The organism is Rhodanobacter sp. A1T4 (assembly GCF_014207185.1).
In the GTDB taxonomy this organism is placed as follows: Bacteria; Pseudomonadota; Gammaproteobacteria; order Xanthomonadales; family Rhodanobacteraceae; genus Rhodanobacter.
In genome coordinates this window covers 1-57064 of record NZ_JACHCP010000006.1, presented here as the reverse complement: position 1 = coordinate 57064, position 57064 = coordinate 1, and the positions used below count along the sequence as shown (strand labels likewise).

General features: G+C 59.7%; 59 protein-coding genes, 1 tRNA gene and 1 pseudogene (1 of these 61 cut by a window edge). 23 read left to right on the top strand and 38 right to left on the bottom strand.

What is annotated here, in order from left to right:
* The 4 genes from panC to pcnB all read right to left on the bottom strand — a co-directional run.
* Window positions 1–844, bottom strand: the 5' portion of a protein-coding gene (gene panC, locus HDE80_RS13135; protein ID WP_184671572.1) for a pantoate--beta-alanine ligase. 2 nt of this gene lie to the left of the window's left edge; the window shows 844 of its 846 coding nt (coding positions 1–844); it begins with the start codon at window positions 842–844; only part of the stop codon is in view: it crosses the left edge, with 1 base visible at window position 1.
* A gap of 20 nt (window positions 845–864) precedes the next feature.
* Complete coding sequence (panB, locus tag HDE80_RS13130) at window positions 865–1695, bottom strand: 3-methyl-2-oxobutanoate hydroxymethyltransferase (protein WP_184671570.1); 831 nt, start codon at window positions 1693–1695, stop codon at window positions 865–867.
* Between the two features lie 78 nt (window positions 1696–1773).
* Window positions 1774–2253, bottom strand: a complete 480-nt coding sequence (folK, locus tag HDE80_RS13125) for a 2-amino-4-hydroxy-6-hydroxymethyldihydropteridine diphosphokinase (protein ID WP_184601303.1) — start codon at window positions 2251–2253, stop codon at window positions 1774–1776.
* Window positions 2250–3608, bottom strand: coding sequence for a polynucleotide adenylyltransferase PcnB (gene pcnB / locus HDE80_RS13120; RefSeq protein WP_184671568.1), 1359 nt, complete (start codon window positions 3606–3608; stop codon window positions 2250–2252). The genes folK and pcnB overlap by 4 nt, the downstream gene beginning before the upstream one ends.
* A gap of 141 nt (window positions 3609–3749) precedes the next feature.
* Between pcnB and HDE80_RS13115 the strand changes: the two genes are divergently transcribed.
* Both HDE80_RS13115 and fdxA read left to right on the top strand, forming a co-directional pair.
* Window positions 3750–3825 (top strand) — tRNA-Glu (locus HDE80_RS13115).
* A 149-nt stretch (window positions 3826–3974) separates the two neighbouring features.
* Window positions 3975–4298 (top strand): ferredoxin FdxA, encoded by a 324-nt coding sequence (gene fdxA, locus HDE80_RS13110; RefSeq protein ID WP_184601305.1) that lies wholly within the window; start codon window positions 3975–3977, stop codon window positions 4296–4298.
* 97 nt (window positions 4299–4395) lie between these two features.
* Here the strand turns inward: fdxA and HDE80_RS13105 are convergent, their stop codons facing one another.
* Together HDE80_RS13105 and dapA are read right to left on the bottom strand one after the other, a co-directional pair.
* The gene (locus HDE80_RS13105; RefSeq protein ID WP_184671566.1) at window positions 4396–5001 is read right to left on the bottom strand and encodes a hypothetical protein; all 606 of its coding nucleotides are present in this window, start codon (window positions 4999–5001) and stop codon (window positions 4396–4398) included.
* Between the two features lie 34 nt (window positions 5002–5035).
* Window positions 5036–5932, bottom strand: coding sequence for a 4-hydroxy-tetrahydrodipicolinate synthase (gene dapA / locus HDE80_RS13100; RefSeq protein ID WP_184671564.1), 897 nt, complete (start codon window positions 5930–5932; stop codon window positions 5036–5038).
* 124 nt (window positions 5933–6056) lie between these two features.
* On the opposite strand from dapA, the gene HDE80_RS13095 reads away from it, so the two are divergent.
* The 5 genes from HDE80_RS13095 (at window position 6057) to HDE80_RS13075 (ending at window position 11109) form a co-directional block, all read left to right on the top strand.
* Entirely contained in the window at window positions 6057–6620 is a 564-nt protein-coding gene (locus tag HDE80_RS13095; protein WP_184601308.1) for a glycine cleavage system protein R, read from the top strand.
* A gap of 283 nt (window positions 6621–6903) precedes the next feature.
* Window positions 6904–7365 carry a peroxiredoxin gene (locus HDE80_RS13090; RefSeq protein WP_184671562.1) on the top strand — a complete coding sequence of 154 codons (462 nt, stop codon included), beginning with the start codon at window positions 6904–6906 and terminating at the stop codon, window positions 7363–7365.
* Window positions 7366–7495: 130 nt separating this feature from the next.
* Window positions 7496–8875 carry a PhoH family protein gene (locus tag HDE80_RS13085; protein ID WP_184671560.1) on the top strand — a complete coding sequence of 460 codons (1380 nt, stop codon included), beginning with the start codon at window positions 7496–7498 and terminating at the stop codon, window positions 8873–8875.
* 505 nt (window positions 8876–9380) lie between these two features.
* Window positions 9381–9884 (top strand): GNAT family N-acetyltransferase, encoded by a 504-nt coding sequence (locus HDE80_RS13080; RefSeq protein WP_184671558.1) that lies wholly within the window; start codon window positions 9381–9383, stop codon window positions 9882–9884.
* Between the two features lie 289 nt (window positions 9885–10173).
* Entirely contained in the window at window positions 10174–11109 is a 936-nt protein-coding gene (locus HDE80_RS13075; RefSeq protein WP_345776456.1) for an aspartyl/asparaginyl beta-hydroxylase domain-containing protein, read from the top strand.
* A 90-nt stretch (window positions 11110–11199) separates the two neighbouring features.
* Here HDE80_RS13075 and HDE80_RS13070 read toward each other — a convergent pair whose 3' ends face one another.
* The 3 genes from HDE80_RS13070 to grxC all read right to left on the bottom strand — a co-directional run bounded on the left by HDE80_RS13070 (window position 11200) and on the right by grxC (window position 13135).
* Complete coding sequence (locus HDE80_RS13070; protein WP_184601312.1) at window positions 11200–12213, bottom strand: isocitrate dehydrogenase; 1014 nt, start codon at window positions 12211–12213, stop codon at window positions 11200–11202.
* Between the two features lie 275 nt (window positions 12214–12488).
* Entirely contained in the window at window positions 12489–12875 is a 387-nt protein-coding gene (locus HDE80_RS13065; RefSeq protein WP_184671554.1) for a carboxymuconolactone decarboxylase family protein, read from the bottom strand.
* Window positions 12872–13135, bottom strand: a complete 264-nt coding sequence (gene grxC, locus HDE80_RS13060; RefSeq protein ID WP_184671552.1) for a glutaredoxin 3 — start codon at window positions 13133–13135, stop codon at window positions 12872–12874. Before grxC ends, HDE80_RS13065 begins: the two co-directional genes overlap by 4 nt.
* A gap of 131 nt (window positions 13136–13266) precedes the next feature.
* Between grxC and HDE80_RS13055 the strand changes: the two genes are divergently transcribed.
* From HDE80_RS13055 to HDE80_RS13015, 9 genes are all read left to right on the top strand, one after another.
* Window positions 13267–14934, top strand: a complete 1668-nt coding sequence (locus tag HDE80_RS13055) for a M48 family metalloprotease (RefSeq protein WP_345776449.1) — start codon at window positions 13267–13269, stop codon at window positions 14932–14934.
* Window positions 14935–15096: 162 nt separating this feature from the next.
* Complete coding sequence (gene phoB / locus HDE80_RS13050; protein ID WP_184601316.1) at window positions 15097–15786, top strand: phosphate regulon transcriptional regulator PhoB; 690 nt, start codon at window positions 15097–15099, stop codon at window positions 15784–15786.
* 113 nt (window positions 15787–15899) lie between these two features.
* Window positions 15900–17171, top strand: coding sequence for a phosphate regulon sensor histidine kinase PhoR (gene phoR, locus HDE80_RS13045; protein WP_184671548.1), 1272 nt, complete (start codon window positions 15900–15902; stop codon window positions 17169–17171).
* A 56-nt stretch (window positions 17172–17227) separates the two neighbouring features.
* Complete coding sequence (gene ppk1 / locus HDE80_RS13040) at window positions 17228–19321, top strand: polyphosphate kinase 1 (RefSeq protein WP_184671546.1); 2094 nt, start codon at window positions 17228–17230, stop codon at window positions 19319–19321.
* Between the two features lie 97 nt (window positions 19322–19418).
* The gene (locus HDE80_RS13035) at window positions 19419–20936 is read left to right on the top strand and encodes a Ppx/GppA phosphatase family protein (RefSeq protein ID WP_184601319.1); all 1518 of its coding nucleotides are present in this window, start codon (window positions 19419–19421) and stop codon (window positions 20934–20936) included.
* Window positions 20937–21009: 73 nt separating this feature from the next.
* On the top strand, window positions 21010–21711 hold the full coding sequence (locus HDE80_RS13030; protein ID WP_184672159.1) for a peptidylprolyl isomerase: 702 nt from the start codon (window positions 21010–21012) through the stop codon (window positions 21709–21711).
* An 8-nt stretch (window positions 21712–21719) separates the two neighbouring features.
* Window positions 21720–22448, top strand: a complete 729-nt coding sequence (locus HDE80_RS13025) for a UDP-2,3-diacylglucosamine diphosphatase (protein WP_184671544.1) — start codon at window positions 21720–21722, stop codon at window positions 22446–22448.
* 90 nt (window positions 22449–22538) lie between these two features.
* The gene (locus HDE80_RS13020; protein ID WP_184671543.1) at window positions 22539–22676 is read left to right on the top strand and encodes a hypothetical protein; all 138 of its coding nucleotides are present in this window, start codon (window positions 22539–22541) and stop codon (window positions 22674–22676) included.
* Window positions 22677–23278: 602 nt separating this feature from the next.
* Window positions 23279–26245 carry a TonB-dependent receptor gene (locus tag HDE80_RS13015; protein WP_184672158.1) on the top strand — a complete coding sequence of 989 codons (2967 nt, stop codon included), beginning with the start codon at window positions 23279–23281 and terminating at the stop codon, window positions 26243–26245.
* Between the two features lie 223 nt (window positions 26246–26468).
* On the opposite strand, the gene HDE80_RS13010 is transcribed toward HDE80_RS13015, so the two are convergent.
* From HDE80_RS13010 to HDE80_RS13000, 3 genes are all read right to left on the bottom strand, one after another.
* Window positions 26469–27434 carry an alpha/beta hydrolase gene (locus HDE80_RS13010; protein WP_184671542.1) on the bottom strand — a complete coding sequence of 322 codons (966 nt, stop codon included), beginning with the start codon at window positions 27432–27434 and terminating at the stop codon, window positions 26469–26471.
* Complete coding sequence (locus tag HDE80_RS13005) at window positions 27431–29056, bottom strand: NAD(P)/FAD-dependent oxidoreductase (protein ID WP_184671541.1); 1626 nt, start codon at window positions 29054–29056, stop codon at window positions 27431–27433. The genes HDE80_RS13010 and HDE80_RS13005 overlap by 4 nt, the downstream gene beginning before the upstream one ends.
* 66 nt (window positions 29057–29122) lie before the next feature.
* Window positions 29123–30001: an SDR family NAD(P)-dependent oxidoreductase gene (locus tag HDE80_RS13000; RefSeq protein WP_184671540.1), complete on the bottom strand. Its 879-nt coding sequence runs from the start codon at window positions 29999–30001 to the stop codon at window positions 29123–29125.
* Window positions 30002–30083: 82 nt separating this feature from the next.
* Between HDE80_RS13000 and HDE80_RS12995 the strand changes: the two genes are divergently transcribed.
* The 5 genes from HDE80_RS12995 to HDE80_RS12975 all read left to right on the top strand — a co-directional run bounded on the left by HDE80_RS12995 (window position 30084) and on the right by HDE80_RS12975 (window position 35037).
* The gene (locus HDE80_RS12995) at window positions 30084–30785 is read left to right on the top strand and encodes a TetR-like C-terminal domain-containing protein (protein ID WP_184671539.1); all 702 of its coding nucleotides are present in this window, start codon (window positions 30084–30086) and stop codon (window positions 30783–30785) included.
* Window positions 30786–30862: 77 nt separating this feature from the next.
* On the top strand, window positions 30863–32416 hold the full coding sequence (locus HDE80_RS12990) for a CocE/NonD family hydrolase (protein WP_184671537.1): 1554 nt from the start codon (window positions 30863–30865) through the stop codon (window positions 32414–32416).
* Between the two features lie 214 nt (window positions 32417–32630).
* Complete coding sequence (locus HDE80_RS12985; RefSeq protein ID WP_184671535.1) at window positions 32631–33266, top strand: hypothetical protein; 636 nt, start codon at window positions 32631–32633, stop codon at window positions 33264–33266.
* A 242-nt stretch (window positions 33267–33508) separates the two neighbouring features.
* A complete protein-coding gene (locus HDE80_RS12980; RefSeq protein ID WP_184671533.1) occupies window positions 33509–33787 on the top strand; it encodes a metallophosphoesterase in 279 nt (92 codons plus the stop codon).
* A gap of 20 nt (window positions 33788–33807) precedes the next feature.
* Window positions 33808–35037: an MFS transporter gene (locus HDE80_RS12975; RefSeq protein WP_184672157.1), complete on the top strand. Its 1230-nt coding sequence runs from the start codon at window positions 33808–33810 to the stop codon at window positions 35035–35037.
* 21 nt (window positions 35038–35058) lie between these two features.
* Here the strand turns inward: HDE80_RS12975 and HDE80_RS12970 are convergent, their stop codons facing one another.
* From HDE80_RS12970 to HDE80_RS22365, 25 genes are all read right to left on the bottom strand, one after another.
* Window positions 35059–35760 (bottom strand): sigma-70 family RNA polymerase sigma factor, encoded by a 702-nt coding sequence (locus HDE80_RS12970; RefSeq protein WP_184671531.1) that lies wholly within the window; start codon window positions 35758–35760, stop codon window positions 35059–35061.
* Between the two features lie 18 nt (window positions 35761–35778).
* On the bottom strand, window positions 35779–36471 hold the full coding sequence (gene fliP, locus HDE80_RS12965; protein ID WP_255483741.1) for a flagellar type III secretion system pore protein FliP: 693 nt from the start codon (window positions 36469–36471) through the stop codon (window positions 35779–35781).
* A gap of 450 nt (window positions 36472–36921) precedes the next feature.
* A complete protein-coding gene (locus HDE80_RS12960) occupies window positions 36922–37227 on the bottom strand; it encodes a FliM/FliN family flagellar motor switch protein (RefSeq protein WP_184671527.1) in 306 nt (101 codons plus the stop codon).
* Window positions 37224–38030, bottom strand: a complete 807-nt coding sequence (locus tag HDE80_RS12955; protein ID WP_221437568.1) for a hypothetical protein — start codon at window positions 38028–38030, stop codon at window positions 37224–37226. Before HDE80_RS12955 ends, HDE80_RS12960 begins: the two co-directional genes overlap by 4 nt.
* Window positions 38005–39177 carry a flagellar hook-basal body complex protein gene (locus HDE80_RS12950; RefSeq protein WP_221437567.1) on the bottom strand — a complete coding sequence of 391 codons (1173 nt, stop codon included), beginning with the start codon at window positions 39175–39177 and terminating at the stop codon, window positions 38005–38007. Before HDE80_RS12950 ends, HDE80_RS12955 begins: the two co-directional genes overlap by 26 nt.
* A gap of 10 nt (window positions 39178–39187) precedes the next feature.
* Window positions 39188–39604 carry a flagellar hook capping FlgD N-terminal domain-containing protein gene (locus tag HDE80_RS12945; RefSeq protein WP_184671523.1) on the bottom strand — a complete coding sequence of 139 codons (417 nt, stop codon included), beginning with the start codon at window positions 39602–39604 and terminating at the stop codon, window positions 39188–39190.
* 13 nt (window positions 39605–39617) lie between these two features.
* Window positions 39618–40220 carry a hypothetical protein gene (locus tag HDE80_RS12940; RefSeq protein WP_184671521.1) on the bottom strand — a complete coding sequence of 201 codons (603 nt, stop codon included), beginning with the start codon at window positions 40218–40220 and terminating at the stop codon, window positions 39618–39620.
* 218 nt (window positions 40221–40438) lie between these two features.
* On the bottom strand, window positions 40439–40891 hold the full coding sequence (locus HDE80_RS12935; protein WP_184671519.1) for a hypothetical protein: 453 nt from the start codon (window positions 40889–40891) through the stop codon (window positions 40439–40441).
* Window positions 40888–42243 carry a FliI/YscN family ATPase gene (locus HDE80_RS12930; RefSeq protein ID WP_184671517.1) on the bottom strand — a complete coding sequence of 452 codons (1356 nt, stop codon included), beginning with the start codon at window positions 42241–42243 and terminating at the stop codon, window positions 40888–40890. The genes HDE80_RS12935 and HDE80_RS12930 overlap by 4 nt, the downstream gene beginning before the upstream one ends.
* Entirely contained in the window at window positions 42240–42896 is a 657-nt protein-coding gene (locus HDE80_RS12925) for a FliH/SctL family protein (protein ID WP_184671515.1), read from the bottom strand. The genes HDE80_RS12930 and HDE80_RS12925 overlap by 4 nt, the downstream gene beginning before the upstream one ends.
* The gene (locus HDE80_RS12920) at window positions 42893–43267 is read right to left on the bottom strand and encodes a hypothetical protein (protein ID WP_184671513.1); all 375 of its coding nucleotides are present in this window, start codon (window positions 43265–43267) and stop codon (window positions 42893–42895) included. The genes HDE80_RS12925 and HDE80_RS12920 overlap by 4 nt, the downstream gene beginning before the upstream one ends.
* Before the next feature lie 77 nt (window positions 43268–43344).
* A complete protein-coding gene (gene fliF, locus HDE80_RS12915; RefSeq protein WP_184671511.1) occupies window positions 43345–44766 on the bottom strand; it encodes a flagellar basal-body MS-ring/collar protein FliF in 1422 nt (473 codons plus the stop codon).
* An 87-nt stretch (window positions 44767–44853) separates the two neighbouring features.
* Complete coding sequence (fliE, locus tag HDE80_RS12910) at window positions 44854–45111, bottom strand: flagellar hook-basal body complex protein FliE (protein ID WP_184671509.1); 258 nt, start codon at window positions 45109–45111, stop codon at window positions 44854–44856.
* A gap of 41 nt (window positions 45112–45152) precedes the next feature.
* Window positions 45153–45575 (bottom strand): flagellar basal body rod C-terminal domain-containing protein, encoded by a 423-nt coding sequence (locus tag HDE80_RS12905; protein ID WP_184671507.1) that lies wholly within the window; start codon window positions 45573–45575, stop codon window positions 45153–45155.
* A 2-nt stretch (window positions 45576–45577) separates the two neighbouring features.
* Window positions 45578–45949, bottom strand: a complete 372-nt coding sequence (locus tag HDE80_RS12900; protein ID WP_184671505.1) for a flagellar basal body protein — start codon at window positions 45947–45949, stop codon at window positions 45578–45580.
* Window positions 45950–45959: 10 nt separating this feature from the next.
* Window positions 45960–47075 (bottom strand): flagellar basal body P-ring protein FlgI, encoded by a 1116-nt coding sequence (locus tag HDE80_RS12895; RefSeq protein WP_184671503.1) that lies wholly within the window; start codon window positions 47073–47075, stop codon window positions 45960–45962.
* Window positions 47072–47578 (bottom strand): flagellar basal body L-ring protein FlgH, encoded by a 507-nt coding sequence (locus HDE80_RS12890; protein WP_184671501.1) that lies wholly within the window; start codon window positions 47576–47578, stop codon window positions 47072–47074. The genes HDE80_RS12895 and HDE80_RS12890 overlap by 4 nt, the downstream gene beginning before the upstream one ends.
* Before the next feature lie 73 nt (window positions 47579–47651).
* A complete protein-coding gene (flgA, locus tag HDE80_RS12885) occupies window positions 47652–48356 on the bottom strand; it encodes a flagellar basal body P-ring formation chaperone FlgA (RefSeq protein WP_184671499.1) in 705 nt (234 codons plus the stop codon).
* 2 nt (window positions 48357–48358) lie between these two features.
* On the bottom strand, window positions 48359–49126 hold the full coding sequence (locus HDE80_RS12880; RefSeq protein WP_184671497.1) for a flagellar hook-basal body complex protein: 768 nt from the start codon (window positions 49124–49126) through the stop codon (window positions 48359–48361).
* 9 nt (window positions 49127–49135) lie between these two features.
* A complete protein-coding gene (locus tag HDE80_RS12875) occupies window positions 49136–49813 on the bottom strand; it encodes a flagellar hook-basal body complex protein (protein WP_184671496.1) in 678 nt (225 codons plus the stop codon).
* A gap of 9 nt (window positions 49814–49822) precedes the next feature.
* Complete coding sequence (locus HDE80_RS12870) at window positions 49823–51886, bottom strand: flagellar biosynthesis protein FlhA (RefSeq protein WP_345776448.1); 2064 nt, start codon at window positions 51884–51886, stop codon at window positions 49823–49825.
* Window positions 51883–52956: an EscU/YscU/HrcU family type III secretion system export apparatus switch protein gene (locus HDE80_RS12865; RefSeq protein WP_184671492.1), complete on the bottom strand. Its 1074-nt coding sequence runs from the start codon at window positions 52954–52956 to the stop codon at window positions 51883–51885. Before HDE80_RS12865 ends, HDE80_RS12870 begins: the two co-directional genes overlap by 4 nt.
* Window positions 52956–53720: a flagellar biosynthetic protein FliR gene (locus tag HDE80_RS12860; protein WP_184671490.1), complete on the bottom strand. Its 765-nt coding sequence runs from the start codon at window positions 53718–53720 to the stop codon at window positions 52956–52958. Before HDE80_RS12860 ends, HDE80_RS12865 begins: the two co-directional genes overlap by 1 nt.
* Before the next feature lie 6 nt (window positions 53721–53726).
* On the bottom strand, window positions 53727–53990 hold the full coding sequence (locus HDE80_RS12855) for a flagellar biosynthetic protein FliQ (RefSeq protein WP_184671489.1): 264 nt from the start codon (window positions 53988–53990) through the stop codon (window positions 53727–53729).
* 2 nt (window positions 53991–53992) lie between these two features.
* Complete coding sequence (locus HDE80_RS22365) at window positions 53993–55126, bottom strand: tetratricopeptide repeat protein (RefSeq protein WP_184671487.1); 1134 nt, start codon at window positions 55124–55126, stop codon at window positions 53993–53995.
* Window positions 55127–55532: 406 nt separating this feature from the next.
* On the opposite strand from HDE80_RS22365, the gene HDE80_RS12845 reads away from it, so the two are divergent.
* Window positions 55533–55928: a hypothetical protein gene (locus HDE80_RS12845; protein WP_184671485.1), complete on the top strand. Its 396-nt coding sequence runs from the start codon at window positions 55533–55535 to the stop codon at window positions 55926–55928.
* Window positions 55929–55942: 14 nt separating this feature from the next.
* Here the strand turns inward: HDE80_RS12845 and HDE80_RS12840 are convergent, their stop codons facing one another.
* Window positions 55943–56158 carry a hypothetical protein gene (locus HDE80_RS12840; RefSeq protein WP_184671483.1) on the bottom strand — a complete coding sequence of 72 codons (216 nt, stop codon included), beginning with the start codon at window positions 56156–56158 and terminating at the stop codon, window positions 55943–55945.
* A 526-nt stretch (window positions 56159–56684) separates the two neighbouring features.
* On the opposite strand from HDE80_RS12840, the pseudogene HDE80_RS12835 reads away from it, so the two are divergent.
* Window positions 56685–57064, top strand: a pseudogene (locus HDE80_RS12835) (hypothetical protein); the annotation flags it as partial.

Genomic DNA, 57064 nt, shown 5'->3' with positions numbered 1-57064 from the left:
AGTCGAACATCAAGTTGTCGATCAGCCGGGTCGTCCCCAGCCGGGCGGCGATGAGCGCTATCAGGCCTTCACGTTGGTCTTCAGCAGGTTCGGCCAGGTCGTCAACACGGCGAATCACGGCATAATCGGGCACGAAACCGGCGCGAACCAGCCGCGAGGTGGCTACCTGCTCCAGTGCCCGCCACGCGTGCCCCTGCAGGAATAGCTCGCGCATCTTGACCAGCGTGTCATGGATCAACACCGCCCGGGCACGCTCGTCAGCGGAGAGATACTGATTGCGTGAACTTAGCGCCAGTCCGTCATCCGCGCGCAATGTTGGGGCGGCCATCACCTTTACCGGCAGCGAAAGGTCACGAACCATCCGCTCGACCACCTTCAGCTGCTGGAAATCTTTCTGGCCGAATACGGCGACGTCCGGCTGCACCAGGTTGAACAGCTTGCATACCACCGTCGCCATGCCATCGAAGTGCCCCGGCCGATGGGCGCCTTCCAGTACGTCGGTGATCTGCGGAACATGCAGACTGACGCTGTGTTCGGCCCCAAAGGGGTAGAGCGTTCCCACGTCCGGCGCAAACAGCAGATCGCAATCCTGATCGGCCAGCGCCGCCTGATCCTGCAACAGCGTGCGCGGGTAACGCTCGAAATCCTCATTGGGACCGAACTGGGTGGGATTGACGAACACGCTGGCAATCACCCGTTCGGTGCGCACCCGTGCCAGCTTGATCAGCGACTGATGACCGGCGTGCAGATTGCCCATGGTCGGCACGAAGCCTACCGTCTGGCCTTTGCTGCGCCAGCCGCGGATGGCCGCGCGCAGCGCGGGAGCGTCTTGTACGGTCTGCATGGTTGAGAGCTTCGGTTGCGTCAGTTGAAACAGTGTTCGGGCGCCGGGAAAGCGCCGCTGCGCACGTCCTCGGCATACGCAGCGATCGCTGCCCCGACAGAATCGCGCCCGGCCAGGAAATCCTTGCTGAACTTGGGTCGCTTGCCCGGCGTAATGCCGAGTACATCATGGATCACCAGCACCTGCCCGTCGCAGTGCGGGCCGGCACCGATACCAATCACGGGGATATTCAGCGCTGCTGTCACGCGTTCGCCCAACGTGGTGGGCACGCCTTCGAGCACAAGCAGATCGGCGCCCGCGGCCTGAATCGCCAGCGCCTCGGCCAGGATATGGTCGGCCGCGGCCTGCTCGCGCCCCTGGATACGAAAACCGCCGAACTTGTGCACCGACTGCGGCGTCAGGCCCAGATGAGCGCAAACGGGAATGGCCCGGGCGACCAGCGCGGCAATACCTTCGAGAATATGTGGCGCGGCGCCTTCGATCTTTACCATCGCGGCACCCGCCTCTCCCACCAGCCGCGCACCGGCCTCAAGCACGTGCGTCGTATCGCGGTCGGCCATGAACGGCAGATCGGCCACGAGCATCGTTGCCGACAGCCCACGAGCAACAGCGGTAGTGTGGTAAACCATCTGGTCGAGGGTCACCGGCAGCGTGCTGCGATGGCCCTGCACCACCATGCCGAGCGAATCACCTACCAGCGCAATATCGATCCCGGCTGTTTCCAGCTGCCAGGCGAAACTGGCGTCGTAGGCGGTCAACACGACGATACGCCGTCCCTGCGCTTTCATCGCATGCAAGCCTGGCACGGTAACCAGCTTGCGTTCGGGGGTGCTGGCGTTCTGCACGTACACGGCAATTCCTCACGGTAACAACGGACAACGGGCGCCGATTATCGGCCGCTCGCGGTGGTGGCTCAAGGCCGGATGCTCTCAGAACAACCTTTCACAACCTGCGGAGTCGAGCTTCGCCAACAGCATCGACACCGATCCGTGGCCAGTTATCTCCAGCGCAGGCGCAATGTCGCGCAGCGGTAACAGCACGAAAGCCCGCTCGGCCATGCGTGGGTGCGGTAGCACCAGACGTTCATCGTCCAACTGCACACCATCGACATGAAGCACATCCAGATCCAGCATACGTGGGCCGTTGCGCTCGGCACGAATCCGGCCCGCCGCTGTTTCGATCCGCAGCAACGCATCCAGTAGCTGATGCGGCGATAGCGCGGTATCCAGTGCCACTGCGGCATTGACGAACGGTGGCTGCTCAACCACGCCCCAGGGTGGCGTCAGATAGAGGTGCGAACGCTGCAGCAGGCGCGTATCCGGCAACGCGGCCAACGCATCCATGGCATCAAGCACCTGCTGCCGCGAATCACCCAGATTGCTGCCAAGTGCGACGTAAGCCAGTGTCACGCCGAGCCCGATTTGTCGCCCGGCTTGCGGCGACGCCGACGCGGACGCGGCGGCCGACCGGCGCTGGGCATCGGCATATTGTCACTGGCATGACTGCCGCCGCCAGCCGGCAGCGCCGCCGCCAGCACATCCTGCGGCAGCAACTGCGCGTGCGCCCACCACTGACCCAACTCACGCATCGCCGGCGACTCATCCGCACGCAGCAGCAGAAAGTCGAAGGCAGCGCGAAAGCGCGGATGCGTCATCAGGCGGAACACCCGCTTGCGCTGGATCTGCTCGAAGCGCGGCTGCAGCGACCAGATTTCGTCCATGGTGAAGGTGAACCGTCGCGGGATCGCCACCCGCTGGCACTGCTCGGCAACGACTTGCGCGGCGGCACGCGCCCACGCTTCGTTGCCGTCCATACCCTGCCCAATCCACTGATGCGCTAGATCGCGCACCTCGCCCCACAGCAGCACCGCAAACAGGAAAGCCGGCGTCACCGACTTGCCTTCGGCGATACGGGTGTCGGTATTGGCCAGACCCTGCTCGACCAGTGAACGCAACGCCTGATCGCCACGCTTGAGCGCTCGCGCCGTGGCCGGGAACAGAAATTTCAGCAGCCCGCACTTTTCAAGCATGCGAAAGCTTTTCAGACCCTGGCCACCGAGAAACATCTTCAGCGATTCGTCGAACAACCGCGCTGGCGCCGCGTCGCCCAGCAGCGGACCGAGCGTCTCGAACGGCGCCATGGCAGCCGCATCGATTTGCATGTCGAGCTTGGCCGCCAGCCGCGCTGCGCGCAGCATGCGCACGGGATCCTCGCGATAACGTGTGACCGGATCGCCAATGAGTCGCAGCACCCGATCGTCGAGATCGCGGCTGCCATTGACGTAGTCGCGCACAGAGAAGTCGCTGATGTCGTAATACATCGCATTGACGCGGAAGTCGCGGCGAATGGCGTCTTCTTCGATGGTGCCCCAGATGTTGTCCCGCACGATTCGACCGTCGACGATGTGGCGATCACCTTCGCCGCCCTCTTCACCCAAGCCACGGAACGTCGCCACCTCGATGATCTCCGGCCCGAATACCACGTGCGCCAGGCGAAAGCGCCGACCGATCAGGCGGCAGTTGCGGAACAACTTTTTCACCTCGTCCGGCGTCGCACTGGTGGCAACGTCGAAATCCTTGGGATGCAGACCCAGCAGCAGATCGCGGACCGCACCACCCACCAGGTAAGCCGTATAGCCGGCCTCGTTCAAACGGTATAGGACGCGCAGGGCCGCTTTGCTGATGTTCTTGCGGGAGATGATGTGCTGTTCACGCGGAATGATCCGCAGCGTCGGCGTGATGTCGGTCCCTGGTTCGAAGTTCAAGCGGTAGGAATCCTTGCAGGACGATGGGCCCATGAGTTGAATCGTTAGAATACAGCGCCGTCAATGCATACCTGGAATCAGGCGTATCGAGCATTGCCGGGCGAAACAATTCCGTTATACTAGCGCGCCTCGCAGGATAACGCTCCCTTCGTCTAGTGGCCCAGGACACTGCCCTCTCAAGGCGGGAACACGAGTTCGAGTCTCGTAGGGAGCACCATTATTTGTGCAATCTTCCATGATTGCTGTTGTCTGGAGAGGGTCTCGACAACACGCGGCGCTTGAATTGGCTGGTCCAGAAGCGGCCATCCATGGCCGCACTCTTCGCTAGAGCCTTCCGACCGCCACACCTACAGCTGAATTGCCTCCATGACTTTCGTCGTCATCGACAACTGCATCAAGTGCAAATATACCGATTGCGTCGAAGTCTGCCCGGTCGACGCCTTCCATGAAGGTCCCAATTTTCTGGTCATCGATCCGGACGAGTGCATCGACTGCACGCTGTGCGAACCCGAGTGCCCGATCAACGCGATCTATCCGGAAGATGACGTACCCGCCGGGCAGGAATCGTTTGTTGCGCTCAATGCCGAGCTTGCCAAGGGTTGGCCGGTGATCACCGAGCGCAAGGATGCCCTTGCAGACGCGAAAGACTGGGAAAACAAGCCCGGCAAACTCGACCTGCTGCAGCGCTGATTTCTCCGAACCCCGAATGCAAGAACGCCGCCTTGAGGGCGGCGTTCTTTTTGGGCAACCCTGCATGCATCTTGGCCATGCAGGGTAAAGACCAGCGTTATTTGTCTTTCTTCTTCTTGCCCAACGTCGTCCTCAGTGCATCGACAACCTTGATCACCGCAGGCGCATCACCCTGGGCACGAACTTCACTGGCCTCCGTACCGCTGCTGTCGACGGTGATCTGCACCGGATGCGTGGTCGCACCGGCAGCATCGACAGGTGCCGGTGCGCTCTTCTTGAACATGCCGAAGAAGCCTTTCTTCTTCTGCTGGATCACCGCATTGGGCACGCTGACCGAATAGGTGCGCGCTGCATCGTCGTGAGCCGTCACCTGACCCAGGCTACCGTCAGCCAACTGGGCGCCCACCGCCTTGTAGGCATCGTCGACATTGCCGACCATCACGAAGCCGTCGGTGATCGCACCGGCCGAACCACCATTGACGCTGGCTGTAGCGCCATTGGACGTTGGCTGATTACCCCCCGGCGGCGGAATCACCAGCGCTGCACTGGTCGTAGGGCGATCCAGCTGCGGCGGGATCTCCAGCGGCGATTGCTGCTGAGCGGTGTCCCACTCTTTATGCGAGCGAAACATGCCGCAGCCAGAGAGCAGCAGGCCACTGAGGGCCAGAACCGGCAAGGCCACGAGGAGTGGAGTTTTCTTCATGTAATCGGATTCCGTAAGAAAGTTCAGACAGCCGTCAAGCGGCCGCAGTCGCCAAGGATGCCAGACTGGACAGCGCTTGGTGCAATCGGGCGCGATCCGGACCGTCGTTCAATTCAACCAGAGGTAACCTTGGCACCGCCAAGCCCAGCCCCAAAACCGGCAATCCGGCCTTCACTGCAATCGGGTTTGGTGCGCAGTTCAGTGCTTGCAACAACGGCTCGATGGCGGCGTGACAGCGTGCCGTACCTGCCTTGTCACCAGCAATCGCTGCGTCACAGAGCGCACGAAACGCCTGCGGCACCAGATTGACCACGACCGAGATGGTGCCGGCGGCTCCCGCCAGCATCGCTTCACCGGCCGAATCGTCGTCGCCGGAAAGATAGACGAAATCCGGGCTCACAAGTTCCGCGAGCGCTGAAATGCGTTCCCGATCGCCCCGCGCCTCCTTGATGCCGATGATCGCAGGATGCTCGCGCAGGCTGGCTACGGTCTCCGGCAGCAAATCGCTACCGGTGCGGCTTGGCACGTTGTACATCAGCACCGGCAGCTCGCCATGATCGGCGACATCGAGATAATGGCGGCGCAAGCCTTCCTGGGTCGGGCGCACGTAATACGGTACCACCACCAGCGCAGCATCGACGCCCAGCGCCTTGGCCCGGCGAGTCAGCGCGATCGTCTTGGCGGTACCCGCTTCGCCCGTACCCGCGATCACCGGCACGCGCCTCGCGACGCGCTCCACGGCATAGGCCAGCAGGCGATCGAACTCGTCGTGCTCCAGCATGTGGGCTTCGCCGGTCGAACCGGCAACGACGAGCGCCTGCGTGCCGCCGGCCAGCTGGTAATCGATCACTCGACCGAATGCTGGCAGATCGAGTGCGCCATCGGCGGCGAACGGGGTCACCAGCGCGCAAATGCTTCCGCGAATGTTCAAGAATCGATTCCGCTCCAGGGCAGACCGTACATGTTACTTGCCGCTTCACAAGGCGAGCAAGTAAGCCTGATGGAGTAATCTCACATCACCGCGCTGCGCGGGATCACGTCACCAGGTGGATTTTTTGAAAGCCTCTTCCCCTTCCGCGCATTCAAGCAGCGACAATCAGCTGCTGATTCAGGCTCTCACGCCGTCAACCAAGTCGCCGCTGCTGGCGCTGGCCAAGCGCATTGCCGATGCCGGCTGCAATCTTTCCGAATCGCGCGTTTCCAGCATCGGCACGGAAATTTCGCTGATGCTGCTCGCCAGTGGCGCGTGGGATGCGCTGGCCAAGCTGGAAACCGCGGTAACCAAGCTGGCCCGCGACGAAAGCCTGCGACTGGTGCACTACCGTACTGGCCCGCGCGAAAACAGCTCGCACTTGCTGCCGTATCTGGTGGAAGTGGTCGCAGCCGACCGGCCCGGTATCGTGGTGCGCATCGTGGAGTTTTTCACCCAGCACGGCATCAGCGTGGAACAACTCAATTCGACGCGCTATCAGGCCATGCAGACCGGGGCGGAGATGTTCCAGGCCCAGTTCACCATCGGTGTTCCATCGGAAATCCATATTGCCGCGCTGCGCGACGATTTCCTCGAGCTGTGCGATGGGCTGAATCTGGATGCAATCATGGATCCGGTGAAATTCTGAACTTCACCGGGCCTTTGAGGATCGCGCGATAACGGGCGGCTGACAAGGGCTGTTATCTGCCGCCATGCACGCGCTAGTCTAGACCCGGGACTTCAGAGGGACGTTGCATTGCAGCCAGCTCATCGATTCACACGGATTGCCACCGGCGCGCCAGTCGCCGCATCGGCGACACCGCAGCATCAAACCTCTGTAGCACGCCCCCAACCCATCGTTGTCCGCGTCTCTTACCTCATCCATCTCAAACACATCGACCACGGTGACGCTTCACCGTGCCGGAGTCATCATGCCCGAGCTCGGCAAGAACCTTCCCCCACTGAAAGGGCAGATCAGCGACGGCAGCGAGCTGAAGCTCGCCAGCCTCAAAGGTCAGTGGGTGGTGGTGTATTTTTATCCCAAGGACAGCACGCCCGGCTGTACCACTGAAGCGAAGGACTTTCGCGAACTGTATGCAAAATTTCGCAAGCGAAATGCCGAGATCATCGGTGTGTCACGCGATTCACTGAAATCCCATGCAAACTTCGTCGCAAAACAGGAGCTGCCGTTTCCGCTGGTTTCCGATGGCGACGAGGCCTGGTGCCGGGCGTTCGACGTGATTCACGAAAAAGTGCTGTACGGCAAACGCCACATGGGCATCGTGCGCAGCACCTTTCTGATTGACCCCGATGGCAGGCTCCACCAGGAATGGCGCGGCGTGAAAGTCCCCGGTCACGCGCAAGCCGTGTTCGACGCCATTCCTGCCAAGTGAACTTCATGCCATCCCGCGCTTTCACAGCAACGACGTGCCAACGCCGCCACGTTGATCGCCGTGATCATCCGATGACGGCAAACTGCACGCCATCTTTGTGTCACCCACCCACCAGCGAGGACTCTTCCGCATGACCGGAAGCAAGCGCATCTACGCTCTCGACACCAACGTCCTGCTGCATGACCCGACCTCGCTGTTCCGTTTTGCGGAGCACGACGTCTTTATCCCGATGACCGTGCTGGAGGAGCTGGACGAAAAAAAGAAAGGCGCCTCGGAAGTTTCGCGCAACGGCCGTCAGGTCAGCCGCTTTCTCAACGAGCTGATCGAACGTGGCAAAAACCACAACCTGAGCGAAGGGCTGGAGCTTTCCAACCCGCAGGGCATCAACCTCAAGCGCGACAACGCGGTAGGCCGGCTGTACTTCGAGCAGCGCATCAGCGCCAATCGCGGCAAGGCGGACAACCAGATCCTCGCTTCGGTGATGGACTTGCGCGATCAGCATGCGGATCGCGACGTCATCCTTGTCACCAAGGACATCAATCTCCGGATCAAGGCCAGCATCGAAGGCGTGGTCGCCGAGGACTACGAGAACGATCGCGCGCTGGACGATTTTTCGCTGCTCTACACCGGCGCAGCCGAACTGTCGGAGGATTTCTGGAATCGGCATCCCGAGGTGAAATCGTGGACCGAGCGCGGCCGCACCTTCTACAAGGTCGATCGCCATGATGACGAAGACTGGTACCCCAACCAATGCCTGTTCCTGCCTGGCGAGAACGAGGTCGAACTGCGTGTGCTGCACCTGGACGATGTCAACGCCACGCTAGTGTTGCTCGATGACCACTCGCACGCCAATCATCACGTGTGGGGTATCGGCGCGCGCAACCGCGAGCAGAATTTTGCGCTCAACGCGTTGATGGATCCGGACGTCGATTTCGTCACCTTGCTCGGCAACGCCGGCACCGGCAAAACCCTGCTGGCGCTGGCCGCCGGCTTGGCGCAAGTGATGGATCAGCAGCGTTACCGCGAGATCATCATGACTCGCGCCACAGTCTCGGTCGGCGAGGACATCGGCTTCCTGCCCGGCACCGAGGAAGAAAAGATGACGCCATGGATGGGCGCGCTCACCGACAACCTCGAAGTGCTCGCCAACCCCGAAGACGGTGGTAGCTGGGGCCGTCAGGCGACCAACGACCTGCTCGCCTCACGCATCAAGATCCGCTCGTTGAACTTTATGCGCGGCCGAACGTTTCTGTCGCGATATCTGATCATCGACGAAGCGCAGAACCTCACGCCAAAGCAAATGAAAACGCTGATCACCCGCGCAGGTCCCGGCACCAAGATCGTCTGTCTTGGCAACGTCGAGCAAATCGACACGCCTTATCTCACCGAAACCACCTCCGGCCTCACTTATGCGGTCGATCGCTTCAAGCAGTGGGAGCATTCGGCGCACATCACCCTGCGTCGCGGCGAACGCTCGCGACTGGCGGACTTTGCGGCGGAGGCGCTCTAACCGGCTTGATTTCCGGATCGGTGGCGAGGGTCCATCCCAAGAAAAGGGAAATCTTGTGCAACAAGATATTTGGCGTCGTCGCTATCGTAGCAAGCAGCTTGCTCGTTCTCGATTGATCGCTTGGTCCAGTTGCATCCCGGTTGTGTAAACAGCGGAACTGCTGCTTACACAACCGGTTATGCCGTCGGGCAAAGCTTCGCGCATATCCTCGGGATACTGTTGTTCGTTGCCAGCATTTCTTGCCGGTTCAAGAAATCCTCCTGACCAGTCGATGTCGTCTCATCCACCAGTGCCTGTCTGCTGGCTGCTGACGCGACAAGCGTGATGCTTCACTGATTCCGCTGGCCGACGTGCTTACCGCCCAACCTTTCCGAGGCCGAAGCACTGCATCGGAGTGGCAGTGCTGTATGTGTAACGAGCCCTGAAGCACGGCTAGCGACCCAGTGGCGACCCGGCACCTGTACTTGCACACTGATGTGCTTAACCTTAGCCGGCCTGCTTGCTGATGCAGCACAACTCTCTCCCAGGGCATTCATCGCACGAACTTGAAATCCGCCGTGCGCGCATTGAAGATTGCGTGGCGCTGCGCGCGCTGCTGATCGACACCTATCGCGGCACATGGTTGCCGCAACTCAGCGTCGAAGCCGCAGAGGCTTTCGAGCGCGAAGATCACCTTGGTCAGTATGTGAACGAAGCCTGGGAGCAGTTCTGGATTGCCGCCAGAGACCAGCAAGTATGTGGCATGGTGCATTGGCGGGACGATTTTATCGAAGCGCTGCATGTGAGCCGAACCCATCAGGGCATGGGCATCGGTTCGAGGCTGCTTGAGCTGGCCGAGCAGCAGATGGCCGCGGCGAGCGTCCGCCTGTTCAGGCTGGAGACGGATACCTTCAACACGCAGAGTCTGGCTTTCTACCGCAAGCACGGCTACCAGGAAATCGACCGGTACCCGGATACCGAGTGGAACAGCGATTTCACCACTGTGTTGATGCACAAACAGCGCCACTAGGCATCGCTGGGGGCTCGTCCATACCGACATTCTCATCGTAAATTCGAATGTCTGGCATCAGGCCAACGGCTTCCAACCTTGCCTGCGTCAGGTAGTTCGATCGGCATCCATCGTTCGTCTACCACCATGCCGGCTTGCCGCGCGGACAAGCGCAGATAACCATGCGGAGTATCATAAGACAGGACAGAAGGCGTACCTGGATCGCCTTCTACTCGCCTGCATCCCGCAGATACAGGCCCAACGCAACCCGAACTTGCTGGACAACATGGATTTCTTCACGCTCCGCTTGATTGTGCTGTACCTGCTGCTGGCATTCGCATTGTGCGTATTGCTGGTGCACCTACGCGGACGCGTGCGGCTGCGATTCGATCGTCAGCTGGTCGATCACTCGGCAATCTTTGCGCCATACAACCTGCTGATGTACGCGTTCTCGGCGGTGCCAGCACGACCGATTCTCGACCGTCGTGGCTTTCCGCAACTCGATCTGCTGCAGGCGAACTGGCGGGTTATACGCGACGAGGCCATGCATCTGTTCGACGAAGGCTATATCCGCGCCGCGGCGAAGAACGATGACGCAAGCTTTAACAGTTTTTTCAAACAAGGCTGGAAACGGTTTTATCTGAAGTGGTACGGCGAGCCGCTGGCCTCGGCCGAGACGCTCTGCCCCAACACCGTCGCGCTGCTGAAGTCGATTCCGAGCGTAAAAGCCGCGATGTTTGCACTGCTGCCCCCCGGTGCAAAACTCAATCCGCATCGCGACCCGTTCGCCGGATCGCTGCGCTACCACCTGGGGCTGATCACACCCAATTCGCCCGCCTGCCGCATCTTCGTCGATGGCCACGAGCATGCATGGGGCGATGGCAAGGATGTGGTGTTCGACGAAACCTACGTGCATTGGGCCGAAAACGGTACCGACGAGACTCGGGTGATCCTGTTCGCCGATGTGGAACGACCGCTGCGCACGCGCTGGATGAACGCAATTAACCATCGCGTTGGCGTTTTCATGGGCAGCATCACCGCCTCACCCAATTCCGATACCGACACCGAGAAAACCGGCTTCATCAATCGCCTGTTTGCTTTCAGCAAGCGCAAAGGCGATTCATCGAACTCGTTCAAGAGTCGATTCAAGAGCCGACACAAGAAGGTTTACAAGGGCCTCAAATACGCTGGCATCTTGGTGATGATCTGGCTGATCTTTCTGGCGCCATGGCCAATTTTCCGCTGAAAATTTCCGCCAGCCAATCGCACGGGCAATAAAAAAGCCGCGGAACCAGCCGCGGCTTTTATTTTGGACGGCCAAACGTGAACGGGTGAATCAGGCCTTGATGCGCTTGACGATCGCGTCGGCGAACGTATCTGTACTGCCCTTGCCGCCCAGATCCGGTGTGATCTGCTCGCGATCGTGTTCCACCGCGGCGCGGATCGCCGCACGCAGCTGATTGCCCTTGGCCACCATGTCGAAGTAATCGAGCATGTCGGCCGCGGCGAGCAGCAATGCACAGGGATTGGCGATACCGCGACCGGCGATATCCGGTGCCGAGCCGTGCACAGCTTCGAAGATCGCCGCGTTGGTACCGATGTTGTCGCCAGGCGCCAGACCCAGACCGCCAACCAGACCTGCACACAGGTCCGAGAGGATGTCGCCGAACAGGTTGGTGGTCACGATGACATCGAACTGGTGCGGGTTCATCACCAGCTGCATGCAGGTGTTGTCCACGATCATCTCGTTGAACTCGATCTGCGGGTATTCCTTGGCGATTTCGCGTGCCACGTTGAGGAACAGCCCGGTGCTGGTCTTGAGGATGTTCGCCTTGTGCACGGCGGTGATCTTCTTGCGACCCTTGCGCACGGCCATCTCGAACGCATAACGCACGATCCGTGTGCTGCCCTTGCGGGTGTTGCGGATGATCGACTGGGCGATCTCGCCATCCTCGGACAACGTCTGGCCTTCGGCGAGATAGGCTCCTTCGGTGTTTTCGCGCACCGTAATGATGTCGATATTCTCGTAGCGCGACTTGGTACCGGGAAAGCTGATCGCCGGACGCACATTGGCGTACAGGTCGAAATGCCGGCGCAGGGTCACGTTGACCGAGGTGAAACCACCACCGATCGGCGTAGTCAGCGGGCCCTTCAACGCCACTTTGTGCTTGCCGATAACCTCCAGCGTGGACGCGGGCAGCAGGTCACCGTGCTTTTCCAGCGCAACCATGCCGGCATCGACAAAGTCGTAAGTCAGATCGCAGTCGAGCGCATCGAGCACACGCAGCGTGGCTGTCATGATCTCCGGGCCAATGCCATCACCGGCGATCACAGCAATCGTCTTGCTCATGGGAAACTCCTTGAACGGGGAATCGAGCAGCGCACGCAGGTGGAGGAAGAACGGGGGCGCGCGCTGAAAACCGATCAATTATCGCCGATGTGGTGCGATGCGGCCAGTGCAAGGGGGCAGCTGGGCGCTGAAAATACTTGCACGCAGCGTTGCGGAAAGCTGCACGGGTCAACCATGCGGCGAGCATGGATACCCGAGAATGCGGGAATTCTCCGGTGATTTCGCTTCATCGGGCGTGCCTGAAACCGTCGCGGTCAACGACCTTCCCACATTGATTACTTGGCGGCGTGATCCGCGCAACCAGTCGCATCACTGGCAGCACCTGCCTCAAGCTTGTCCAGCAAATCCACCGCGCGGCGCAGATGCGGAATCACGATCGAGCCGCCCACCACCAGGCCCACGCTGAACACTTCGAAAAACTCGTCGCGCTGCACGCCAGCTTCCTTGCACTGGGCGATGTGGTAGCTGATGCAGTCGTCACAGCGAAGCACCATCGATGCCACCAGACCGAGCATTTCCTTGGTCTTCACATCCAGTGCGCCGGCCTTGTAGGTCTGCGTGTCGAGCGCGAAAAACCGCCGCACCACCTGATTATCCTCAGCGAGGATGCGGTCGTTCATGCGCTGACGGAATTCGGTGAACTCGGTGAGGCTGTCGCTCATGCCGACAACTCCAACAGCTGAGTCAGTTTGCCGCTGCGATCGGCAGCGACCAGATCGTCGAATCCGCCCACATGCTGATCATTGACGAAAATCTGCGGCACCGTGCGGCGACCGCCGCTGCGCGTCAGCATCGCATCACGCTGCGCCGGATCGGTATCGATGCGCACTTCGGTCCACTCCAGCCCCTTTGCCTTGAGCAGATTCTTGGCAGACACGCAGTACGGGCAAACGGCGGTGGAATAGACCTCGATCTTGGACATGACAGCACTCCGAACTTAAGTTGACGATAGTCCATGAATTGGGGACAGACGGTGCCTGGCTCAAGCACGCACGGCAGCAGAACCGCTGCAATCCGGCGCGGTCACAGTGGTATTGTCGCTTACCTATGATCATGGCACCACGACGACTTGCTCCACGCCTGCTGACGGCCTTGATGACCGCCGCGCTGGCGTGCGCTGCAGGCGCGCAGCAGGAAGACCGCCTGCCCGACCTTGGCAGCTCGGCCAACGCGCTGATCTCGCCACAGGAAGCGCAGGATTACGGCGCTGCGATGCTGCACCAGATGCGTGCGCTGGATCTGGTGGTGGACGATCCGCTGCTGGATGACTACATCAACGACCTCGGCTTCCGGTTGGCCGCCAACAGTGACAAGCCGAAAGATCACTTCGCGTTTTTCGTGGTGAAAGATCCGGAAATCAACGCCTTCGCCGCACCGGGCGGCTACATCGCGGTGAACTCCGGTCTGATCACGATCACCCGCAATGAAAGTGAGCTGGCCGGCGTGATCGCGCACGAGATCGGCCATATCACACAAAATCATCTGGAACGCGCCTTCGAGGACTCCAAGAAGGATGCGCCGCTGATGGCTCTGGTGCTGCTCGGTGCCATCGCTGCCGGCGCTGGCGGTCACGCCGGCGACGCACCGATTGCCGTGCTAGCCGGCGGCCAGAGCCTGATCGCGCAGAAGTCGATCAATTTCACCCGCCACGACGAGATCGAGGCCGATCGCGTCGGCATCCAGACGCTGGCAAGGGCCGGCTTCGACCCAAACGCCATGGCCAGCTTCTTCGAACGTCTGGAGGAAGTCACGAGCGCCGATGCTGGAGGCATCCAGACACCATCGCTACTGCAAAGCCATCCGGTGACCACTGAGCGCATCAGCGACGCCAAATCGCGCGCCGGTGCGCTGATAGCCGCACAGAAGCTGCGCCCCGCCCCAACCAGCATGAACAAGAGCCAGTGGGAGAAAATCACCGCGCCGATGCCGTTCGTCAAGGACCCTTCCGTGCTTACCGCCGCGGCGACAACACCCGGTCAACTGGATACCTATTCGCTGATGCGCGAACGGGCGCGCGTGCTGGCCGACGACGCACCCAAGCAGGTGATTTACTACGCCTCCAACCTGAAAGATCAGTATGGCTTCGATACACCCGCAACGCGCTACGGTTATGCGCTGGCGCTGACCCGTAGCGGTCGTGGCACACAGGCGATCGAACAACTGCAACCGCTGCTGCAGGCACACAGCGACAATCTGATTCTCAAACTGGCCATGGCCGATGCGCGCCTGCAGGCCGGTCAGCGCGCCGCCGCGCTGGCCATGTATGACGAACTCACGACACAATCGCCGCGGAATCGTGCCGTGGCGCTGGCCTACGCCGACGCACTCGTGGCAAAAGGCGACAAGGCACAGGCCACCCAGGCGGCGAATCTGCTGCGACCGCTGCTGGACAACGCCGACGAGCCGGAAATCTACAGTGCCTATGCCCGCGCCAGTGAAAAAGCCGGCGACAGCGTGCGTGCCCAGGAAGCCTTCGCCGACGCCAGCTATTACTCCGGCCGCCCGTTCGACGCGATGGAACAGCTGAAGCGGATGCTCAAGCGCACTGACCTCGACTACTACGCGCGAGTGCGCATCCAGGCACGCATCACGGAGCTGACGCCACTGGTGATGGAACTGCACAAGCGCCGGATCAGCACCGACGACAATCCCGACGGGCAGCAGCAGCCCGGCCAGCAGAATCAACTGTGCGGCGAACGCCTGTGTTTCGGCGCCGGCTAGCCATGCGCGATCCCGTGCGCCGATTCACTTAGCAATGCAGCGTTTGAACGTGCTTCGTGACAATCCGGGGCCATTGGACTAGAAATGACCTGACCCATGTCATCGAGACGTAACATTGATGGGTTGCAATACTTCCGTCATAAGCCACCGGCAGACCACCGCGTGCACAAGCGCATTTTGATCGTTGAAGACGAAGTCTCGATCCGCGAGATGATCGCGTTCGCCCTGCGCAAAGCCGGCATGGACGCGATGCAGGCCGCCGATGCCCGCGCCGCCCAGTTGGCGATTGCCGAGCAGGTGCCCGACTTGATCCTGCTCGACTGGATGCTACCCGGCACCAGCGGCCTGGAACTGGCCCGGCGCATGCGCAAGGAAGAACTCAGCCGCGAGATCCCGATCATCATGCTCACCGCCCGCGGTGAGGAGATGGATCGCGTCAACGGCCTGGAAGCCGGCGTCGACGATTATGTCGTCAAGCCCTTCTCCACCCGCGAACTGATCGCCCGCATCAAGGCCGTGCTTCGGCGCAGCCAGGGTGACGACGGCTCGGGCATGGTGGAACTGGGTGGTCTGCGCATCGACGGGCCCGCCCATCGCGTATTTGCCGGTGAGGATGCCGTGCCGATAGGCCCGACCGAATACCGCCTGCTGTACTTTTTCATGACGCATCCCGAGCGCGTCTATTCGCGCACGCAGCTACTCGATCATGTCTGGGGCGGCAGCGTCTATGTGGAAGAGCGCACGGTCGACGTGCATATCCGCCGCCTGCGCAAGACGCTGGAACCATGGAAGCTCGACGAGATGGTGCAAACCGTGCGCGGCACCGGCTATCGGTTTTCAATCAGCGCCTGAAACCATCCATGCCTGATCCGGTCGCATTTGAATTGCGTGCCGGGCTTGCAGAGGCGCAAGCTTTTGCCGATGCTGGCGACCCAGCCTCCAACGCTCGCCAGCATCCCGCCTGAATGGCACAGTCCGCGACAATATCTTTCTGGAAATTATCGATAGCGCTCGCGGCTGCCTTGCTCGCGGGTGCTTTGCTTGGTTGGTTTGCCAGCGGACACGTGGCATCCGGCGTGGCGCTTGTCGCGCTTTTCGAAGTCGTCTTGCTGCTGACTCGAATCCGTCATCAAACGCAGCCCATGATGCCCGCACCCGCTGGCGTCAGCCCTCTACAGCATGACCGTTTCATGACACGTTCCCGTCGTATCGCCTCCAGCCTGCGTGATTTGCGCAACGCCGCCAGTCATCTACCCGATGCGGTGGTGCTGCTCGATCAGCAACAGCAGGTTCGCTGGTTCAACCACGCCGCCGAGAATCTGCTCGGCCTGCGTCGGCCGCGCGACCGCGGTGTATTGCTGCATCAGCGGCTGGCAACATCGGACCTCTCCGGCTGGCTGCAGGATGGCGCGCTGGAGCCGATCAATGATGTGATGGCCCCTGGACATCCCGAGAGCCAGCTCAACGTCAGCATGTTGCCGTTCGGTCGCCGCCAACACTTGTTGCTGGCACGCGACATCAGCCACCTGAACCGACTCGAGCAGATTCGCCGCGACTTCGTCGCCAACGTCTCGCACGAACTGCGCACGCCGCTGACGGTGATTCACGGTTACCTCGAACTGATCGACCCGGAAGACGTGCCCGAACTGGCGCCCGTGCTGGGCGAAATGCGCGCGCAATCCAAGCGAATGGGGCAGATCGTCGAAGATCTGCTCACCCTGTCGCGACTGGAAACCCAGCATCAAGTCGCTGACGAACGTGTGCCGATGGCATCGCTGCTGGCCACCGTGCGCAAGGAGGCCGAGGCGCTGAGCCAGGGTCGCCATCAGATCACCCTGGAGTCGACTGCGGAAGCGGATCTACTCGGTTCGCCGAAAGATCTGCACAGCGCGCTGTCGAACCTGGTCAGCAACGCCGTGCGCTACACACCGATCGGTGGCAGCATCACCATTCGCTGGCGGCGCACGCCGGAGGGCGCGGCATATTCGGTAAGCGACACCGGTTTCGGCATTCCGGCTACGCACCTAGCGCGGCTCACTGAGCGCTTCTACCGCATTTCATCGAGCCGTTCGCGCGACAGCGGCGGCACCGGCCTGGGACTATCGATTGTCAAACACGTACTGAACCTGCATCAGGCGCAGTTGCAGATCGAGAGCATGCCGGGCATCGGGTCCACCTTTGCCTGTCATTTCGGCCATGCGCGCCTGCTGACCGCCGGCGGCAGCGACGAGAGCTGAACACCCTGCCATTTCGTTGTCTGTATTTGACCACCGGCATGGGCGAGAATGACGGCATGCCACGTCCTTCTCCCGACTCGCCGCCTCCGATCGATCTCAGCGCACCGCACCTGTATCTCAGCAGCGAGCTGGCCACGCTGGAATTCAATTTCCGCGTGCTGGCAATGGCCCGCGATGCCGGCGTGCCGATCCTCGAACGGCTGCGCTACCTGAGCATCGTGGCGAACAATCTCGATGAATTTTTCGAGGTGCGCGTGGCGATGCTCAAACATCACCATGCCTATGGCACGTCTGCGCCCGGGCCGGACGGCATCACGTCGGGCGAGTTGCTCACGCGCATCCGCCGCCGTGCGCTGGATCTGGTCACCGAGCAGTTTGCCACCTGGCAGGATCATCTCGTTCCGCAGCTGGATGCGGAGAACGTGCATGTGCTTACCCGCAAGCAGTGGACGCCGAAACAGCGGCGCTGGCTGCAAGGGTATTTCGAGCACGAGGTGCTGCCGGTGCTATCGCCGCTGGGGCTGGATCCGTCGCATCCGTTTCCGCGCATCCTCAACAAGACGCTCAACATCGCCGTGGTATTGAAGGGTCGCGACGCGTTTGGCCATGAAGGACACATGGCGCTGGTGCGGGCACCACGCTCTCTGCCACGCATTATCCGCGTGCCCGACGAAGTCAGTGGCGAAGGCAGTCATTTCGTATTTCTGGCCGAGTTGCTGCAGGCGTTTACCGACCTGATGTTTCCCGGCTTCAAAGTGGTCGGCTCGTACCAGTTCCGGGTCACCCGCAACAGTGAGCTGATCGTCGAAGAAGCCGAGGTCGAGAATCTGGCTCACGCGTTGAGCGAAGAGCTGATCGGCCGCGGCTACGCGCGTCCGGTGCGGCTGGAAATCGCCAACGATTGCCCGAAGGCGATCACCGCGATGCTGACGCGCAACTTCGAGCTGGAAGACACCGACGTATATCGCTGCGACGGCCCGGTCAACATCATCCGCGCCCAGCTGATCTACGACCTGCTCGATCGTCCCGAGCTGAAATTTCCGCGTTTCAATCCGCAGCTGCCGGCGGCATTGGATGGCGCGAAGAACAAGTTCGACCTGATCAGCCAGCGTGACGTGCTACTGCACCACCCTTACCAGAACTTCGCCGCCGTGATCGACCTGTTGCGCCAGGCCAGCGTCGACCCGCAGGTGCTGGCGATCAAGCAGACGCTCTATCGAGCCGGTGAGGACACGCCGCTGGTCGGCCTGCTGGTGGAAGCGGCGCGCAACGGCAAGGACGTGACCGTAGTGATCGAGCTGCGCGCGCGCTTTGACGAAGCCGCCAACATCCAGCTCGCCGTGCGGCTGCAGGAGGCCGGCGTGCAGGTGGTCTATGGCGTGGTGGGCTACAAGACGCACGCCAAGATGATGCTGATCGTGCGGCGCGAGGGCAACGGGCTGCGCCGCTACGCGCACCTGTCCACCGGCAACTATCACCAGATCAACAGTCGTACCTACACCGACATCGGCCTGATGACGGCCAACCCCGAGATCGGCGAAGACCTGCACAAGATCTTCCAGCAGCTGTCGGGGCTCGGACCGATGATCAAGCTCAACTGCCTGCTGCATTCACCATTCACGTTGTACACCGGCCTGGTCGCGAAGATCGAACGTGAGACGGCGCATGCCAAGGCGGGACGCCCGGCGCGCATCGTCGCCAAGCTCAATGCGATGAACGAATCGCATGTGATCGAAGCGCTGTACCGCGCGTCGCAGGCCGGTGTGGAGATCGATCTGATCGTGCGCGGCGCCTGCACGCTGCGACCCGGGTTGCCGGGTATTTCAGAGCGTATTCGCGTGCGTTCGATCATCGGGCGCTTTCTCGAACACAGCCGTGTGTACTGGTTTGCCAATGACGGGGAACCGGAACTGTATTGCGCCAGCGCCGACTGGATGGCGCGCAACCTGATGCGCCGCATCGAGGTGGCATTTCCGATTCTCGATGCGGAATTGTCCGCGCGCGTGTTCGAGGAAACGCTGGCCAGCAGCCTGGCCGACAACACGCAGGCGTGGCTGCTCGACAGCAAAGGCGTCTACACGCGTGCCGAGCCTGGCGAAAACCCGCCATACAGCGCGCAGCAGAGTCTGCTCGAGCGGTACTGTCCGTGAGGTTTCACTCTTGCACAGAACATCATTCCGTTGTGCGTGACGTCAGCCTCACTCGTGCGTGCGAGAATCGGACTTCATTCGATCAGGGAGGCTTGACGTGAGTCCAGCCGATTCGACACCGATCCAGGATGGCGAACTGATCGCCGCCGTAGACATGGGCTCCAACAGCTTCCATATGGTGGTGGCACGGATGGAGCACGGCGAGCCGCGCGTGATCGACCGGCTGCGCGATAGCGTGCGGATGGCTGCCGGCCTGCGCGCTGACGGCACGCTGGACGCCGAGCGTCGCGCCCGTGCGATGAACTGCCTCGCCCGTTTCGGCCAGCGCATCGCCGGCCTGCCGTCATTGCGCGTACGTGCGGTGGCCACCAACACAGTGCGCCGACTCGCTTCGCCACAGACATTCCTGACCGCTGCCGAGAGCGCGTTGGGCCATCCGATCGAAGTGGTCTCCGGCCGCGAAGAAGGCCGGTTGATCTTTCTCGGCGCGGCGCACGACCTGCCCGCCTCGCGCGAGCCGCGGTTGGTCATCGATGTCGGCGGTGGCAGCACCGAGTTCATCATCGGTCGCGGACTGGCGCCACTGCATACCGAAAGCATCCAGGCCGGCTGTATCGCCTCGACGCTGCGCTTTTTTCCCGGCGGCAAGCTCACCCGCAAGCGCTGGCAGCGTGCGCGCAGCGAAATTGGCGTGCTGCTGCAGCAGTTCGACGAGGACTACCGCGAATCGGGCTGGCAGGATGCGTACGGCTCCTCCGGCACGGCCAAGTCGATTGGCGCGGTGGTACAGGCGATGAAGTTTTCCGACGACGGCATCACGCCCTCGTCACTGGCCTCGCTACGCGACGCGATACTCGACCAGGGCCAGATCAGCCTGCTCAAGCTACCCGGCCTGATCGAGGAGCGCGCTGCGGTGATCGCCGGTGGCGTGGTGATTTTCGAGGCTGCCTTTGCCGCACTGGGCATCGAGCGGCTGCGTGTGTGCGAAAGCTCGATGCGCGAAGGGCTGATGTGGGATCTGATCGGCCGCGCCGGCGGTAGCGATCCGCGCACCGCCAGCATCGACGCGCTGGCCGCCCGCTATGGCGTGGATCGTGCCCAGGCAAGGCGCGTGGAATCCACCGCGCTGATGCTGTTCGATCAGGTCGCCAAACCGTGGAAACTCGATGCCGATGCGCGTGAGTGGCTGTCGTGGGCCGCGCGCGTGCACGAGATTGGTCTGGCCATTGCGCACAGCCAGCACCACCACCACGGTGCCTATATCCTGCGCCACGCCGACCTCGCCGGTTTTTCGCGACAGGAGCAGCAACTGCTCGCCGCGGTGGTCGAAATGCATCGGCGCAAGCCGGACAAGGCACTGATCGCCACCCTGCCGCTACGCTATCGTGCGCTCGCCCGCTACACCACGGCACTGCTGCGCCTGGCCGTGCTGTTCCGCCGGGCGCGCCGCGCCGAGTCGCTACCGCAGATGCGGCTGGCCGCGACCAGTCAGAAACTGCGCCTGACTCTGCCGCTGGCCTGGTTCGATCAGCATCCGCTCAGCGAATCCGACCTGCAGCAGGAGCAGTCACCGATGGTTGAGCTCGGACTGAAGCTGGACCTGTCAAGCAGTTGAACCCATCGGCTTTCATGAACCATGCCGGTGGTGTGCGCGTATCATGTGCGCACGCCAAAACCGTCTGATGCCCATGCTTAAATCACTGCTCGCCACCCTCCTGCTGCTCGCGCCACTAACGCTGGTACCACTGACGCTGACAGCACAAACCGCCAAGCCTGCGCCCGCAACGGCTGCCGCGATAGCGTCGGCAGAAGTCGTGCTGCATACCTCACAGGGCGACATCACCGTGTCGCTCTACGGCGACAAAGCGCCCAAGAGCGTGGCCAATTTCCTCCAATACGTGCGCGACGGCTTCTACGACGGCACCGTGATGCATCGGGCAATCCCTGGCTATCTGGTGCAGGGCGGCCTGTATACGCGCGACCTGCAGCCAAAACGCACACGTCCGGCAATCGCCAGTGAGGCAGACAACGGCCTTTCCAATCTGCGCGGCACCCTGGTGGTCGCGCGCGGCGCGGATCCCAATTCCGGCACATCGCAGTTCTTCTTCAACCTGGTCGACAACCGTCGACTGGACTTCACCGGCAACCAGAGCGGCCTGACCTGGGGCTATACCGTGTTCGGCAAAGTCACCAGGGGCATGGACGTCGTCGACAAGATCGCCGCGCTGCCAACGCGGGGACTCGGACCATTCGCCGCCGACGTGCCCAATCCGCTGGTGGTGATTACCAGCGCCCGCGTCGTGGGTGAGGATGCGCCGGCAGATGCCTCCAGCACCGCTGCACCCGCCACCGCCAAGCCGGCCAAGAAATCCGCCAAGCATCAGGGTTGATCATCACGATGGCCACCCTGTTCATCGCCGATCTGCACCTGGATCCATCGCGCCCACAGATCACCGCACTGTTCGAGAACTATCTGGCCAGCGACGAAGTGCGTCATGCCGACGCGCTTTACATCCTCGGCGATCTGGTCGAGGCGTGGATCGGTGACGATGACGATGCCGAGCTGCCGCAGCGCATTGCAACGGCGATCCGCGCTGTGCGCGATGCTGGCGTGCCGGTGTATTTCATGGTGGGCAACCGCGACTTTCTGCTGGGCGAAACATTCGCACAACGCGCCGGCCTTACCCTACTCGACGATGGCACCGTGCACGAAATTCAGGGGCGCCCCACCCTGCTGATGCACGGCGACGTACTTTGCACCGATGACGTCGCCTACCAGAACGTACGCCGGCAGGTGCGCACGCCGCAGTGGAAAGCACAGATCCTGTCCATGCCACTCGAAGCCCGCAGGGCGTTTGCCGCCAAGGCTCGAGAAGATAGCCGCGCCCACACCGGCACCACGCAGGAAAGCATCATGGACGTCAACGCCGATGCCGTGCAGCAAGCCCTGCGCGATGCCGGCGTTACCCGACTGATCCACGGCCACACCCATCGCCCCGCCGTGCATTCGCTCGAACTGAATGGCGAAGCTGCCGAACGCATCGTGCTTGGCGACTGGTACGAGCATGGTTCAGTACTCAAGGTGACACACGATGGCGTCGAACTGCATGGTCTCGCCGTCACCTGATCGTTGCCGCGAGTCCGACAGCGGCATGTTTTAGGGCTCTAGCCATCCGCCTGTCTGTCGAACGGCAATCCAGCCGGCGGATGCAGCATCATGAAAAATCACACCATCCTGCGCTGGTGCGCATGCGTATTGCTTGCCATCGCGCTGCTGTTCGCCGTCGGCCTCTGGTGTACTGGTTCACTGGTTGATCCATCCCGCGCAGCACTCGGTGGGCTCACCACCAGCTGACCTGCCTGCACGATCGGTGAGTTTTCATAGCGCATCCGGGTCACTCATCTACGACTGATTCGCGGCAGGTGAACCTGGTCGAGGTGCAGTGCTGCTCCTGCACGGCGTAAGGACAAACCCTCTCAGCATGCTCGACTCCACCTGCTTTCGGCACGCCGCGGGACATGCCGTGTTGTTGATCGATTTCCTGGCATCCGTTGAAAGCCCCTGTGACACGATCAGCTTTGGTTATCGCGAAGCGCATGACGTGTATGCACGGCTGCAACAGCCACTGACCGCTCCATAACGCAGCCCAACCGCCTGTAAAGAACGTTTCGTTATGTGAGTATTCCAAATACTCATTCCATTTAGACGTCTAGATGTCCATATGTTGTGTACTATTCATCTCGTACTCAGCATCGTCTTGACGATCGCCATAGGGGCGAAAGAGTGCATTGAACCCATCGGATCCAGTGGCATTGATGCCGCATGAAACCGTCGATCCATACCCATGGACCGATGATGTGACATGAGCAAATCGCCTGGCATACCGCATCCATACCCAAGCTTTCGAGAGTCCAACTTTGAAAAATCGAACTACGCTCAGGCCTGACGCGCTTGCAATGGCGCTGGGCACCGCACTGGCAGTTGTCGCCACACCGCTATTCGCCCAGTCGACCACGGGCAGCATCTTCGGGCAGGCACCTACGGTCGGCAATGAAACCGTACAGGTCAGAAGCAACACTGGCATCTCGCGTGTGGTGACTGTGGACAGTCACGGCCATTACGTAGCGAGCGAACTTCCACTGGGCACCTACACCGTATCGCTGCTGCGCGATGGCCAAGTGGTCGATACGCGCAGCGACATCGACCTGCGCGTGGGCACCGGTTCGGATGTGTCGTTTCAACCCGCGGCGGTAAAGGATCTCAACGCGGTAAAAGTCAGCGCCAACGCGCTGCCACCGATCGACGTCACCAGCGTCGATTCGCGCACGGTGATTACCTCAGCTGAGCTGGCGCAGCTGCCATTGGGCCGCTCTGCGGAAGCCATCGCACAACTGGCACCCGGCGTGGTGAACAACAGTGGCGGTTATGTGGGACCGACCGGGCAATCGCTGGTCAGCTTCGGTGGCTCAGCCGCGAGCGAGAACGCGTATTACATCAATGGCTTCAATACTACCGATCCACTGCGTGGCTTCGGTGGACTCACCCTGCCGTACGGTGCCATCGAGCAACAGGAAATTTATACCGGCGGCTACAGCGCGCGCTACGGCCGCTCCGATGGCGGCGTGATCAACATGGTCGGCAAAAGCGGCACGGATCAGTGGCATTTCGGCGGGCAAGTGCTGTGGGAGCCAGACTTCGCGCACGCCGATGCAAGCAACACCTATTACACCAATGGACTGCCATCGTCGCCGATCGCCGGCAACCTGTATGACCCGAACAGCAAGAATCGCCAGTGGACGAAAACATACGACGCCTATCTTGGCGGCCCGCTGATCAAGGACAAACTGTTTCTGTTTCTCGCTGCCGAGACCTCTACCCAGGATGGCGATACGGTCAACAACGTATCCAAGGCGCAGCCTTATGTGCGCTACCAGTACCAGCAACCCAAGTGGTACGGCAAACTGGACTGGAATATCACCGACAGCAACATTCTCGAGCTCACCGGCGCCTCAAACAAGGATCAGACCAACGGTAGCATCTACAGCTACGACTATAACGCGCTGAAGCCGGGCAGCTTCATCAACTATGCCGACAGCATCAAGACCGGCGGTGACGTCTATACGGCCAAGTTCACCAGCTACATCACCGACAGCCTCACGCTCACCGCCACCTACGGCAAGATGAAAACTGTCAGCTACGATGCGCCGGGCGGCTACGACAGCAGCCTGACCTATCTTGCCGACGTGCAGAATCAGAACCCCGCATTGAATGGCGGCACACCGATCAGCAACAATCAGATCACGCAATCGCTATATAACGGCAATCGCCATAACGACACCAACAATCTGCGCCTCGACCTGACCTATCAGTTGGGCCAGCATGCCATCTCGTTCGGCGTCGACAACCAGAATGCGCGCGCCATCGACCAGGGCAGCCAGACTTCCGGCCCGGGCTATTACTGGGATTACGCATACACCACCACGCCGACGGTTGCGTTGATTCCCAATCTCGGCGTGGGTGCGCCGGCCAATTATTCGAATGGCGCATCCGGCTATTACGTGATCAAACACGTCAACAGCTCGATTGCCAGCGTGCGCTCCGCCCAACGCGCGCAATACATCGAAGACAAATGGCAGGTCAGCGATCGCTGGCTGCTGTCGCTGGGCCTGCGCAACGACCAGTTCACCGACTACAACGCCGATGCGCAGTCCTATATCCGTCAGACCGCACCACAGTGGGCCCCACGACTGGGATTTAGCTGGGATGTGAATGGCGACGCCAGCTTCAAGGTCTACGGCAACGCTGGCCGTTACTATCTCGGATTACCGCTCAATCCCGCATTCAATGCCGCCGGCGCGTACGTGGCCACCCAGCAATACTTCACCTATAGCGGTGTCGCTGCTGACGGCACGCCAACCGGGCTCATGCCTTTCTCCAACCCGGTATCGCCCAACAATACATACGGTGTATTGCCCGATCCAAAAACGGTGACCGCGCAGAACCTGAAGTCGGAATACCAGGATGAATTCATCCTCGGCTTTACCAAAGCGCTCGACGATCAGTGGGTGTATGGCGCCAAGCTGACGCAGCGCATTCTGCGCAACGCCATCGACGACTACTGCGATGTCAGCGCGATCGAAAGCAAGGCTGCTTCGCTGGGTTACGACGTCAACGCCACCAACAGCTGCTACCTGATCAATCCAGGCCGAGCCAATACGTTTACCGTGGCCGATACCAGCGGCACCTATCACAGCGTGACGCTGACCAACGCCGAGGCCGGCTTTCCACCGCTGAAGCGCCAGTACTACGGGCTGGAGACCTTTCTCGAGCATCCGTTCGATGGCAAGTGGTACGGCAAGATCGATTACGTTTTCTCGCGCAGCTACGGCGATACTGAAGGTCAGCTCCGTTCTGACATCCAGCAGACAGCCGCATCGACCAGCATCGACTGGGACTTCCCGGAATTGATGTCCTATAGCAACGGCGCGCAAAGCAACGACCACACGCACCAGATCAAGCTGTTCGGCTACTACCAGCTCACACCCCAATGGCAGGTCTCGGGCAATCTGCAGATCGTCTCCGGTAACCCTCGCAACTGCCTGGGTTACTACGGTCCCAATCAGACCGATCCGGACGGCTACGGCAGCTACTACCATTGGTGCGGTGGTCAGCCGTCACCACCCGGCACGCATCGCCTGCCGTGGAACAAGCAGGTCGACGTGGGCGCAACCTATCGGCCATCGTTCGGGGAAGGCAAGCTCGCGTTTTCGGTGAATGTCTTTAACCTGTTCAACGGACAGGCCATCCTCAACGCCTATCCGTACTTCCAGATATCACCAGGCACGCCAGATCCGCTGTACGGCTCGGCCGTGGTGCGCCAGCTGCCCCGCTACGTGCGTCTGAGCGCAACCTACGATTATTGATGGGCCAGTGATTTTCAATAAAGCTGTCGCTACCCGGTAGCATACGAAAAGGGACGCCGCGAGACGCCCCTTTTCGTTATCAACAAGGCGTGGCTTGCATTTAGACGTCCGAAAGCACTTTTCCGATTGCAGCCAGCAGCAGCGATGCGCTGAAATTGTCGATGAAGATCGCGCTGCGCTCGTTCTCAGCCTGGCACAGCCTTGATCGCTCGCACTGGAAGAATCACCGACTGCTCTGGCTAGTCACGGTTTCGCTAGAGCGCGCGATCGCGAGCAGCCAGTCGGCCGTCATCGTCGGTGCGGTGACCGGCAACATATGACCACCGTCCACCAGCTTCAGCGTGGCGTGTGGAATTTTCTGCTTGAGCGCCTCGCCGTGCCGCCGGTAGCTGAGCACCCGATCCTGCCGGCCGTACAGCACATCGATCGGCAGGCGCAGTGCCGCGTACCGGCGCTCCATTGTCGGCATATCAGCGGAGATCGCGAGCATGTCGGTTGATGCGGCATAGAAGCTGCGCGGCCTCAGTCCCAGCAGACCACCGCCTTTAACGCGAAAATCCTTCGGCACCGGTTCCGGCCCAAACACGACTTCCAGCACCTTGGCCCCTGTCTTGATCGACAACGGTATGGCCAGAGTGTGCGATATCACGCGACGCATCAGCGCCGATGGAATGGCCAGACCGCGAAAGGCTGCGGGTGGGTCAGTTTCCGCGTGCGTCAGCGGGGCGATCAACGCCAGTCGCGACACGGACTGCGGATGGTTCAATGCAACGGCCAGCGCGAGCGCACCGCCCAGTGAATGCCCAACGAGCATGGGCTTGTCCAGTTTCAACGCGTCGATAAAGCCAGCCACGGTCGCTGCTTGCGAAAAGATAGCTGCGGACGACTGCGCGCCACGCGTCGAATAGCCTGCGCCCGGTCGGTCGATAAGAATGACGCGATGCGAGCGTGCCAACTCCTGCATTGGCAAATAGGCAAAGTTGAGCAGCTGTCCGGCCAGGCCGTGCACGATGACGATGGCCGGTCCACTGCCCTGCTCGACGTAATGAATACGATCCCCGCCAATGTCGACAAACTTGCCCTGCGGCGGCAGTGCCTTTTCCACCTTATTTGCAACGTAGGAAGAAAAGACCGCGAGCCCTGCAATCACAATGATCAACAAAACGATGATCGAAAGAACGATGGTCACAAGCTTGCCCTCGTTTTTGCCGGAGTCTGCTCTTCTGCAACGTAGGCTGCATCACTACCCACGTGTTTGGCCACTTTACGCCGCTCGAAGCGCATCGCCCCATCCTCCAGCTTGCCGAAGCGGAAAGCGGCCAGGTCAAACGCGTAATTCTGATGATAGATCCAGGGCTTGTGCAGGCCCTGCCTTGGCAACGATGCTGCCGCACGCTGGATGTATCCTGACGTCAGATCAACCGCCGGCTGCGTACCTACGTCCTGGTTGTCCAGTACGGGCACGCAGGTGTCATAGCCATTCGTCTGCATATGCTGCAACAGACGCGCAACATACTTGGCCACCAGCTCGGCCTTCAGCGTCCATGAAGCGTTGGTATAACCAAATGTCGAAGCGAGGTTCGGCACGCCGCTGGACATCATGCCCTTGTACGACACGGTGTCGCCAAGATTTATCGGCCTGCCGTCAACCGTGATCTTTGCGCCGCCGAGTAGTTTCAACTTCAGGCCTGTCGCAGTAACGATGATATCGGCATCGAGCAGCTCACCGCTGCGCAGGCGCAACCCGGTGCTCGTGAACGACTCGATTTCATCCGTAACGATCGATGCCTTGCCGGCGTGTATCGCCTTGAACAAATCGCCATTGGGCACAATGCACAGCCGCTGATCCCACGGCTTGTATCGCGGCGTCAGGTGTTTGCCGATATCGAAGTCGGGACCGAGCTGCTTGGCCGCCATCTTGAGGATCGCCTTCTTGGCTGCTTCGGGCTTGCGGCGAGCGTAGTTGTAGAGATACATGCTGAGCAGCACGTTCTTGGTACGAACAAGCCGATGTGCGATCGTTGATGGAAACCATCCACGCAGTTTGTCGGCAATCGCGTCACGCGATGGCAATGCAAAAATATAGGTCGGCGAACGCTGCAGCATGGTGACGTGTTTTGCCGTAACGGCCATCGTCGGCACCAGGGTCACCGCCGTCGCGCCGCTGCCGACCACTACCACGCGTTTGTCCGCATAAGCCAGACCGGCAGGCCATTGCTGGGGATGCACGATCTGTCCCGCAAACTGGTCCATGCCCGGCCACTGCGGAGCGTGGCCCTGATCGTAATCGTAATAACCACTGCACATATGGAGAAAGCTGCAGGTGTAGCGCCGACGTTCGACGTGGCCATCGGCGCTGCGCTCGACCTGCACGCTCCAGCGCGCAAGCGATGAATCCCAGTCGGCGCCGATCACCTTGTGTTCGAACTGTATCGTCTTGTCGATTCCGAACTCGCGCGTCGTATCTTTGACGTAGTCCAGAATGCTCTGGCCATCGGCGATGGCCTTGTCGCCCTGCCATGGGCGAAAGCTGAAACCCAAAGTGTACATATCCGAGTCCGAGCGGATGCCGGGGTAGCGGAACAGGTCCCACGTACCCCCGAGACTCGACCTACTCTCCAGGATGGCAAAGCGCGTCGATGGCAGCCGATCACGCAAATGGTAGGCCGCCGCGATACCGGACAAACCTGCCCCGACGATCAGCACGTCGTAGTCGACGTCAGCGTTTGGCTGTGCATGCACGGAACCATGCTGAGCAGTCGCTGACAAGGCATTGCTGGCGGATACGTTGAATTCGGTAATCGATGTCATGCGATCGTCCATTGCTGATGGTGGCGTACGGCAGGCTTGGGGACGTCCATACGCAAAGCGAAGATTTCAACCAGCCTTTTGAGTGTCTGTACTGTTTTTGCCGCCACCGCCGAGCATCTCGCGGGCGCGCCGAAGCACCACCAGCTGATAGGCCGAACCAAGCAGACGTATGACTTTGTCGAGTACCCACGCATCCTTGCCCACCAACACGCGGCGCGCGTTGCGTTCGACGCCGGCGAGGATCTGCAGTGCGGCGGTGTCCGGCGTGGTGACGTTGATCAGGCGATTGGCGCGGCGGCGGTGCGTCTCTTCGTCCTGCCCGGTTGCATCGACAATCTGCTGGTCGATCCGCGACGCGTTCACGATATTGGTGGCGACACCACCAGGGTGGATGCTGGTCGCGCTGACCGGCGCACCTTCCAGTTCCAGCTCCATCCGCAGCGCTTCGGTATAACCACGCACGGCAAACTTGCTGGCGTTGTAGGTGCTTTGCGTCGGCATCGCCATCAGGCCGAACAGGCTGGACAAGTTGATCACATGGCCTTCGCCGGAAGCGTGCAGGTAGGGCAGAAACGCCTGCGTACCGTGCACCACGCCCCAGAAGTTGATGCCCATGATCCATTCGAAATCTTCAATCGATGCTGTAGCGGCGGATGCCGTATGTGCAACGCCGGCGTTGTTGAAAATCAGGTTGATCTTGCCGTGTACTTCATTTGACTGCCTGGCCCAGCTGAATACGGCCGCGCGGTCGGACACGTCCAGCGTCTGGGTGGTGACCTTCACCGTGTAAGCGGCGCACATCGCGGCGGTCTGCTTGAGGCCGTCTTCGTTGCGATCACTGAGTGCCAACCCGCAACCTCGTTTGGCCAACTCGACCGCGAGACTGCGCCCCATACCGGATGCGGCACCGGTAATCGCGGCGACCTTGCCTTTGAAGTGGCGCATTGCAGTTACCTCAATAGCCAAGAAATTCTGGTGTTACTCATCACCACTTTAAATTTTGTACTTTCTGCTGTCAAATGTGTTCATGAAGAAAAAGGCAGAGACCGTCGCCACTGGCCGTGCTTACGGCGGCATTGCACACGAAGATCGGGCCGCCGAACGGCGCGATGCATTGATCCAGGCGGCCACCCAGGTGTTCGGCACCGTGGGCTTTCGCAAGGCAACCGTGAAATCGATCTGCCGGCAAGCCAAGTTGAACGATCGCTATTTCTACGCCGCGTTCGACAGCGCGGATCATCTACTGCGCGTCACCTACGAGCACCACGCCCAACGTCTGCATGCTTCACTGCAACAAGTGATACAAAAGCAGGGCGAGAAGCTCGAGGCAAAGGTGGCTGCCGGGCTACGGGTGTTCTTTTTGTTCCTGCGCGATCCCTGTGCGGCGCGCGTGCTGATGCTTGAAGTCATGGGCGTCAGCGCGGAAACCGACGCCACTTATCAACGCAACATTTTCGAGTTTGCCAGGCAGATTATTTCTTTCGTCGATAAGGCGACGCAGGATGCACTGGGCGATCACGATGATCAGCGCATCGTGGGTTTTGCGCTGGTCGGCGCCATGATCAATGCGGGTACGGCATGGCTGCTGTCCGACTATCGTGACTCGGAGGAGAAAATGGTGCACAACTGCAGCCAGGTATTGCTGGGCACCTATGCCTACGCCGTCAAACAGGCGCGTCAGTCAGCACGATCTGCCAGATCGACATCCGCCACTCGAACGAGACGCTAGTCCACAGAACCCGCATGCTGATTGATCGCCTTCTGAGACTGCCGCCGCGAACCTCGCGCAGTGTTCGGCACCGTGACGTGGCTTTCACCATGCGTGACGGCGTGACTCTGCTAGGCGATATCTACCTGCCCGCCAAGCCATCCGGCGAGCCGACGGTGCTGCTGCGCTCACCCTATGGACGTCACAGCGTTATCGCACTGCTCGCCCAAGCCTTCGCGAATCGCGGCTATATCGCCGTGATTCAAAGCTGTCGGGGAACGTTCGGCTCAGGCGGTCAGTTCAATCCGTTTTTCCAGGAAGCCGACGACGGTATCGACACGGTGGAATGGATCGAAAAGCAGCCGTGGTTTTCGGGCAAGCTCGGCCTGCACGGCGGCAGTTACATGGGCCAGGTGCAATGGGCGATCGCCGCCGAACTAGGCGACCGCCTCTCCGCGATTTCGACCGTGGTAACGACCAGTGATTTCCAGGAAGCGATCCACGACGGTGGTGGATTTCGCTTGCAGGACCTGCTGGTCTGGGCACGTAAGCTCGATCAACAGGAGAGCGGCCAAGGCTTGCGCAACGCGCTAAAGCGCGTATTTGGCGATCCCCTGAATCGCATCTATCACGAACTACCGGTCGAGACGCTGGACGTCAAGGCGCTGGGAAAACGCATCGACTTCTGGCGCGAATGGACAACGCGCGATCCTGACGACGTCTTCTGGGAGCCGATCCGTTTTACCAAGACGATTGACCGCATCAAGGCACCGATGAGCATGGTCACCGGTTGGTCCGATTTTTTCTTCACCTACCAGATGCGCGATTTCAGGCTGTTGCGCGCACAGGGAAGCACGGCGCGCATCAGCGTCGGTCAATGGACGCACGGCAGTCCGGGCATGATCGGCGAAAGCCTGCGCGATGCGCTGGAGTGGTTCGACATCTATCTCAAGGGCAAACCGCCAGCTCGCCCCCAGGATCTCAATCGCGTGAAGTTCTGGGTCAACGGGCCGAACGAATGGCGCGAAGCAAAGACGTGGCCTCCTGAAAATAACGTGGCGACGCGCCTTGCGCTCAACGCGGACGGCCGACTCAGCGATGGCGTCATCACGCCTGGCGTGCGGTCGTTCACTTACGATCCATCCGATCCCACGCCAAGCCTTGCCGGACCCACGCTTGCCAATGCAAAGGGGCGCGGCAACGTGCGTTCTCTCAGCATGCGAAAAGACGTGCTGACATTCGATGGTCCCACTCTCGATCAGCCGATAGAGATCATTGGCGATGTCATCGTTACCCTGACGACATCAGCCAGCCGCCCGCATCACGATCTCTTTGTCTGCCTGTGCGATGTCGATCCACGCGGCCGCACGATAAACATCACGGATGGCTACATCAGGCTCCGCCCATCTTCGCCACCTGATGCGAGCCCGCGAGCGAGCGTGCTCAAGGCGTTTCCCACGTCGTGGCGAGTACCCAGCGGCCATCACCTTCGTCTGCTGGTGGCAGGTGGCGCGTTTCCTCGATTTGCGCGTAACAGGGGCGTCGATTCGAAGGATAGCGATGGCAGCGCGATGACCCCTGTCGAGATCACCCTGCACTGCGAATCCACAGCGACCTGCACGGTGGAATTCTCCACTGTTGCTCAGGATTAGGCAGCGGAGCACATAGTCCGCCGAGGCCAACGTATCGCGTCGATGCGCAGTCATACGCGTTGTTCGCGGACGTGATGGCTCAGCACGCATTCCCTGCACAATTCCTGCGAATTCGAAGGCCATAGTGGGCTTTGCCGGGTGAGTCCACGCCTCTTCGATGTTCTCGTGAGCGCGCCTCCCGAGCCTTATCCCACGTACCCACGGAGTGAACCGTATGTGCCACCTTGATCCCGATTACCTGCCAAAAACCGTTGGTACCCTCGACCGTTTTGTCCTCAACCCGAAGGCCGATATCGATGGCCTGCTGCTGAGCGACGGCACCGAGATCCACACGCCACCCCATCTATCCGCGCAGTTGCTCAAGGAGCTGGCACCCGGCGCAAAGCTCACCGTATACGGTGTGAAAACGCGCAACAGCGATTTGATCGTCGCCGTTGCCATCGACGCGGCGAACGGCAAACGCATCGTCGATGATGGCCCCAGCCCGAAACACGAGAAGCCAGGCAAACCGACGCACAAATCCGGCGAGCACGCCAAGTCGATGACGCATAGCGGCCTGATCCAACGCCTGCTGCATGGCCCCAAGGGCAATACACATGGAGCACTGTTGGACGACGGCACCGTGATCCGTTTCCCGCCGCACAGCGCCGAGCGCCTCGCTGATCTTCTGGTGATCGACGCACCACTGAGCGTTCGCGGCTATGCCCTGACGACAAGGCAGGGCACCGTCGTCGATGCCAAGGCCATGGGCAAGGACACGGCCACGCTGATCGACACGCCCAGGCCCCCCGAGCAGCACGAGAAGAAACCCAGGAAAGGTCCACACAAGGCTCATGCGACTCACCACTGACGGAAAATTGATCCTCCTCGTGGCATAGAGATCACGCGGGAGCGCTGTTTTCGAAATCAAATTTGAGGTGATTGCCAGCTTGCCGGCAGATCCGGCAAGCCGATGACGGCCGACCTTTTCGAGGAAACACCATGCACGAGCCACTGACGATCTATACGCCCACACGTCATGGCGCGATGACTCGCTGGCGCCGCGCATCCCATCCTGCACCGTGTGCTCAGCGAACGGACGAGGGTTAAGCCATGCTGACCTGGGCTCACTGCGGTGATCTGCACGTCAGCCATGAGGACGAGTACATCAGCATTCCCCGCCTGGAAACACTGGTGCGTGAAGCGAACCGCTATCTCAACAGCAGCGTGGATTTTATTTTCCTTCCTGGCGACAACGCCAACGACGGCACAGCGGAACAGTACCGTCGTTTCGTCGACATGCTGAGCGATCTCACACTACCCGTGCGCGCCATACCGGGCGATCACGATTTTGAACCCGGCACGCTCGATGCCTTTTACCCAAAGTGGTGAGCGCCCAACCGCCACAGAAAATTCCTGGCCGGCACGCGCTGGAATCACTGAATTTTTTCATGGCGGATGTACAGGCCGGTATCGGTCCGTTTCTCGGTGTTTTCCTGCAGGGCAAAAGCTGGGGCACGGGTGCCATCGGTTCGGTGATGACCATCGGCGGCATCGCCGGCATGCTCGCCACCGGTCCGGCCGGAGCGCTGGTGGATGCATCGCGCAACAAACGGGCACTGGTCGTCATCGGCAGCATATTCACCGTGCTGGCTTCCGCGCTGCTCTGGTTCTCACCCTCCTACGCGATGGTAGCCGCATCGCAGATTGCCACCGCGGTGGCCGGCGCCGCCCTGGGCCCGGCCCTTGCGGGCATCACGTTAGGCATGGTGCGCCAGGTCGGCTTCGACCGGCAGTTTGGCCGCAATCAGGTCGCCAATCACGCGGGCAACGTGATCGGCGCCAGCCTGTCCGGCTTCCTCGGCTGGAAATTCGGTTTCGCCGCGGTCTTTTCCCTGGCTGGCCTGTTCGCCGTACTCGCCATCTTTAGCGTGCTGCTCATTCCACGTAAATCGATCAACAATCGCCATGCACGAGGACTGGAAGGCGACGACCAGGATGGCGAAAAAGCCTCCGGTTTCAGCGTGCTTTTCACCAATCGGCCACTGCTGATCCTGGCCGGCGCGCTGGCCTTTTTCCATCTAGGCAATGCGGCCATGCTGCCGTTGTATGGACTGGCAGTCGTCGCGGCGCACGAGGGAAATCCGGCCATTTTTACCGCCAAAACAATTGTCGTGGCTCAACTGGTGATGGTGGCCACGTCGATGTTCGCCATCCGCATGATACGAACGCGCGGGCACTGGTGGGTGATCCTGCTGACATTTCTCGCGTTGCCGCTGCGTGGGCTGATCGCCGCCATGGTGATCAAGAGCTGGGGCGTGTGGCCGGTACAGGCGCTTGATGGCATTGGGGCCGGCCTGCAGAGCGTAGCCGTTCCTGCGCTGGTCGCGCGCCTCATGCAAGGTACCGGCCACGTCAACGTCGGCCAGGGCGCGGTAATGACAGTACAGGGACTCGGCGCAGCGTTGAGCCCGGCGCTAGGTGGCCTGATCGCGCAGATGTTCGGCTACCGCGCGGCGTTTCTTTTACTCGGAGCCATTGCGCTCGGATCCTTGACGCTCTGGCTTGGATTCGCACGCTTGTTGAAGCCCGCTTGCGGCAGCTCAGCTGACGGTCGTACAGCAGCAGCCGGTGGTATCTGATCCACGAGAATCAGAGTACCGCTAACAGTCCATCTCGACACGAGGGCCCAGCTGCGACCGTAATAACTCCAATGCGCGTTTATGCAATTGGGATATACGCCCCTTCGTTATGTTCAGTTGCTGCGCAATTTCCACGAACGGCACATGGTGATGGTAGTGAAGCGTCAGGATCATCTTCTCGCGATCCGGCAATCTCTGAAGGCCCGCTGAGATAGAGGACCTCAACTCGTCCCGCTCAAGCTCCGCATAGGCGTCAAGTGGTAGAGCGCTTCCTGGCATCGACTGTGTATCCAGTAAGAAGCCGAGGCCAAGCCCAACGGTGGTATCAATGAATGCGTCGAGCGCGTCACCATCTCGCCCCTCCTCAAGCGACTCAAGACGATCACGCGTAGCAGAGGCGGCTTCTGCTTCGCCTTGGCCGTGTAGGTGACTGGAACGCAAGCTACGAATGCCATCAAAGACGGCACCCCGAACCCGATGCCTTGCATAAGGTTGAAAACCAACACCGCGATCCGGATCGAAGCGGTCAATTGCTTCAAGCAAACCAAGCAAGGCATTCTGCGCACAATCCTGCCAAGCATCGCGAAGGAGGTACACCCGCATATAGACGTCACGGGCAACTATTCTCGTCCATGACGAATACTTCAGAATCAGTGCATCGCGGGCCGCAATGTCCTTGTCCGTGCGCCATTGATGCCAGAGTATAAGCTCGCTGCTTTCCAAGGCACTGCGTCCCTTTGCCTAGGTGTGATAGCCGCTGATAAGTGCCTGTGCCAACAAAGTCCAACCGTTGATCAGCAGAAACAAAAGGATCTTGAGCGGAAGACTGATCGTCGTCGGTGGCAGCATGATCATGCCAAGCGCCATCAGAATGGCTGCCACGACCAGATCGATAAGCAAGAACGGTAGGAAAATAACGAAGCCGATCTGGAATGCCGTGCGCAGCTCGCTCAGCATGAATGCAGGAATCAGTTGCAACGCGCCAACTTCATCGACCGATTTGGGCAGTGTCATCTTTGCCATGCTCACCACGGCTGAGAGATCTTCCTCGCGGGTCTGCCTTATCATGAATAATTTGAACGGCTCAAATGCGCGCGCCACAGCTGTCTGAGCTGGAATTTCTTTTCGCAGATACGGGTCTAGGCCTGCCTGCTTTGCGCTCTGAAAAACGGGATTCATGGAAAACAGAGTCAAAAACATTGCGAGCGTAATCAACACGCTGTTCGGCGGCGTCTGCTGTAACCCCAAGGCGTTTCGCACCAGCGAAAGCACCACGATGATCCGTGTGAACGAGGTAAGTGCGATCACCATCAAGGGAATGAACGAAAGCAGTGAAAGCAACAAGAACGATCGCAGAATCGGTGAATAGTCCTCTCCCGAGGCCCTGGCAATCGCATCTTGAATCGGATCCGCGCACCAGCCTGCGGTCGGCAAAAAAAGCGCGGCAAGCCCGAGCGCACCCCAAACCAGGTATCTCGTGCGACTACTCGGCCTCATCAGGAGCTCCGAGCGTTTCGCTGTGCTGCGGGATCAGTGAAATGCTTGTGCTCGAGCCACGCGCGCTTTCGACAATGAGATAGGCATTTCCGCGGTAGTGAATGACATGTGCGGTTGCCAAAGCACTCAGTCGGCGTGATGAGTGAAGTTGGATGCCATCAGTCGACGCGGACAGCCTTCCACTAGCCGCGGCAGGAATCCAGCCTCGCTGGCGTCCGTACATCAATATGCCGACGAATGCAGCCAGGACCAACACCGTCGCAACAATTGCCACAGCGACCGTGCCTCCGGATATCGCCGAATCCGTCCGATAAGGGATACTCTGCGTCATGGGTGCGGCAAGGAACATGACGTTGCGCCAGGCTCTTACTGTTTTCGTTGCAACGTTCACAGTATCTCTGTCACCTTGAGGCCAAAACAGTCGCCCGCGGCAACCAGCTGTCCACGAGCAATCGGCTTTCCATCAAGTTGCAGCGTCACCGCCGAGTCGAGGTCTGTATCCAGGGCAATGGACTCACCCTTGGTCAGCGAGAAGAGCCGATCCACACTTATCTCGGCACCGCCGAGCACAACATCGAGACGTACGTTCACGTGCCCAAGTAGTGCGAGGTTGCGCTTGATCAATGGTTCGCCCGGCAGAAGCTCGTAGACGGACTCTTCCAGTTCAATCGGTGCGACAAGAACTTCGTTCATGATTTCTTTTCCTGCGAGTTGAGGTCGTCCAATAGGACGGCACGCTGATCACCGCGTCGTTGCAGATAACCGCTTGCCACGACGCCATACCCTTCGATGTGAATCTGCAACGCTTCGTCGAGCCCTCGCTCGCCTACAAGCACTTCACCGACGCGAAGGTCAGAGAGTTGGGCGAGATTGACGGAACCAAAATCCATCGACGCGACAAGTTTTAGTGACACACGCTCGAGCGCCGCCTGTCGCGCCGTCAAGGCAACGCGCTTGCCCATCGAAGGGGGTACCAGTCGATCCATGAATCGCCGATCGAGGGCCAGTGACATGTTGAAGCGCCCAATGGCGATATCGACGACAAACGCTCCCAGCCGCGAGTGCTGCAATCCGCTGGGCACGTCACCCCGGATCAGTTCCGGTGGCTTTCCAGTACCTGCGCGACGATAGATCCTCGACACCAGATCGGTGAGCGCGCGTTCCCCGATGCGCGCTGCCAGCTCAAGATCGTCAATGCTCGAGGTCGCCACCAAATGGCGACCAATCGCACCGAAGTCTTTGTTGCCCAAATGCAAAACCGCCGAACCCACTTCAGTCGTGGCGAGTAACGCGTGTTGCTTGTTGTCCGGCTTCGCATCATCGCTGGCTGCACGCACAGCAACGTCAGCAGCGGCACCGTCGACCCACCACTGATCGGCCCAGTCGGTGAGCTGCGCCGCAAGAAGCGATTGTGCGGCGAAGCGTCGACTCTCGCCGATCCAACCAAAACGTACCTCGCTATCCATGTCCCTAGCCACCGCTCTGCGTTGAGTCATATAGTTGCTGCAGCATGTCGCCAGAGATGGTCATCACACGCGAGCTAGCCTGGTAGCCGCGTTGAATGACGATCATATCCGCGAGCTCCTGGGTCAAATCGACATTGGACATTTCCAGGCTGCTGCCATCGATAGTGCCAAACGCAGATGTTCCTGGGCGGCCAATTTGCGCTGTCTGATTTTGCGGTGGCAGATAGAGGTTTCCTTGAATCGTCTGCAAATCACTTTCATCGGCAAACGTAGCCAGCGCAAGCTGCGGGCCCGCCTTGGTTTCACCATCGCCATAAGTGAGCTGCAGGATGCCGTTCGTATCGAACGATTCGCTGGAAACACCAACGACGCCATGGCCATTCTGAACCTGCGCGGTCAGACTGGTCGCCGACCCGGAGACACTCGTTGCACCACTCAGGGCGTTTGGCGTACCGAAGTTGAAAGCAATCGATTGCGCCGTGCCGCCAGAGGTGTTCGTGACGGCGATGGTGTTCGAACCCGTCGCGGGTGAACCGTCGCCGTTGAATCCAATCGTACCGCTTCCGACGGTGGTTCCACTGCTATTGGTGATCGTGACAGCCCATGTATTTTCACCCGTCTTACCGGTGTACGAGAGCGCAACCGTAAGTGCCTGGGAGTTGCCTTGCGAATCGTAAACGGTGACGTCGCTGACGCTGTCGGTAGTCTGAGCCGTTGATAGGTTTCCGACCATATTGACGGTAGTCGTGGCCTGTGCCGGCAACGTCTTCAGCGAGCTGATATCGATATTGCCAAAGCTACCGGTGGGACTGTATCCCTGTACTAGGTATTGGTTGGCTGAGTCGACAAGTTGACCTGACGAATTGAATTCAAACTGACCTGAGCGTGTGTAATACAGATTGCCTTCCGAGTCCTTCAGCATGAACAATCCATCGCCCTGAATAGCGACATCGGTATCGGTACTGGTCTGTTCGATCTGGCCCTCGGTCGTATCTTGGCCGGTGCCGGCGATCTTCGTACCGTCGTCATCCATAACGTTTTCGAAAAACGAATCGCTTCCGCGAAAACCCGGTGTATTCATATTGCTGATGTTGTTGCTGATCGTATCCAGGCTCTGGGAGAAGCCAAACAGACCCGAGACACTGTTGTACAACGCTTGCATGATTCCGCCGCTCATAGCTTTCTCCTTATGGCGTAACGAGCGTTATTTGCGACAAATTCACACCCGTAACGACGTTGCTACTGGTTGTGACCGTAAGCTGCACACCATTAGTGCTGTATTGAATGCCAGTGACTTTTCCCGTCGTGGTAGAGCCATCCGCATTTGTCAATTGGACCGAATGGGAAAGCAGACCAAGCGACTGGTCGGACGAATCGAGCGTGAGCAGGTTGTTGATACCCGTTATCTGCTCACTCTGCTGCTCAATGCCAACGAACTGAGCTAGCTGCGTGAGAAATTGACTGTTATCGAGAGGCTGCATCGGATCCTGAAACTGCAGCTGACTCACGAAGAGCTGGATGAAGTCCTGCTCATTGATACCTGAATTGCTTAGCGTCGATGGATCGGTCGTGTTCAATGCACTACCAATAGCTGCAACTGACATATCGTTCTTCCCCTTAATTAGCAGAGCGCGAAGACCAGACTTCGCGGCCATTCAACATGATTCTTTGCAATGCAACACCTCGCTCCGACGCTTCACTTCGGAGCGTGTCAACAAGGTGTACTGCCTCGCGATCGCTCATCCGGTAATCGCGAAGCCACGCCACCTTGCCGCCTCCGGGCTGCTGTGTGAAACGCAAGGATCGCTCGGCCCAATACGCTGTCGATCCCGATGTCGCAGATACTTCTGAAACAACCGTGGCTGGCGAGAGGTCGTTGCTCGGTGACTCCATTGCGCTTTGAACTTCCCGCGCCGCCGCCTGAACGGGCGTCGATATGTTGACTGCAGCCGCGCTTGCACCCGCTTGTACGCTTACTGGAGAAACGGGCGCGTCGGTAGCTTTGTCAGCCATCGCAGACGACGGCACGCCATCGTCTGCGGCCTTGGTTGCCAGATCGTCCGACAGCGCGAGTTCGGAGAGATACCCACCAGCCTGCATGTGCAGGCCATAGATGCGGGCACCGACAAGCGTCTCGGTCAGACCTACAGGTGCGACAGTCAGATCCGCCTGAATTCGCGCATCGTTGGATAAGGATGACATGCGCATTTGCTGACCCAAGGCCAGCTCGGTCGCCGCCTGAGATGCACCAGCCACTGCAGTCGATGCTGCCGATCCCTGGCCTCTTGAGCTACTCGCGGCGGCACTCGAGGCAGTGGGTAGACGCGAAGACTCGCGCCGCTCTTCCTTAACGAGTTCGTGCGCGAAATCATGCTTGTTCGAACGCTGACCGTCTCGCTGCGAAACCGGGATGAGACCATCAATCGTCGTAATCGTGGTCATGCGCCCTCCTTGCCGGTTTCCACCCATAGCTCCACGGCTTCTTCCTGCCGCTTGGCGGCGAGTTGATAGGCATCGGCGCCACGTTGGGCATCCAGGCGATCAGCAACCTTCTCCACACGACGGGTAGCGACAACGTTTTCATTTGCACGCGCCACTCGCTCAAACTGGGCGTCATCCAAATGCGTCTGAGCGTGCGTCAACTTTGTTGTCAGTGCCATGCCCAACTCCGACAGCAATGCGTAGCGCGCTACATCCAGACGCGCGTCGTCGATGGCGCATGCGCGAGTAGCTATAGATGCGGCATTGCGCGCGTCAGTCAGGTCATCAACATCCTGATGTCGCGCCGCTTCCTCCCGGGCCGCAACGGCAAGCGCAACACCGGCTCGCACTTCACGCACATGGGCAATGCGCAGCAACACCTCGTAAGCGTGTGTCTTCTTGCCATTCATACACGTACCTGCATGTGACTGCCTACAGCGGCCTCGAGCATCGCGATAGTTTCTTGCAACGATGATGACTGTGACGGGCGCTGCCGCAAACACTCAATGAGCGCCGGGTAAACCGCAATCGCTTCGTCCAGTGCTGGGTTCGCACCAGCCTGGTAGGCGCCCATATCAACCAGATCGCGAGAAGTCTCATAGGTGGAAATGATTGACTTTACGCGTTGAACAAGCAGCTGTTGACGCTCGTCGGCGACCCGTCCGGTGAGACGACTCACGCTCGACAACAGGTCGATTGCGGGCAGTTGACCGCGACTGGCCAGATCGCGCGAAAGCACCACGTGACCATCGAGGATCGCACGCATATGGTCAGCGACGGGTTCGTTCATGTCGTCGCCCTCGACCAGAACACTGTAGATCGCCGAGATCGAACCTCCGGCACGCAGCCGACCACCGCGCTCGAGAATCTGCGGCAGCAAATTGAATACCGATGGCGGATATCCACGAGAGGTCGGTGGTTCCCCTACGGCCAACCCGACTTCTCGCTGCGCCATCGCGAAGCGTGTGATGGAGTCGAGCATCAGCAAGACGTCGAGGCCCTGATCGCGAAAGAACTCCGCGACGGCATGTGCGGCGTGAACGGCGTGGGTCCTGACGAGCGCCGATTGATCGGACGTCGCGACCATCATTACCGACCGCTTGAGCCCTTCCTCACCCAACGACTCGTGGAGAAAATCGCCCACTTCGCGGCCGCGCTCGCCAATCATGGCGACGACAATCACATCAGCATGGACGTGACGAGCCATCATGCCCAACAACGTGCTCTTGCCAACACCGCTGCCGGCGAACACACCCACGCGCTGTCCCTTCGCGATGGGCATGACACCATCGATGGCGCGTACACCTGTTTCGAGCACTTGATCCAACGGCGCACGACACAGGGGATTGATCGGTGGTGACTGAATGTCGCGATAGCCTTCCGGCGTTATTGCCGGGCCGCCGTCCAACGGTTCGCCGAAGGCGTCCAGAACGCGGCCAATCATGCTGCGCGACACGGGTACGCGCAACGTGCGTCTCAGCGCACGAATACGCGCACCCGCCGATACGCCGCGCAGATTGGCAAAAGGCATGAGCAGCACGCGACCGTCGCGGAAGCCCACTACCTCCGCACTGATACTCTTGCTCGAGTCCGACTGACCTGCATCGTGACCATCGATCTCACACAGCTCACCGATTTTCACGTCCGGTCCACTGGCCTCGATCACTAGCCCGTTAAAACCAAGCAGACGTCCGAAATCCTGCGCCAGAGGCGTCTGCTCCAGCGTGGCGCGATAGCGTTCGAGCGTACCGAGTCTGTTCACGGGCGACTGACTCCCAGCGTGTGCAGCATGGCGCCGTATATCGCCGTCAACCGAAGTGCCACCGAACTTTCGGTCAAGCCATGCGCGGTAACCACGCGGCAGTGTCCGGGCGAAAGATCGGTATCGACAGATATCTCAAGGTTTTCGAGATGCTCCGGAAGCGCGGCGCGATCCGCCGGTGCCACGCATATACGCGTCGCTTTGGCCCGATATTCCTGCGCCATGGTCGAGCACAATCGACGCATCAATTGGTCGTCTTCCTGCATCGATCCCAGTGCATGAGTGAGGCTCGCTAACGCAATTTCGAATGACAATCCCTCCATCGATTGGCCATAGCGCTCAATCGCCTCGGCAAGTCCGTCAGTCAGCGCGGCAAGGCCGACTCTCGCGCCCTCAAGCGCAGCCATTTCTGCATCGAACCGCTGACGCAGTTGAAGCTCGAGTTCCTGCAGACGAAGGTCAGCGTCGGCTATGGCGTCGCGTTCGCCTGCTTCAAAACCCTCGCGGTAGCCATCGCGATACGCGACGACATCTTCCTCAACGTCGGTATTGAGCACAATCGGAACCTCGATAGCACTCTGCTCACGCGTGCTCCCGATGCCGCGACGAACGCGGGTCTCGATAATGGCATCGTGTGGCAAACGCCGAATCATCGGACTACTCCTCCGCTGCGTGATGCTTGCGCAGCGTCGCTGAGATAACGTGCCAATTCGTCTGCCAATGAACGTGGGAAGGTGGATGGCAAACGCGTCAACTCATGGCGCACAGAATCTCCACGTGCCTTGACGCACGCGGCCAGATAAATCTCCGCGTGGTCCGGAGCCACAGCCACCAAGATACGTGCCGCCCATGCCGGAGACAGGCGATCGAGCACAACAATCAACACGTCCGGCGGTGGAACCTCCCGGGCAACATAAGTCGGTTCGTCAGCAAGAACGGCCTTGAGTAATTCCGCATCAAGCGTCATATAGCGCTGCGCTTCGTTGATCAAAGGCATCAACAGGCTGCGCCAGCTATCTGGCATGCGCCCAAGCACCCAGCGCCGATCGGCCGGATGCATGGATGCCAGTGCCAATGCAGCCTTTCGCATCCCCGAGGTATTCACCGCTCGACCTCGCTCGCCTCGATCCACTGGCGCAAACGAAGCAACGCCTCTTCCCGCTCGGACAACGTCAGGCGGCGCGGCGTCGACGTGCGGCCGACCATCAGTACTGCAGCGAGCACAGCGAGTACCAAGGCCGTAATCACCGCATAGATCCACCAGTGCTGGCTTGCCTGCAGCGTTGCTGCTGTTGCGTCGACGTCGCTGGCAAATGGCGTTGCCGCATCATCGGGGGTAGCAACGTTGGTATGCGCTGCCGTAGCCGCGGTTGCTACCTGTTCTGGAGGAGCAATGGCGGCAACATCAACCTTATCGCCGCGAGAAGAATCCAAGCCAAGACCTGCCGAAACGACTTCCGTCAGCTTGGTGATCTGCGCTGTCGCCAACGTCGACGGAATGACAATGCCAACGGAAATGCGATCAATGCGTCCGGGCGCCTGATCGATCTCTTCCTGCTCCTGACCGTGGGCGTATTCGATATCACGATCGCTCGTGGACGACCCACCGGCTTTCGTATGGTCTGGATCAGCATCGTCGGCGGTGTGCCCCGTCGAGTCGATCTTCTCGTGGACCAGCAGACCGTTACCGTCCTTACCCTGGGCGATCAACTGCTGGCGCACGTGTTTGACGTGGTCGTAATTGAGCCTCACATCCACCGACACCGTAAAGTTGTCGGTAAGCAGGACACGGTGCAATATCTCGCCAATACGTGTACGCAACTGGTTCTCGAGCTGCGTCTGTGCGTCCAGGCTGTCGCTGTTGAGAGCCCCGCTCTGGCCAACGGCGGAATATCCCGACAACACCATCCCCTTGTCATCGATGACTACAACCGATTCCGGCGTCAGTCCATCCACGGCCGAGGCGACCAGGCGCTGAATGCCCGCTACCTCGCGTGCGTCCAAGTGTTTGTCGGGGCGAAGACTCAACGTCACCGATGCCTTGGATGGATCCTGATCCGGTTGAAACAGATCGGTTCGCCGAATCGTCATATGCACACGCGCTGATGCAACTTCTTCCAGCGAGGCGATGGTACGTTCCAGTTCACCCTGCAGTGCACGTTGGAAGTTCACTTTCTGGGCAAATTCGGTGACGCCGTAATCGGAGTCCTTGAACAATTCGAAGCCGACGCTGCCACCCTTTGGAATGCCCTGCGAGACAAGCTTCATACGCGTCTCGTAGACCTGCTCTTCGGGAACGAGAATCGATTTGCCCTCATCACTCAGACGATAAGGCACCTGCATCTGCGCCAGGGTCGTCGTGATTTCTGCAGCATCCGCTTCGCGCAGATCGCGAAAAAGCACGCCATAGGGCGGATGTGCGATCCACCACACCGTCAGGCCAATCACCGCGGCAATGACCAATATACCGACGCCGAAGCTAATGCGCGCGCGAGTGGACATGGATGAAAAAAACTGCTGCATACAAACTCCGAAAATCCCTTATCACCGTTCCCCAACACTCCCCGGCCGCTTCTGTGGCGCAATACCGGACAGGCGTAATCCCCCTGATCAAACCTGCATATTGGTCAGGTTTTGATAGGCATCAATTATTCGATTGCGTACTTCGACGGCAAATTGAAGTTTCAGATGCGCGTGTTCCATCGCGATCATCACGTCCTGCACCGGGATATCCTGCCCGGCCGCCAATGCTCGCGTGGCGGCATCAGCCTGATTGAGACTTACGTTCACCTGATCCAGTTCGGCACCAATCGTTTGCATAAACGCAGGGCCTGACGGGTTCATCACCGTGATCGCCGTCTCCGGCATTTCGATCGGACTGATGGAAACACTGTGGATCGGCATTACGTTCATGAACCACCCCCGATATCAAGGGCATGCAGTGCCATTCCGCTGAGCGTATTGAAGGCACGCACGTTGGCCTCGTAAGCCCGGCTTGCCTCCATGAGCGTGCTCATTTCGTCAACCATGTCCACGCGCGGAAAACTCACCATGCCGTTCTTGTCGGCGGCAGGGTCTGCCGGATCGTGCTCCTGGCGCTCGATTGCATCCGTGGCAACCATGACAGGTTCCGACGGCACGCTGTGCCCGGTAGCACCGATGGCCGAGTCAAAGTCCGCGCCGTAGGGTGCAGTGACGTGCATGAGACGCGCAGCATGCCCAGGGGCATTGGCGGTATTGGCGATGGCGATGTTGTGACTGGCAGCTTCCAGACGCAGGCGCTCGAACTCGAGACCGAAGCGCGTGGCAGCGAAAATCGAATCGACAACCATGATCAGTCCCTCCCGGACATGGCAAGTTGCATCAATGCAAAACGACGTGACATCAGCGTGGTCAGCGTCTGAAAGTCGACGTTGGCGGTCTGTAGCTCTGCCACTTCACGATCCAGGCTCACGGGAACCGTCGGATCAGGATCTGCCGCATGCACAGATGCACCCAGCGAATGGGGCGTAATCGCGCCCAACCGATCCGTATCCATCGAGGGTTGCTCGGCAGCCTGGCGTAGTAGTCCTGTCGCCTGCGCAAAATCGGCGCGCTGCAAGCGAAAACCGGGAACATCAGCGTTGGCGATATTGGTGCTGGCCACTTCCGCACGCACCCGCGCCATCGCGGTTCCCAGCCGCAAAACTTCGGTCGTCAAATCCATGTATGTCCCCTCATTGGATTACCAATTCGCCGTGCAGCGCACCAGCGTCCTTGATTGATTGCAAAATCGTGATCACGTCACGGGTAGTGAGATGGATTGCGCGCAGCGCACCAATGAGGTCGGCAACGGTCGCGCCATCGCGAATCGTTACCGACCGCGCTTCCGGATCCTGCACGTTGATGTTGGCCTGCGGTACGACCGCAGTACCGATGTTGCGCGACGGGTTGACCAACACGCCGTCAGGCTGCGACACCAGATAGTCCGTCTGCACCTGGATGCGAAGATCGCCTTGCGAAATGGTTACCGCACCCAGGCGGACGTTGCCACCTGAGACCACCGTACCCGTGCGCTCGTTCACCACCACACGCGCGATTTGGTCTGGCGTAACCTGGACGTTCTCGATCATGGAAATAGCGCGCACCAAATCCTGCGGCGGCGCAGAGAATGTCACGCGCACCTTGCCCGCGTGCTCAGCGACAGCCTCCACCCCAGCGTTGCGACGCAGCGACTCGGCGATCCGTTCGGCGGTAGTGAAATCGGGCTGGTACAGCACAACATCGAGCGTGCGGCCATCCTCGGCCAAACCGAGCGGCGCTTCACGCTCAACGGTGGCACCATCCGGTACACGTCCGACAGTGGGATGATTTTTCTGCTCTGAGCTGCCGAAGGCCCTGACTTCGTAACCACCGACCGACAGTGCACCTTGGGCCAGCGCATAAAGTTTACCGTCCGGTCCATCCATCGGCGTCAGCAGCAAGATGCCGCCACTCAAGCTGCGCGCATCACCGAGCGAAGATACCGACACATCCAGCTTCTGACCGGATTCCGCAAACGGTGGCAGCGTCGAGGTCACCATGACCGCTGCGACGTTCTTGCTGTCGAGGTCGTCCGGATTGATATTGACGCCAAAGTGGCTGAGCGTGTTTGCCACCGACTGAATGGTCAAACGATTCTTCGAAGAGTCGCCGGTCCCCGCCAGACCAATGACCAGACCGTAGCCGGCAAGCGCGTTATCGCGCACACCCTGGACACGCGCAATTTCCTTGAGACGTACGCTGTCTGCATCGGCCCAAACGGTCGGCGCGATGAGAAAGACGAGCAGAAAAACGGCAAGGAGACGTTTCATATGAGTCCCAACCAGCGCGTGATGCGATAGAGAATGCTATGCCGCTGTGCGGTGGAAATATCGCCGTTGCCGGTGTACTGGATATTCGCTTCGCTTATGCGATTGGAGCGAATGGTGTTATCCGGCGAGATATCCTCTGCGCGCACCAGGCCGGTGAGTACAAACTGTTGTTTCTCACCATTGATGGCCACGGTCTGCGCACCATGGATACGCAACATGCCGTCGCCCTCAATAGCGGTTACCCGCACGGCAAGCTGTGCCTGCAGACTGCCTGCACGGGTCGTATTCCCTTGCCCGGCATCGTCACCAGACAGTCCAAGGCCGTAAGTGTGCGTGCCGTTATGCGTCTGCGTGTTGGCACCCAACTTGACACTCCCGCCGGCATCGGTATTGGCACTGGCCGTTGCCGTCGCTGTCTCCGTGACGACCACGGTCAAGGTATCGCCAACCTCGTGCGCACGATGGTCTGCGGCCAGACCCCGATACGTATCAGGGTCAATCATCGAGCCTGGTGATGTCTGCGCGTGTACTGTCCAAGCAACAAGCACGGTCATCAAGCAGGCAAACAGACGGTATTTATTCGACAACTTCGACCACTCCCTTGTTAGTGATGCGGGCATCAACGGGCGCTTCTCCGCCATCGACCAGCACCGACACGGTGTCGCCGGTGTTGCCTCGTCCGATCGCCGTGCCCTTGGTTTGCATGTGAATGGAGCCAAATGCTGCGTCGACCTCAACGCGCTGGCGCCGATCGACATCCGGTATAGGCTCGAAATCTTCGCGTGATACAGCACTGCCGGCCGCTACTGAATGACGCAGGCGCATACCGTTCAATTGACTGGGATCGGTGACGAGATCGCCCTGAACCGCTGCGACGTCCTCATCATGCGGCGCAAACTTGAGTGAACTCGCAGCTGTGCCTGGCGGCGTGTCCGCGACATAGCTCAAAACATCATGGTGAAGACTCAGCGCGAACCAAACCGTCGCCGACCGAACTACTTGTCCATCGACACTGACGTCGACCGGCACGCTGACTCGCGCCCGCGGCCAACGCCCCGTTGGCGGCCGCACTGTCAGCGCGAGTTTGCCCGGCAAAACCATCGCGTCTTCCGGTGTGCCGACCAGCGACACCTGCGCGGCGGCGGCATCTCCACCGAGGCGTAACATCAACTGCGCGCGCGCTGCCTCCACGATTTGCGCAGATGCGACACGCTGCAACGCCGGCAGAGCCGACGCCTGCAACGGTGCACTTAGCAAAACCGCAAGGAAGACGATGCGCATGATCACTGACGCAAGTTGTTGATCGTGTCGAGAATCTGATCGGAGGCCTGCAACACGCGTGCATTCAGCTGATAGGCGCGTTGGGCAATCACCAACGTGGACATCTCACTCACCATGTCGACATTCGAACCTTCCAGGGAGCCCTGCAGGATCGAACCGACGCCGCTGTCATTTGGCTTGCCGACACTCGGATCACCGGACGCCTGCGTCGGCATGTAGTTATTGCTGCCTACCGATTGCAAACCTTCCGCTGAAGGGAAGGTGCTTAGCTCGAACGTGCCCAGTAGCGTCTGGCTCGTGCTGTTGCCAACCGTCGCATAGATCTGACCGTTCTGGTTGATCTGGATATTGCTGGCATCAGGCGGAATTTGAATATCCTGCGCGAGGCGATTGCCGGTGGTGGTCGCCAGATAACCGCCACTGTCGACGTGCAACTGGCCGTCGCGGGTGTAGAGGTGATTGTTATTGCCATCGACAACTTCGAGAAATCCCTCGCCCTGAATGCCGATGTCCCATGTGTTACCGGTCTGCGACATCTGCCCCTGCGAAAACACCGAACTCGTCGACGTGATTTCAGTACCCGCACCGGTGTGCTGCGGACTGAGACCCGCCTGTACTTCCGCCGGCGAGATCACAGCAATGTCACCAAACGAAACGCGCTGGCTCTTGAAGCCCGGCGTCTGCATGTTGGAAATATTGTTGGACAATGTATCGATTTGCGTCTGCTGACTCTGCAGACCGGATGTAGCGATATAGAGTGCGTCGATCATGTTCAGTCCTTAGGAGTTTTCGCCGAGATGGTTGATGCCTGATTGCATGGCTTCGTCATACGCCTGGATGGCGCGCTGTACTGACTGGGCATGACGGGTGAGCGACATGAGCCGTACGATTTCTTCGCCGGGGTCCACGTTGGACTGCTCAAGCGCGCCCTGGTGAATGCTGCCGTTGAAGTCCGCTTCGGCGCCTGCGTAGCTATAGAGGCTGTCGCCTGCTTCACGCAGCGCAGTCGGATCGGCGACACCAACGACACGCAGCGTATCGACGCTATCGTTGCCGTCAAAAATCTCGCCGGTCGCGGTGATGCGCACGTGGGCCTGCTTGAGCGTGATGTTCCCGGACTGCCCCTGTACCGGGTGGCCAGCAGCGTCAACCAACTGCTGATCCGAATCGATATGAAATTGACCGTTGCGCGTCAGCATTTCCTTGCCGTTGGCATCAACGACAAAAAAACCCGGGCCTTCAATCGCAACATCGAGGGAATGCCCCGTTGTCGAGCGGCTACCGTCGGCGAGATTCAGGCTGGGAAGCGAATCGAGCGTGCCCGTCTTGAAGTCGGTCTTCAGTCGCTCAGTGCGATAGCCCGCCGTACGCATGTTGGCGACGTTCTGACTCAGCACATCCAGCGACTCGACATCGTTGCTGAGATAACGCGCAATTCCTGAAACGATGTTGCTCATACGGGCTCCTTATGCAGCAACCGCGGTGGCGGTCACGGTTCCAAACGCCTTGACCATCACGGTCGAGGGCACTTCATTGATACCCAGTACCGTCACGTGCGGAAGGCTGCGCTGGATCAGCGCACGCAAATGCCGACGAACTACGCTGGGACATAGCAATACAGGCAAATGATTGCGCGCCATCATCGCTTCGGACTGCTTCGCCAGACCGCCAAGCAGCGCATCGAGCTGACCTACGTCACTCACCAATGCACCCGCGCCCTCGCGCTGGCGCACGGCCGAAACAATCGTCCGCTCAAGCTCGGGCGCCAGCGTCAAGACATGCAGCTCACCTTGCGCGTTGCTGACACGCTGGCAAATGGCCGGCCCGAGGCGTTCGCGCACACGCTCGACGAGATCGTCATTCTGTTTAAGCGTCTTGCCTGCATCGACCAGCACTTCGAGAATGGTCTCGACATTGCGGATGCTGACCTGCTCGCGAAGCAGCTGCTGCAGGACCTTCTGCACGTCGGAGTACGACATCACCCCTGGAACCAACTCATCGACGAGCGAGGCTTGTTGTTCGCGCACACGTGCCACCAGCCGCTCGGTCTCAGCACGCGTCAGCAATTCGGGCGCCTGCCGTTTCGCCACTTCACCCAGATGGGTAATCAGCACAGTCTCAGGGTCGACTAACGTATAGCCGGCACCACGTGCGTATTGACGCTGTTCGGGATCGATCCATTGCGCAGGTAGACCGTAGGCAGGATCACGCGTGTCGCGCCCTTCCAATTTCGGTCGCTTGCCACCGGGGTTGATGGCGAGCAGTGCATCGAAACGCAATTCGCCGCGCCCAACGCGTGAACCTTGCACGACGATTTCGTAAGCGTCTTCGGGAAGCGACGAACCCTGGATCAATTTGACTTTTGGCAGAATGAAGCCGCAGTCCATGGCGAACTGCTTGCGGAACGTACTAATGCGATCACCCAGATCAAGGCCGCGCGCCTTATACGTTGCAGCGATGCCGGTGCCCAAATGAATCTCGATCGGCTCGATGGTGAGCATGCGATAAAGATCTTCTTCGTCACGCTTGACCACGGGCTCAGGCGTTTCATCTTTTGGTGCTGATGACGTCGCGCCGGATCGTATCGCAAAGAAAATCAGCCCACCGACACCAGCCAGCACGAGCAGCACTGGCCACACAGGCAGGCCTGGCAGCAGCAACAATCCCGATAACGACAACGCAACGATCAGCAGCGTACGTGGATTGGATAGCACCTGTTTCGAAATCTCGGTGCCCAACTGCGCATCCGACGCAGCGCGAGTGATGATGATGCCGGTAGCCACCGCGATGACCAACGAGGGAATCTGCGTGACGATTCCGTCACCTACCGTCAGCAGCGTATAACGGTGTGCAGCATCCGCCCACGGCAGGCCGTGCTGCACCATGCCGACGGCGAGGCCACCGATGATATCGATCATGATGATCATGATGCCGGCGATAGCATCGCCCTTGACGAACTTGGTGGCTCCGTCCATGGCTCCGTAAAAGCTGGCTTCCTTTTCGACATAGCTACGACGGCGCTTCGCCTCGTGCTCATCGATAAGCCCCATATTCATGTCGGCATCGATACTCATCTGCTTGCCGGGCATGCTATCGAGTGTGAAGCGTGCAGCCACTTCCGCTACACGTTGCGCACCGCTGGTCACCACCACGTACTGCACGACAACAAGAATCAGAAACACCACCAAGCCGATGACATAATTCCCGCCAATGACGTACGCGCCAATCGCGTTGATCACACGTCCCGCGTTGCCGTTATCCAGAATCAGACGCGTGGCGGAGATGTTCAGCGCAAGACGAAACAGCGTGGTGATAAGCAACAATGAGGGAAACGTTGAGAAGCTGAGCGGCGTGTCAGTGAAGAACGTAATCAACAACACCAGCAATGCACTAGTGAAGTTCAGAACGAGAAGAAAGTCGAGCAGCCCTGCGGGGATCGGCGTAAATAGAATGACCAGGATCGCGATCATCCCCAACACGAGAATCACGTCGCGCTTGCCACTCCATAGCTGGCCAAATAGCGTATTCACGAGAAAATCCTGTTGCCGGGAAGCTTCATCAACCAGCGGTAAATAGGCGCCAACGGCTTGTACAGATGCTGAGGCACGGCACGGTCCACCTTGCATTCGCGATAGAGCGCACGCGCCAGCTCCGGCGAGCGCAGGCAGGGCACGCCGTTCTGTGAGGCGATCAATCGAATCCGTGCGGCCACAGCGTCGCTACCCTTGGACAACACCAGCGGCGAACGCATGGTCTTGGGTCGGTACTTCAGTGCAATCGCCAGATGGGTAGGATTGGTGAGCACCACATCGGCTTCCGGTACGCGTCGTACCGAGCGCGAGTGCTTCATCAGGTCCGCCATCAATCGCTTGCGACGATGACGAATATCCGGATCGCCATCGCGACGTTTGCTCTCATCCTTGATGTCGCGCCGACTCATACGCAACTTGCGAATGTATTCGCGTCGCGTGAACCACAAATCGAACAACGCAACGAAGGCCAACAGCACCAAAATCCACGTTGTGACCTGAACATAAGTCGAGCGCAAAAGCTCACCGACGCTTGATGGTGCGCTGAGCGCCGCGGCCTGCACTTTGTTCTCGATACTCGACGCCACCGCCCAGGCCAGCGCACCAAGCAACCCAAGCTTGACGCACAACTTGATGAGCTCCCATATCAGACGCAACGTAAAGAGTCGCTTGGCGCCCTGCACTGGATTAAGGCGTGTGAAATCGGGCTTGAGTGGCGTCGTGCTGAAGTTTGGCCCGGTCTGCATGAGGTTGCCGACCACGGCAGCGATGAGCACAGCGAGCATCAGCGGCATCATTGCCTGCCACACCGGCTGAAAGGTTTGCTGCAGCCAGCGCATCAAGCTCGCCGATGGCGCTGGCGCGTTGCCTGCCATCAGCAAGGTCTTTCCAAATGAACGGGCCAGCGCGGCGACCACTTCATGGCAGCACGCGGCAAAGGTGATGCTAAAGACGATGATCACCACCACACCGCTCAGATCGGCGCTGCGCGGAACCTGCCCGCGCTCGCGGGCCTCCTGCATCTTGTGAGGCGTCGGCTGTTCGGTCTTGGTCTGCTCACTCTCGGACATCAGTGCGCCCCCAAGGGTGAGAACATCGAAAACGCATCGCGATACAGACGCTCGATCAACGGCGGCGCGAAGCGTAAAGACCCGGCCAAAAGAATGAATCCGGCGGTGACCTTGATCGGCAAAGCAACAAAGTAGACGTTCGCCTGCGGCATCGAGCGACTCGCGTAGGCAACCGCCAGATCGATCGCGAATAACCCCAGCATCGTCGGTGCCGAAACCATCAACCCCAGCATGAACTGCGAAGACAGCTTCGCCATGAAGGTGTCTGGCGATATCAGAAGCGTGCCGCTGCCGAGAGGCACGACGTCAATCGATTCGACCATCCCACGCAACAGCAAAAGATGCAGGCCAAGGCTGAAGAACACCATCATGCCAGCCCACTGAACGACGGTACCGGCCAACGACTCGGTTGCATGCGACGAGGGATTGAAGATGTTTGCCGCAGCAACACCAGACTGCAGATCCAGCACGCGCGAAGAGAAGCTGAGTGCGGCGGCCGGCAAAACGACGGCCAGGCTGAGGCACAGGCCAAGCACACCCTCGCCCAGCATCGCGAGAACAAACGGCAGCGGCATGTCGGGAGTCAGGCGCTGAATCGGCGATTTGTTCACCGATACGGCAATGACCGTGAGGGCTATCAGGATACTCATACGCACCGATGCCGGCACCCAGTTGAAGGGCGTGAACGCAGGCACCATCAGCAGCGGTGCAAAACGCGCCATGGCTAAAAGAAAAGCACCGATTAGTACGTCCACTGTACCCACGTCAGATCACATCCCTGCAATGAGCCCAAATAGACGTTTCGAGAATTCAACAACGATCGCCATCATCCAGGCCCCGGTCATGAGAAACATCGCCACGACCGTGATGAGTTTGGGGATGAATGTCAGCGTCATCTCCTGAATCTGCGTCACCACCTGCAGAATGGAAATCACCACACCGACCACCAGCGTCGCCAACAAAATGGGCGCGGAGATCTTCGCTGCTGTGAGCAGTGTCTCGGCCAACAGATGCATTGCGGTATCGCTATCCACTCTCAGCTCCTCGGGCGCACGATGTCGCGCAGGCGGTAGAGGAAGTCGATGGATACGCCTACCGCCGGACCGCGCGTAGTGAGCAACGCACTCTGCACAACCTCTACAGCTGCCTCGGTATCGCCGTCATCCAGTAAAAGCACGCTACGCGCGTACAACGCTGAGCGACCTTTCGGATCGAGCCGGGTCGCGCGTTTGATCGATTCTTCTGCCTGCGCGCGCTCGCCACGCAGGGCAAAGACCAACGCGAAGCCGCCGTGTGTTTCGCCGAACGTTCGGTCAATCGCAAATGCGCGATCGAAGCTGCGTTTGGCACCGGACAAGTCGCCCTGGATCAGCTGACACCACGCCAGCGCATGCCAGGTGCCGATGTGGTCGGGTATTTCTACCGACGCCCGTTCAAGCAACCCATGCGCCGCAGGAATATCGCCGCGCAACATCAGACATTGACCGAGTCCCAATAGCGCGCGCCCTGAGCGCGGGTGATCAGTGAGGACATGTTCGAACGTTTCGGTCGAGACCTGCGTTTGCTGGTCCCATAGCGCGACCGTCCCGCGTACAAGCGCGGCTTCATGCTGCTGAGGATCGAGTGCAAGCGCCTTCTCAGCCTCGCTCGATGCACGCGTCGTGTCGCCTGCATCGAGGAGAACCAGTGCGCGCACGCCATGAATTTCAGCCTGACGTGCACCGCCCGAAAGCGATGCGAGTGCATCGAGCGCAGCATCAAATTGTTGTAAACGATGAAGAATGCGCGCCTTCAACAGCCCGATGGCGACGCCATCTTCGCCAGCAGAGTCTGCACGCCCCAACGTCGCCAGCGCCTTGTCAGGCTGGCCCAATACCAGTTGCGCGTACGCCACATCATGCGTGACGCCCGCGGGTACGTCGGGCATGTTTTCGATGAGAGGCTGAAGGATTTCAACAACTTCCGCGCTCTCACCACGCAACATCGCGCAACGTGCTTCGCGGAATTTCACCGCAGGTAGCCGTCGAAGTTCCTGAGGCGCAAGACGAATCCGCGTCACCGCATCGTCGACGAGATCTGCGGACAACAGCTCATCCAGCAAGTCGCACAGCAGACTTGGATTGGATGGATCCTGATCGGCGAAATGCGATAGTTGAGTGGCGCGATTCACAGCGCACCCCTAAACTTTTCGCAGGAACTCACGATAAGACTATAGAGCGGAGCGGACCGAGATCCGTTCTGCAAGGTAATACACGACAACACGACGACTGCTCCTTGCGCTTGCACGTCTGACGTACGAGCGCCCCTGTTTCCCCTACTCCTCAGCCTCTCGATACACTGACGTGCGTCAAAAATCGACCACGAGCACCTGGCTGTCGCCCCTCTAATGTAGGAGTGCTTATTGTGAAGTGTCAACCATATTTTCACGTACGTTATGGTGTAGGCAAGCCCTGCAGCAGTGGAGAATTGATCGCCACGGCTCTTTTCAACGCGTAGCTTGCAACAAACGGATATTATTTTTGTTCTCGACTCAGTTTGTCTCGCTCTAAATTTTTCTCGACAGGAAATCTGTTTTCATGGCAACCGATCGCATTTCATCGACCGCTTCGTTAGTCGAACGCATGAGGGCCTTGGCCAGCGAACGAACTCGTGAAACCGGGCGTGGCGGAGTAGCGGGGAGCAAGCAGAACGCAGACAAAAACCCGGCCGGTGTTCAGTCAAAAGAACCTGCCGAAGCGCTGCGTCACAGGTTGCGTGATCTCTTGAAAACGACCGATCAGACGGACGTAAAAGCGGCAGCACAAGCGCGCGATAGCGCTGTTCGCGAGATACTTTTATGGGAGTTTGGTAGCGACTTCCGCACTGACTCGCAGTTTTTGCCGATGGTGGATGCGATCACCAAGACGCTGGATGCTGACCCTGGTTTTACTGCGCGCTTCGGCGAGCTCGTCGAAGGGCTTAAAAGCACTTAGGGCCGTGTGATTCGCTAAGCAATGCTTGAAGAACCCTCATTGTGAAGTGAAAAGTTAGGGGGATTACCCTCGCTCTGGGTCTGATCGATCGCGTAGTCGGTTTCGGCCAGCTCATTGCGCGTGTCGTACACCAGCCGCTGGAGCATCACGTCACCGGTGCCATAGGTCTTTATTTTTGGCTCGCTGACGACGCTATAGGCACTGCTGTTGATCGTGGTGCGTACCACCACGTTCCGGCTACATCGTATTGATTGCCGACCGAGGACGCGTCGCCGTGATCGCGACATGGCCGTTGACCAACGCATCGTTCACCGGCACGCGGCTGTCTGCGTCGTAGGTGAACCAGGAACTCTGGGATATTAAGTGTCGTGGCGACGGCGGCCTGGGCGGTTACCGTCTTCGCCAATTAACTACCTCCATCCCCTTTTCCGCGCATGCTGCTTACGCAGTAAGTAGGTCAGTACCCGTTGCGTCGATCGCGCGCGGCGGTTGACACCACCGACCTGCGATAGCAGACTCGATTTCAAGGAGCGTAGAAACTCCCTCTCATAGCGGTCCCACCTCCGACAAACCGGTGGTTTTTTTGTGCCTACGTGTGTTGTAGGTGCAACCGACGCGATGCCTGCGTCGGGAGGGCGGCTAATACAACACCCTTCGGGGAAATACGCCCGCCGGCTATGAGCGGTTTCTAACCTCCCGACTTCCCGTCCGGCGTCATGCCGTGGACGGGCGATGCTACGGAACCAGGAGGCGACCATGTCAACGTTCGATTCAGATGATCGGGAAACGATGGGTTATTTTCTGCCGGAAGATAGCCAGCTCCGGCTGACGAAGCTGCGCGAGTACGCCGAGTTCCTTTCGCACATAGCGCAACCGCGCACGGCGGACGTGGCGCAGGAATGGATCCCCGAGATTCGCGTGGGCGAAGTGGCGATCTGCCTGGAATTGCTGGCGGAGCAGATGGGGCTCGTGCTGGACGACCTCTCGTTTCCAGCCTACCGGTCCGAAAGCGAGGCGGAGCCTGCGGTCGACGCGAAGCTTGAAGCCGCGGAGGTGATGCCCGGCGATGCGGGTGGGCGCTACCTCTTCGGCATGACCCTGGATCAGGTCGATACGCTCAACCAGCTGATCGACAT

Bases quoted from the DNA above. Each gene is read 5' to 3' on its own strand.
- fdxA (WP_184601305.1), top strand. From the start codon at position 3,975: ATGACTTTCGTCGTCATCGACAACTGCATCAAGTGCAAATATACCGAT.
- HDE80_RS13105 (WP_184671566.1), bottom strand. From the start codon at position 5,001: ATGAAGAAAACTCCACTCCTCGTGGCCTTGCCGGTTCTGGCCCTCAGT.
- HDE80_RS13090 (WP_184671562.1), top strand. From the start codon at position 6,904: ATGCCCGAGCTCGGCAAGAACCTTCCCCCACTGAAAGGGCAGATCAGC.
- HDE80_RS13085 (WP_184671560.1), top strand. From the start codon at position 7,496: ATGACCGGAAGCAAGCGCATCTACGCTCTCGACACCAACGTCCTGCTG.
- HDE80_RS13080 (WP_184671558.1), top strand. From the start codon at position 9,381: ATGCAGCACAACTCTCTCCCAGGGCATTCATCGCACGAACTTGAAATC.
- HDE80_RS13070 (WP_184601312.1), bottom strand. From the start codon at position 12,213: ATGAGCAAGACGATTGCTGTGATCGCCGGTGATGGCATTGGCCCGGAG.
- HDE80_RS13065 (WP_184671554.1), bottom strand. From the start codon at position 12,875: ATGAGCGACAGCCTCACCGAGTTCACCGAATTCCGTCAGCGCATGAAC.
- grxC (WP_184671552.1), bottom strand. From the start codon at position 13,135: ATGTCCAAGATCGAGGTCTATTCCACCGCCGTTTGCCCGTACTGCGTG.
- HDE80_RS13055 (WP_345776449.1), top strand. From the start codon at position 13,267: ATGGCACCACGACGACTTGCTCCACGCCTGCTGACGGCCTTGATGACC.
- phoR (WP_184671548.1), top strand. From the start codon at position 15,900: ATGGCACAGTCCGCGACAATATCTTTCTGGAAATTATCGATAGCGCTC.
- ppk1 (WP_184671546.1), top strand. From the start codon at position 17,228: ATGCCACGTCCTTCTCCCGACTCGCCGCCTCCGATCGATCTCAGCGCA.
- HDE80_RS13030 (WP_184672159.1), top strand. From the start codon at position 21,010: ATGCTTAAATCACTGCTCGCCACCCTCCTGCTGCTCGCGCCACTAACG.
- HDE80_RS13025 (WP_184671544.1), top strand. From the start codon at position 21,720: ATGGCCACCCTGTTCATCGCCGATCTGCACCTGGATCCATCGCGCCCA.
- HDE80_RS13020 (WP_184671543.1), top strand. From the start codon at position 22,539: ATGAAAAATCACACCATCCTGCGCTGGTGCGCATGCGTATTGCTTGCC.
- HDE80_RS13015 (WP_184672158.1), top strand. From the start codon at position 23,279: ATGGCGCTGGGCACCGCACTGGCAGTTGTCGCCACACCGCTATTCGCC.
- HDE80_RS13005 (WP_184671541.1), bottom strand. From the start codon at position 29,056: ATGACATCGATTACCGAATTCAACGTATCCGCCAGCAATGCCTTGTCA.
- HDE80_RS13000 (WP_184671540.1), bottom strand. From the start codon at position 30,001: ATGCGCCACTTCAAAGGCAAGGTCGCCGCGATTACCGGTGCCGCATCC.
- HDE80_RS12995 (WP_184671539.1), top strand. From the start codon at position 30,084: ATGAAGAAAAAGGCAGAGACCGTCGCCACTGGCCGTGCTTACGGCGGC.
- HDE80_RS12985 (WP_184671535.1), top strand. From the start codon at position 32,631: ATGTGCCACCTTGATCCCGATTACCTGCCAAAAACCGTTGGTACCCTC.
- HDE80_RS12980 (WP_184671533.1), top strand. From the start codon at position 33,509: ATGCTGACCTGGGCTCACTGCGGTGATCTGCACGTCAGCCATGAGGAC.
- HDE80_RS12960 (WP_184671527.1), bottom strand. From the start codon at position 37,227: ATGAACGAAGTTCTTGTCGCACCGATTGAACTGGAAGAGTCCGTCTAC.
- HDE80_RS12955 (WP_221437568.1), bottom strand. From the start codon at position 38,030: ATGACTCAACGCAGAGCGGTGGCTAGGGACATGGATAGCGAGGTACGT.
- HDE80_RS12950 (WP_221437567.1), bottom strand. From the start codon at position 39,177: ATGAGCGGCGGAATCATGCAAGCGTTGTACAACAGTGTCTCGGGTCTG.
- HDE80_RS12945 (WP_184671523.1), bottom strand. From the start codon at position 39,604: ATGTCAGTTGCAGCTATTGGTAGTGCATTGAACACGACCGATCCATCG.
- HDE80_RS12935 (WP_184671519.1), bottom strand. From the start codon at position 40,891: ATGAATGGCAAGAAGACACACGCTTACGAGGTGTTGCTGCGCATTGCC.
- HDE80_RS12925 (WP_184671515.1), bottom strand. From the start codon at position 42,896: ATGATTCGGCGTTTGCCACACGATGCCATTATCGAGACCCGCGTTCGT.
- HDE80_RS12920 (WP_184671513.1), bottom strand. From the start codon at position 43,267: ATGCCAGATAGCTGGCGCAGCCTGTTGATGCCTTTGATCAACGAAGCG.
- fliF (WP_184671511.1), bottom strand. From the start codon at position 44,766: ATGCAGCAGTTTTTTTCATCCATGTCCACTCGCGCGCGCATTAGCTTC.
- fliE (WP_184671509.1), bottom strand. From the start codon at position 45,111: ATGCCGGAGACGGCGATCACGGTGATGAACCCGTCAGGCCCTGCGTTT.
- HDE80_RS12905 (WP_184671507.1), bottom strand. From the start codon at position 45,575: ATGGTTGTCGATTCGATTTTCGCTGCCACGCGCTTCGGTCTCGAGTTC.
- HDE80_RS12900 (WP_184671505.1), bottom strand. From the start codon at position 45,949: ATGGATTTGACGACCGAAGTTTTGCGGCTGGGAACCGCGATGGCGCGG.
- HDE80_RS12895 (WP_184671503.1), bottom strand. From the start codon at position 47,075: ATGAAACGTCTCCTTGCCGTTTTTCTGCTCGTCTTTCTCATCGCGCCG.
- HDE80_RS12890 (WP_184671501.1), bottom strand. From the start codon at position 47,578: ATGATTGACCCTGATACGTATCGGGGTCTGGCCGCAGACCATCGTGCG.
- flgA (WP_184671499.1), bottom strand. From the start codon at position 48,356: ATGCGCATCGTCTTCCTTGCGGTTTTGCTAAGTGCACCGTTGCAGGCG.
- HDE80_RS12880 (WP_184671497.1), bottom strand. From the start codon at position 49,126: ATGATCGACGCACTCTATATCGCTACATCCGGTCTGCAGAGTCAGCAG.
- HDE80_RS12875 (WP_184671496.1), bottom strand. From the start codon at position 49,813: ATGAGCAACATCGTTTCAGGAATTGCGCGTTATCTCAGCAACGATGTC.
- HDE80_RS12865 (WP_184671492.1), bottom strand. From the start codon at position 52,956: ATGTCCGAGAGTGAGCAGACCAAGACCGAACAGCCGACGCCTCACAAG.
- HDE80_RS12845 (WP_184671485.1), top strand. From the start codon at position 55,533: ATGGCAACCGATCGCATTTCATCGACCGCTTCGTTAGTCGAACGCATG.